At 40.5% G+C, this 48,504-nt stretch carries 50 protein-coding genes and 1 riboswitch (1 of these 51 only partly in view); of the genes, 34 read left to right on the top strand and 16 right to left on the bottom strand.

Annotated elements, in window-relative coordinates; translation table 11 throughout:
• The first annotated feature begins 453 nt into the window (after positions 1-453).
• The 7 genes from QOL76_RS11570 (at position 454) to QOL76_RS11540 (ending at position 3,595) form a co-directional block, all read left to right on the top strand.
• Entirely contained in the window at positions 454-612 is a 159-nt protein-coding gene (locus tag QOL76_RS11570) for a hypothetical protein (RefSeq protein ID WP_283413121.1), read from the top strand.
• Between the two features lie 81 nt (positions 613-693).
• Positions 694-1,098, top strand: a complete 405-nt coding sequence (locus QOL76_RS11565; protein ID WP_283413120.1) for a hypothetical protein — start codon at positions 694-696, stop codon at positions 1,096-1,098.
• Positions 1,088-1,747, top strand: coding sequence for a hypothetical protein (locus QOL76_RS11560; protein WP_283413119.1), 660 nt, complete (start codon positions 1,088-1,090; stop codon positions 1,745-1,747). The genes QOL76_RS11565 and QOL76_RS11560 overlap by 11 nt, the downstream gene beginning before the upstream one ends.
• 6 nt (positions 1,748-1,753) lie before the next feature.
• Complete coding sequence (locus tag QOL76_RS11555; RefSeq protein WP_283413118.1) at positions 1,754-2,275, top strand: peroxiredoxin family protein; 522 nt, start codon at positions 1,754-1,756, stop codon at positions 2,273-2,275.
• Positions 2,265-2,999 carry a cysteine peptidase family C39 domain-containing protein gene (locus tag QOL76_RS11550; protein ID WP_283413117.1) on the top strand — a complete coding sequence of 245 codons (735 nt, stop codon included), beginning with the start codon at positions 2,265-2,267 and terminating at the stop codon, positions 2,997-2,999. Before QOL76_RS11555 ends, QOL76_RS11550 begins: the two co-directional genes overlap by 11 nt.
• Positions 3,000-3,054: 55 nt before the next feature.
• Positions 3,055-3,276 carry a hypothetical protein gene (locus QOL76_RS11545; protein ID WP_283413116.1) on the top strand — a complete coding sequence of 74 codons (222 nt, stop codon included), beginning with the start codon at positions 3,055-3,057 and terminating at the stop codon, positions 3,274-3,276.
• Between the two features lie 13 nt (positions 3,277-3,289).
• A complete protein-coding gene (locus tag QOL76_RS11540; RefSeq protein WP_346771406.1) occupies positions 3,290-3,595 on the top strand; it encodes a zinc-dependent peptidase in 306 nt (101 codons plus the stop codon).
• Here QOL76_RS11540 and QOL76_RS11535 read toward each other — a convergent pair.
• The 4 genes from QOL76_RS11535 to kduI are packed head-to-tail and all read right to left on the bottom strand — an operon-like array spanning position 3,573 to position 7,729.
• Positions 3,573-4,988: a tagaturonate reductase gene (locus tag QOL76_RS11535; protein WP_283413115.1), complete on the bottom strand. Its 1,416-nt coding sequence runs from the start codon at positions 4,986-4,988 to the stop codon at positions 3,573-3,575. The genes QOL76_RS11540 and QOL76_RS11535 overlap by 23 nt on opposite strands.
• A gap of 24 nt (positions 4,989-5,012) precedes the next feature.
• Complete coding sequence (locus QOL76_RS11530; RefSeq protein WP_283413114.1) at positions 5,013-6,047, bottom strand: LacI family DNA-binding transcriptional regulator; 1,035 nt, start codon at positions 6,045-6,047, stop codon at positions 5,013-5,015.
• 45 nt (positions 6,048-6,092) lie between these two features.
• Complete coding sequence (locus tag QOL76_RS11525) at positions 6,093-6,878, bottom strand: gluconate 5-dehydrogenase (protein ID WP_283413113.1); 786 nt, start codon at positions 6,876-6,878, stop codon at positions 6,093-6,095.
• Positions 6,879-6,889: 11 nt separating this feature from the next.
• Positions 6,890-7,729, bottom strand: coding sequence for a 5-dehydro-4-deoxy-D-glucuronate isomerase (gene kduI / locus QOL76_RS11520; RefSeq protein WP_283413112.1), 840 nt, complete (start codon positions 7,727-7,729; stop codon positions 6,890-6,892).
• A gap of 322 nt (positions 7,730-8,051) precedes the next feature.
• Between kduI and QOL76_RS11515 the strand changes: the two genes are divergently transcribed.
• The 8 genes from QOL76_RS11515 to QOL76_RS11480 all read left to right on the top strand — a co-directional run bounded on the left by QOL76_RS11515 (position 8,052) and on the right by QOL76_RS11480 (position 16,540).
• Entirely contained in the window at positions 8,052-9,302 is a 1,251-nt protein-coding gene (locus QOL76_RS11515; RefSeq protein WP_283413111.1) for a DUF4861 domain-containing protein, read from the top strand.
• Positions 9,303-9,344: 42 nt separating this feature from the next.
• Positions 9,345-10,562 carry a glycoside hydrolase family 88/105 protein gene (locus tag QOL76_RS11510; RefSeq protein WP_283413110.1) on the top strand — a complete coding sequence of 406 codons (1,218 nt, stop codon included), beginning with the start codon at positions 9,345-9,347 and terminating at the stop codon, positions 10,560-10,562.
• On the top strand, positions 10,562-11,539 hold the full coding sequence (locus tag QOL76_RS11505; protein ID WP_283413109.1) for a pectinesterase family protein: 978 nt from the start codon (positions 10,562-10,564) through the stop codon (positions 11,537-11,539). The genes QOL76_RS11510 and QOL76_RS11505 overlap by 1 nt, the downstream gene beginning before the upstream one ends.
• 29 nt (positions 11,540-11,568) lie before the next feature.
• On the top strand, positions 11,569-13,242 hold the full coding sequence (locus QOL76_RS11500) for a glycoside hydrolase family 28 protein (RefSeq protein WP_283413108.1): 1,674 nt from the start codon (positions 11,569-11,571) through the stop codon (positions 13,240-13,242).
• 1 nt (position 13,243) lies between these two features.
• Entirely contained in the window at positions 13,244-14,002 is a 759-nt protein-coding gene (locus tag QOL76_RS11495) for a rhamnogalacturonan acetylesterase (protein WP_283413107.1), read from the top strand.
• Between the two features lie 14 nt (positions 14,003-14,016).
• Entirely contained in the window at positions 14,017-14,400 is a 384-nt protein-coding gene (locus tag QOL76_RS11490; RefSeq protein WP_283413106.1) for a VOC family protein, read from the top strand.
• Between the two features lie 89 nt (positions 14,401-14,489).
• The gene (yiaK, locus tag QOL76_RS11485) at positions 14,490-15,500 is read left to right on the top strand and encodes a 3-dehydro-L-gulonate 2-dehydrogenase (RefSeq protein WP_283413105.1); all 1,011 of its coding nucleotides are present in this window, start codon (positions 14,490-14,492) and stop codon (positions 15,498-15,500) included.
• Positions 15,500-16,540, top strand: coding sequence for a Gfo/Idh/MocA family protein (locus QOL76_RS11480; protein WP_283413104.1), 1,041 nt, complete (start codon positions 15,500-15,502; stop codon positions 16,538-16,540). Before yiaK ends, QOL76_RS11480 begins: the two co-directional genes overlap by 1 nt.
• Here QOL76_RS11480 and QOL76_RS11475 read toward each other — a convergent pair.
• Entirely contained in the window at positions 16,537-18,183 is a 1,647-nt protein-coding gene (locus QOL76_RS11475; RefSeq protein WP_283413103.1) for a UxaA family hydrolase, read from the bottom strand. The two genes, QOL76_RS11480 and QOL76_RS11475, sit on opposite strands and share 4 nt — an antisense overlap.
• A 292-nt stretch (positions 18,184-18,475) precedes the next feature.
• Between QOL76_RS11475 and QOL76_RS11470 the strand changes: the two genes are divergently transcribed.
• From QOL76_RS11470 to QOL76_RS11450, 5 genes are all read left to right on the top strand, one after another.
• On the top strand, positions 18,476-19,462 hold the full coding sequence (locus QOL76_RS11470) for a TRAP transporter substrate-binding protein (RefSeq protein WP_283413102.1): 987 nt from the start codon (positions 18,476-18,478) through the stop codon (positions 19,460-19,462).
• Positions 19,463-19,486: 24 nt separating this feature from the next.
• Positions 19,487-19,975 (top strand): TRAP transporter small permease, encoded by a 489-nt coding sequence (locus tag QOL76_RS11465; protein WP_283413101.1) that lies wholly within the window; start codon positions 19,487-19,489, stop codon positions 19,973-19,975.
• Positions 19,975-21,270 carry a TRAP transporter large permease gene (locus QOL76_RS11460; RefSeq protein ID WP_283413100.1) on the top strand — a complete coding sequence of 432 codons (1,296 nt, stop codon included), beginning with the start codon at positions 19,975-19,977 and terminating at the stop codon, positions 21,268-21,270. Before QOL76_RS11465 ends, QOL76_RS11460 begins: the two co-directional genes overlap by 1 nt.
• Positions 21,271-21,412: 142 nt before the next feature.
• Positions 21,413-21,616 (top strand): hypothetical protein, encoded by a 204-nt coding sequence (locus QOL76_RS11455; RefSeq protein ID WP_283413099.1) that lies wholly within the window; start codon positions 21,413-21,415, stop codon positions 21,614-21,616.
• Positions 21,606-21,938 carry a type II toxin-antitoxin system RelE/ParE family toxin gene (locus QOL76_RS11450; protein ID WP_283413098.1) on the top strand — a complete coding sequence of 111 codons (333 nt, stop codon included), beginning with the start codon at positions 21,606-21,608 and terminating at the stop codon, positions 21,936-21,938. Before QOL76_RS11455 ends, QOL76_RS11450 begins: the two co-directional genes overlap by 11 nt.
• A 266-nt stretch (positions 21,939-22,204) precedes the next feature.
• Here QOL76_RS11450 and QOL76_RS11445 read toward each other — a convergent pair whose 3' ends face one another.
• Together QOL76_RS11445 and sucD are read right to left on the bottom strand one after the other, a co-directional pair.
• Positions 22,205-23,836: an ABC-F family ATP-binding cassette domain-containing protein gene (locus tag QOL76_RS11445; protein ID WP_283413097.1), complete on the bottom strand. Its 1,632-nt coding sequence runs from the start codon at positions 23,834-23,836 to the stop codon at positions 22,205-22,207.
• Positions 23,837-24,154: 318 nt separating this feature from the next.
• Positions 24,155-25,036, bottom strand: coding sequence for a succinate--CoA ligase subunit alpha (gene sucD, locus QOL76_RS11440; protein WP_283413096.1), 882 nt, complete (start codon positions 25,034-25,036; stop codon positions 24,155-24,157).
• A 282-nt stretch (positions 25,037-25,318) separates the two neighbouring features.
• Between sucD and QOL76_RS11435 the strand changes: the two genes are divergently transcribed.
• From QOL76_RS11435 to QOL76_RS11420, 4 genes are all read left to right on the top strand, one after another.
• The gene (locus tag QOL76_RS11435) at positions 25,319-26,494 is read left to right on the top strand and encodes a hybrid sensor histidine kinase/response regulator (protein WP_283413095.1); all 1,176 of its coding nucleotides are present in this window, start codon (positions 25,319-25,321) and stop codon (positions 26,492-26,494) included.
• Positions 26,495-26,496: 2 nt separating this feature from the next.
• Positions 26,497-27,129 carry an ABC transporter ATP-binding protein gene (locus QOL76_RS11430; RefSeq protein ID WP_283413094.1) on the top strand — a complete coding sequence of 211 codons (633 nt, stop codon included), beginning with the start codon at positions 26,497-26,499 and terminating at the stop codon, positions 27,127-27,129.
• Complete coding sequence (locus QOL76_RS11425; protein ID WP_283413093.1) at positions 27,126-28,391, top strand: ABC transporter permease; 1,266 nt, start codon at positions 27,126-27,128, stop codon at positions 28,389-28,391. The genes QOL76_RS11430 and QOL76_RS11425 overlap by 4 nt, the downstream gene beginning before the upstream one ends.
• Positions 28,392-28,457: 66 nt before the next feature.
• Positions 28,458-28,859 (top strand): hypothetical protein, encoded by a 402-nt coding sequence (locus QOL76_RS11420; RefSeq protein ID WP_377919219.1) that lies wholly within the window; start codon positions 28,458-28,460, stop codon positions 28,857-28,859.
• A gap of 46 nt (positions 28,860-28,905) precedes the next feature.
• Here the strand turns inward: QOL76_RS11420 and QOL76_RS11415 are convergent, their stop codons facing one another.
• On the bottom strand, positions 28,906-29,727 hold the full coding sequence (locus QOL76_RS11415) for an aminotransferase class IV (protein WP_283413091.1): 822 nt from the start codon (positions 29,725-29,727) through the stop codon (positions 28,906-28,908).
• A gap of 128 nt (positions 29,728-29,855) precedes the next feature.
• Between QOL76_RS11415 and QOL76_RS11410 the strand changes: the two genes are divergently transcribed.
• On the top strand, positions 29,856-30,275 hold the full coding sequence (locus QOL76_RS11410) for a hypothetical protein (RefSeq protein WP_283413090.1): 420 nt from the start codon (positions 29,856-29,858) through the stop codon (positions 30,273-30,275).
• Here the strand turns inward: QOL76_RS11410 and QOL76_RS11405 are convergent, their stop codons facing one another.
• Genes QOL76_RS11405 through QOL76_RS11395 form a run of 3 tightly spaced genes read right to left on the bottom strand, consistent with a single transcriptional unit; the run spans position 30,276 to position 31,905 of the window.
• Positions 30,276-30,716: a c-type cytochrome gene (locus tag QOL76_RS11405; RefSeq protein WP_283413089.1), complete on the bottom strand. Its 441-nt coding sequence runs from the start codon at positions 30,714-30,716 to the stop codon at positions 30,276-30,278.
• Positions 30,713-31,363, bottom strand: coding sequence for an SCO family protein (locus QOL76_RS11400; protein WP_283413088.1), 651 nt, complete (start codon positions 31,361-31,363; stop codon positions 30,713-30,715). The genes QOL76_RS11405 and QOL76_RS11400 overlap by 4 nt, the downstream gene beginning before the upstream one ends.
• 5 nt (positions 31,364-31,368) lie before the next feature.
• Positions 31,369-31,905: a CopD family protein gene (locus tag QOL76_RS11395; RefSeq protein WP_283413087.1), complete on the bottom strand. Its 537-nt coding sequence runs from the start codon at positions 31,903-31,905 to the stop codon at positions 31,369-31,371.
• A 52-nt stretch (positions 31,906-31,957) separates the two neighbouring features.
• On the opposite strand from QOL76_RS11395, the gene QOL76_RS11390 reads away from it, so the two are divergent.
• Genes QOL76_RS11390 through QOL76_RS11380 form a run of 3 tightly spaced genes read left to right on the top strand, consistent with a single transcriptional unit; the run spans position 31,958 to position 34,113 of the window.
• Positions 31,958-32,365: a hypothetical protein gene (locus QOL76_RS11390; RefSeq protein ID WP_283413086.1), complete on the top strand. Its 408-nt coding sequence runs from the start codon at positions 31,958-31,960 to the stop codon at positions 32,363-32,365.
• A complete protein-coding gene (gene meaB / locus QOL76_RS11385; protein ID WP_283413085.1) occupies positions 32,362-33,360 on the top strand; it encodes a methylmalonyl Co-A mutase-associated GTPase MeaB in 999 nt (332 codons plus the stop codon). The genes QOL76_RS11390 and meaB overlap by 4 nt, the downstream gene beginning before the upstream one ends.
• Positions 33,361-34,113, top strand: coding sequence for a DUF3298 and DUF4163 domain-containing protein (locus QOL76_RS11380; RefSeq protein ID WP_283413084.1), 753 nt, complete (start codon positions 33,361-33,363; stop codon positions 34,111-34,113).
• 7 nt (positions 34,114-34,120) lie between these two features.
• Here the strand turns inward: QOL76_RS11380 and QOL76_RS11375 are convergent, their stop codons facing one another.
• The 3 genes from QOL76_RS11375 to QOL76_RS11365 all read right to left on the bottom strand — a co-directional run bounded on the left by QOL76_RS11375 (position 34,121) and on the right by QOL76_RS11365 (position 38,512).
• A complete protein-coding gene (locus QOL76_RS11375; RefSeq protein WP_283413083.1) occupies positions 34,121-35,239 on the bottom strand; it encodes an ATP-binding protein in 1,119 nt (372 codons plus the stop codon).
• A gap of 233 nt (positions 35,240-35,472) precedes the next feature.
• Complete coding sequence (locus QOL76_RS11370) at positions 35,473-36,522, bottom strand: YncE family protein (protein ID WP_283413082.1); 1,050 nt, start codon at positions 36,520-36,522, stop codon at positions 35,473-35,475.
• A 133-nt stretch (positions 36,523-36,655) separates the two neighbouring features.
• Positions 36,656-38,512 carry a TonB-dependent receptor gene (locus QOL76_RS11365; protein WP_283413081.1) on the bottom strand — a complete coding sequence of 619 codons (1,857 nt, stop codon included), beginning with the start codon at positions 38,510-38,512 and terminating at the stop codon, positions 36,656-36,658.
• Positions 38,513-38,625: 113 nt separating this feature from the next.
• Positions 38,626-38,839, bottom strand: a riboswitch (cobalamin riboswitch).
• A gap of 99 nt (positions 38,840-38,938) precedes the next feature.
• Between QOL76_RS11365 and QOL76_RS11360 the strand changes: the two genes are divergently transcribed.
• From QOL76_RS11360 to QOL76_RS11335, 6 genes are all read left to right on the top strand, one after another.
• Positions 38,939-40,099: an ABC transporter substrate-binding protein gene (locus tag QOL76_RS11360; protein ID WP_283413080.1), complete on the top strand. Its 1,161-nt coding sequence runs from the start codon at positions 38,939-38,941 to the stop codon at positions 40,097-40,099.
• Complete coding sequence (locus QOL76_RS11355) at positions 40,086-41,117, top strand: iron ABC transporter permease (RefSeq protein ID WP_283413079.1); 1,032 nt, start codon at positions 40,086-40,088, stop codon at positions 41,115-41,117. Before QOL76_RS11360 ends, QOL76_RS11355 begins: the two co-directional genes overlap by 14 nt.
• Before the next feature lie 3 nt (positions 41,118-41,120).
• Entirely contained in the window at positions 41,121-42,083 is a 963-nt protein-coding gene (locus tag QOL76_RS11350) for an ABC transporter ATP-binding protein (RefSeq protein ID WP_283413078.1), read from the top strand.
• 135 nt (positions 42,084-42,218) lie between these two features.
• Complete coding sequence (locus QOL76_RS11345; protein ID WP_283413077.1) at positions 42,219-43,703, top strand: DUF5687 family protein; 1,485 nt, start codon at positions 42,219-42,221, stop codon at positions 43,701-43,703.
• Complete coding sequence (locus tag QOL76_RS11340; protein ID WP_283413076.1) at positions 43,700-44,395, top strand: ABC transporter ATP-binding protein; 696 nt, start codon at positions 43,700-43,702, stop codon at positions 44,393-44,395. The genes QOL76_RS11345 and QOL76_RS11340 overlap by 4 nt, the downstream gene beginning before the upstream one ends.
• Before the next feature lie 241 nt (positions 44,396-44,636).
• Positions 44,637-45,749, top strand: a complete 1,113-nt coding sequence (locus QOL76_RS11335; RefSeq protein ID WP_283413075.1) for a Fic family protein — start codon at positions 44,637-44,639, stop codon at positions 45,747-45,749.
• Between the two features lie 90 nt (positions 45,750-45,839).
• Here the strand turns inward: QOL76_RS11335 and QOL76_RS11330 are convergent, their stop codons facing one another.
• Complete coding sequence (locus QOL76_RS11330) at positions 45,840-47,276, bottom strand: TolC family protein (RefSeq protein WP_283413074.1); 1,437 nt, start codon at positions 47,274-47,276, stop codon at positions 45,840-45,842.
• Positions 47,269-48,504, bottom strand: the final stretch of a protein-coding gene (locus QOL76_RS11325; protein ID WP_283413073.1) for an efflux RND transporter permease subunit. The gene runs 1,932 nt beyond the window's last position; only the last 1,236 of its 3,168 coding nucleotides appear in the window; the start codon falls outside the window, past its right edge — the gene reads right to left on this strand; its stop codon occupies positions 47,269-47,271. Before QOL76_RS11325 ends, QOL76_RS11330 begins: the two co-directional genes overlap by 8 nt.

Genomic DNA, 48,504 nt, shown 5'->3' with positions numbered 1-48,504 from the left:
CCTCCTTGTTTTCCCCATTTAATTGAGTCTAAAAAGCCACATGCCCAACAACGCTTTTTTTGAAGTTTTCATAAAACAAAAGAACCTTATTGAAATGCATTTCAATAAGGTTCTCGTAAATAATTATATACCAGTTAATTACAGGGGTTTTACCAACTATTTTTGACCATTATATCCTTTCTTACTAAATAGACAGTTGCATTTTTCAAAGAAGTTGAAATTAATTAAAAATAAGTTGATTATTCTGAATTCCTAGATTTAACGAATAAATTAGATGATTACAGGGGGGGGGGTATAACGAAGAATTCAGTAGATTGTTCTGTTATCTGCTCTGGAAATAATACAATTATTTAGTTTGATGTAAGTGATTGATTGATAGTTGTTTGTTTATTGAATTTTTATTCACTAAAATCACCTATCAAATTATTTTTCAAAACATAACCAATAACAATTATGGAAAAGTTAACAAATGACCAGATGGAAAATCTGGTGGGATCTGGATACTGTGAAGATCTCTGGACTATTTTGACAGGCGGTAACTATCAAGGAGATGAGTTACAAGGTTGGCAGTATTATGCACAATATTGCACTGATCAAGAGGCTCCGGAATAGACCTATTTTAGGCTCTCTATATTTAGGGAGCCTACTCATTTAAATTTTATGATTATGCACTTGTTAAACCTATATTATTTTTTGTTAGTACTTTTCATTTCTAATAAATCTGAAATGATTGTTGGTAAGTGGGATATTGTGAATATAACTGCGATTGATATGATTCGTAATTCCGACGGTTATTTATTAGCTGATTTTGCTACACAATCTTTAGCAGACCAGAAATTTCAACTCGCGTTAGATAGTACAGTGTATGAATTTAGAAAAGATACATTGTATTATACGGACATAGATGGGGTTAATATAATTCATCGGAGGGCTTTATGGAAATTAATTGGGGATACGATATATGTTAAAGAAATTGATAGAAATTTTTTTAGAGAGTATTTGGTTAGAGACGTAACTTCAGATACGTTGATCTTCAGTTCTATTTTAAATGGCAAACCAGCTAAAGCAAGATATATATTTTCGAAAAATGGAAAATAAAACAATTTTTTATATCAATTTATACTATAAAAATTCTATTTTCATTTTTTTTCAGACTTGTTTTTTATTTTTATTATTTCATTTTATAATAGATAGATTGTATTTTACTGATGAGGTGTTTTTTGCACATTATTATGATGTTTATAGTACCACAAAACTTAATCATCTTATTGAATTAAGGCATAAATGGTATTGGGTTTCCTATGTTATTTTTCCATTTTTATTTTTGGTTAAATGCATAATTCCTGCAGCTATCATTTATCTTGGAATGTATATTGATAAAATGGAGGTTTCTTTTTCTAGTGTATTTAAGGTTGTAGTTATTTCACAACTAGTTTTTATTATTCCCGAAATAATTAAATTAGTTTGGTTTAATTATAATCCTATTAGCATGGATGCCTTGCGTAGCTTTCATCCCTTTTCCCTTTATAGTTTGTTTGATCCAATTTTGCTTCAAGAGTGGCTGAAATACCCTTTTAAAATATTAAGTCTTTTTGAGGTTTTATATTGGTTTGCTATTGCATTGTTTCTATCCAACTTTTTAAAGCGAGGTTTTGACGAGATGCTTAAGATAGTTGTTGTTTATTATGGTAGCTTTTTGTTCTGCTGGATGGTATTTGTGATGTTTATTTCTATCAGTAATAGCTAAGGATCTATGGGCAAATATATTTTTTTTGGATTACTTATTTTTTTGGTATTGTTAGGAGCGCTGTTGACCTGGAAAAGAATGGACGAAAAGAAGGTTTTGGCGGAAATCCATCAATCTATTCCGTCCATCGAGTTTTCTTCTCTGGATGAAAAATCGGTGAACCTCTCCACTCTAATTGGGAGAAGTCTTTCCTTGGTTGTTTACTTTAACTCCACCTGTCCGCTTTGCCAGTCCGAGGCGGAGCTATTGGTAACCCATTTTCAGGATAGGGAGAACCTTGATTTTATTTTTATTTTCTCAGAGCCAGTTGCTGAAATCAGGGGATTTAAGGAGTCCAACCACTTGGAAAAATTGGAAAATGTTGTTTTTCTTTCTGACACGCTTTTTCAGTTTGCCCATGCATTTAAACTCCCTGGAACACCAGCAACTTTTCTCTATGACACCGAAGGAAAGTTGGTAAAGGAATTTATGGGCACTTTCAATATGCAGGAACTGAAGGACGCCATAGCGGAAGTGAATGGAGATTAGGAACATCGAACAATATTTTGTAAGACAACAAAGCAGCAGCGATTGTGGCGTGGCCTGTCTGGCTTCCGTGATAAAATTCTTTGGAGGTCATTCCAGTTTAGAGCAGTTAAGGGAATTTAGTGGAACTGCTATTGGAGGTACTACGATGCTTGGTTTGTCCGAAGCTGCCGCCAGAATAGGGATGACCTCTGATGCATTTCGGGTGGATGGTATTGAGCGGCTTAAAGAATTGGAAACTCCTGCTATCATGCATGTGGTCATTGGAGGTAAACTCAGCCATTACATTGTTTGCTTCTCATGGGAAAACGAAAAAATCACTTGTATTGACCCATCAAAGGGAGTTGTTATTTATACTCCAAAAGAACTTAGTGAGGTATGGTTAAGCAAGGCATTGTTGCTTTGCACACCAGGGGAGTCCTTTATAATCCAAAAATTGCAGGAAAAAGGCAAGAGGGAATGGCTTTTGAGTTTGGTCAAAGAGGATATGCCAATCCTATTGATTTCGGGTTTTCTGGGATTATTAATGACCTTATTTGGATTGTCTGTTGGGATATTTTCCCAGAAGTTAATTATTGAGATTTTACCTGAAAAGCACTGGGAAAAGTTGATATTGGGTTTGGGGCTTGTCACAGTACTATTAGCCGCCAGATCAGTAGTCGCATTTTTAAAGTCCACAGAATTAATACAGCAGAGTAAAGACCTTAATATCGCAATCTTTAGCTGATCAAAAATTTCAATTAGCCCTTGACAGTACTACTTATGAATTCAAAAAAGACACTATGTATTATGCTGATATAGATGGCTTGCGTATAGCACATAGAAGAGCTATATGGAAATTAATTGGAGATACCATATATGTTAGAGAAATTGATAGAAACTATAATAGGGAATATTTTCTGAGGAAGGCTTCTCAGGATTCTTTGATTTTCAGTGCGATTATTATTGGTAAGGTAACTAGATCAAGATATATATTTGTGAGAAAGGCAAAGTCAGAAGGATGAAGTCAATCTCGGTATTCATGAAGTAGTTCATGCCCTCAAACTGAAAAATCAGATATACTATAATGATGAATGCGAGTTTTTCAACCCTGAAGTGTACGACGCATTTCAGGAGATAGCTTCAGTAGAAATAAGGAAAATTAAATCAGGAGAGCTAACTGTTTTTAGGATAAATGCCGGCATTGACGATGATGAATTTTTTGCTGTGGCATTAGAGACCTTCTTTGAAAAGCCACATGAGTTTTTTGATTATAATCCAGTGCTTTATGGGACATTGGTGAGATTGATGCGGCAGGATCCTAGGGTTTGGGTGAAGAAATGAGTAATTGGTCAACAGCTTTGGTTACAGATTCTACTAAGCCTTCGTAACTTCTTAGATCCTCTCCCCAATAATCTCTCTCACTCAAAAGCTTTTCCACTACTTCTTTTGTGCTACCAAGCGACCAAGCCGAATTGAATTCAGCCATTAACGTTGGATTGTCATTGACTGGAATTTCTACTCCATTGTAATTTCCTTTATAAAAGACCAGAAGTGCAGCGAAGGAAAGAGTTAGTTTTTCTGGCCATGCTTTTTTCAATTCATAATAAGCAAGTAAAGAAGGAAGTACCCGGACTTTGAATTTGGAAATACTGTTCAACGCGATGGACTTCAATTCATGCACGATAAATGGATTCGCAAATCGCTCTAACACGTCATTTGCAAACTGTTCCAATTCATCCTGAGGCATATTAAGCGTAGGAATGATTTCTTCGAAAATTGCTTTCCTTAAAAACTCACCAATTTCAGGACTTTCCACCGCTTCTCTTACAGTTCTTAGGCCTTTCAGATAGCCATAAGGCACCATAGAAGTATGGCCGCCATTGAGAATTCTGACTTTTTGAGTGCGAAAAGGAGCGAGGTTGTCCACAAATTTCACATTCAGTCCAGCCTTATCTAGCGGAAATTCTTCCTTTACTGTTTTAGCTCCTTCGATTGCCCAAAAGTGATAGGGCTCTACCATCACAGCCATGTCATCTTTGTAACCGATTTTCTCTTGAATTTCTTCTATTGAACCCTTCGGGAAGCCTGGGACAATTCTATCTACCAGCGTATTGCAGAATATATTTTTCCAATCAATCCACTCCGAAAACTCTGCAGGCAACTTCCAGAAAGAAATGTACTTCTGAATACACTCTTTTAGTGCTTCTCCATTTCCTTCGATCAATTCGCATGGGAGGAAAATCAGGCCTTTTGAAGCATCCCCATCGAAAGTTTTAAAGCGATGGTAAAGCAATGCTGTAAGTTTTCCGGGGAAAGTTTTGGAAATGCTATCTGCTGAGTGATCAGTTTGATCAAAGACGATTCCGGCTTCTGTAGTATTAGAAACTATAAAACGTAAATCTGGATTTTCACCTAGCTCTAGGTATTCCTGGTAGTTTTCAAACACATTGGTGATTCCGGCCACACTTTTGACAAGTGTAGATTCCTGAACTAGCTCCCCTTTTTTTAACCCCTGTTCGATCACATGAAAAAGGCAGTCTTGGTCCTTCATTGGATTACTACCCGACTTACTATGCACTTGGACGATGTGTATGTCACCGTTAAAAGCACCAGCTTGGTTTGATTTTTCAATCATCCAATCCGTAAATCCTCTAAGGAAATTTCCATTTCCAAATTGAAGGATTTTAACTGGACGTGGGGATGAAGCTATAGAAGATTTTGAGAGAGATTGCATGAAAAGTATGATTTCGGAGAGCTGTTATTTCTTCTGTGTATTGAGAGACGAGTTTCGAATGATGAGCTCAGGTTTGAGGATGGTTCTTTTAGAAAGCGTATTGCTTTGATCCTTTTGATTGAGGATTTCAAAGAAAGTTTCTGCTGTGATATTTCCCATGGGAATACTTTTTTGATTTACCGTAGTAAGCGTAGGTTCGGTAAACGAAGTGAATGGCTCGTCACCAAAGCCGACTAATTTCACATCTTGAGGAAGTTTATAGCCATTTTCCTTTAGTACTTGCATTGCACCCATGATCGAATAATCTGAAGATGAGAATACCGCATCAAAAATTATTTTGCTGTCAATTATTTCCTGCATGCATCGTCTGCCATCTTCAAGTTGAAGCTTGCTAAAGATTATCAATTCTGGATCTACGGGAATTCCATGCTTCAATAAAGCGTCCTCGTAGCCTCTTTTTCGTTCCTTATAGATGTTGATGTTTTGGGAGTTGGAGAAATGCACAATACGCTTACATCCTTCTTGGATCAGGTGCTCGGTAGCTTGGAAGGCACCGAAATAATCGTCAATCACCACTTGGCTCACATCCAGTTCATTGGTCACTCTATCGAATAGTACCAGAGGAATGCCCTTTTTTATAACTTTCTTAAAATGGTCAACATTTTCTGTGGTCTTACCGATTGAAGCAATTACTCCATCCACCTGCACATTCAGCAAAGCTTCAATTGTTTGCATCTCTTTTTCATAGTCATCATAGGACTGCGAAATCACTACCTTATAATTAAGGGAATTGGCAATTTCTTCTATGCCTCTAATAACGGAGGAGAAAAAGTTCCTATTTGCAGTAGGGACTACTACGCCAATGAGTTTACTCCTGCCACTTCTCAGAGCAGAAGCAATATTATTAGGCTGATAGTTTAACTCTTTTGCAGCTTTTTGGACTCTTTTCTTGGTAGCATCTGAAATTCTAGGGTTATTGTTCAATGCTCTAGAGACAGTAGAAGCAGTTACCTGTAGCTTTTCAGCAATATCATGAATGGTGGTTTTCCCGTTTCTCATTTTCTAGGTTAGTGGTGAAACAAGTGGATGGAAATTCTAAGATAACTATTCACCGGCTGGTTTGCCTATAGTAGCGAGGATTCCCCCGTCTACATAGATGATTTGCCCATTTACGAAATCACTGGCTTTGCTGGCTAAGAAAACAACAGTGCCTCCAAGGTCATCTGGATCTCCCCAGCGACCCGCTGGTGTACGATTGACTATGAATTCATTGAAAGGATGTCCATCCACCCGTATTGGAGCTGTTTGCTCAGTGGCAAAATAGCCAGGTCCTATTCCGTTAACCTGAATGTTGTATTTAGCCCATTCTGTAGCCAGGTTTCGGGTGAGCATTTTCAAACCGCCCTTTGCAGCGGCATATGCACTGACGGTATTGCGTCCAAGTTCGCTCATCATAGAGCAAATATTGATGATTTTTCCCTGGCCATTTTTCACCATGGTCTTCGCTACTCGCTGGGAAACGATAAAAGGTGATACCAGATCTATATCCACTACTTTTCGAAAGTCTTCAGGATCCATTTCTAAAGCGGGTACCCGTTGGATCATTCCAGCATTATTGACCAAAATGTCTATTTCTCCGACTTCTGCCTCGATTTTTGAAATGGCGGCATCTACTGCTTTTGCATCGCTTACATCAAATAAATAGGGATGCGCCAAAATCTCCTCCGAAGCATATGCTTCGATAGCAGCTTCCATTTTTGCGGGGGTATGTCCGTTTATGACTAAAGTTGCTCCTTGATGAGCCAGGGCTTTTGCCATGGCCATGCCAAGGCCGTGAGTTGCGCCTGTGACCAGCGCAATCTTACCTTTAAGTTCAAAGTTCGGTTTCATGTAGTTTGGATTTATCTTAATTCTGAAGGTTTCACCATGTCCATGTCACCATAGTCCATGTTTTCACCTGCCATACCCCAGATAAAGGTGTAGTTTGAGGTTCCCGCGCCACTATGAATAGACCAAACTGGCGAGATGACAGCCTGATGATTTTTCATCCAGATATGTCTTGTCTCTTCTGGAGCACCCATGTAATGAGATACCACATTTTCTTCTTTCAGGTCAAAGTAGAAATACGCTTCCATCCTTCTATCATGCACGTGCGCAGGCATAGTATTCCATACTGAGCCAGGTTTCAATTCGGTCATGCCCATCTGCAATTGACAGGTGTCCACTACAGAATTTACCAAAAGCTTATAGATCGTTCTGTGATTGGAGTTTTCCAAAGAGCCTAGTGTGACCACTTCCGCATCTTCCTGAGTTATTTTTCTAGTTGGGTAGGAGCAATGTGCCGGAGCGGAATTAAAATAGAGTAAGGTCTCGCCTTCAGAAGCAGGATGGAAGGTCACCTGAGCAATCCCCTTACCTATATAAAGTGCTTCCTTGTGTCCAAGGTTAATGGATTCGCCATCGACATCAATAATGCATCCTGCACCTACATTGATAATACCGATTTCTCTTCTTTCCAGAAAATAGGGAGCCTTCAGTTGGTCTACAGATTCCAGTTGAAGTGGTTTGTCCACCGGGTGGATGCCTCCTACAATCAACCTGTCCTCCATCGTGTAGATTCCAGTAATTTGATTGGGGATGAAAATATTCTCGATCAGAAATTTGTCGCGAATTTCTTGGGTGGGGTATTTTTTGAAGTCCTCAGGGTGTGAGGAATACCGTGTTTCAATAGTAGTACTCATAAAGGTCTATGTGTAATCGTTTGCGCAATATAAGGTTATTTTTCAAAATCAAATATGAGTTTTGTCATTCGTTTCTGGAGGTAAGACAAACTAGTATTCTGTACTACTCTAAAAATAGGCTGAATTAATTCATAATTAAATAATATTACATACATAAAATTTTTTATTATTTTTTTTATTTTTAATATGCAATCGATTGCTCAAATTGTCGGAAATTTGGCATGAGTAGTCTAGTAGATGTGAAACAGTTTATTTCTCTAACATATTGAAATTAAGTGTGATAATGATGATTCTTTATAAAAAAATCAGCCTGCTTAAGCAAATGATTTCAGCAGTAACCTGTGGTGTTTTCTTTTTTGTTGCATTGAGTTGTACGCAAAAAGGGGCAGTGGGAGAAACAAGTGAAATAGATGATGTGATCCAATTGTCAATAGAAAATCCCATAGGTCTTATCAGATCAAATGAAAAAATCTTGATCTCAGATCAGGTATTGAAAGATGGATTTGATGATTCTAAACACTTGAATTATCGCGTTTTTTTAGGGCAAAAAGAAATACCTTCTCAGCTTAACAAAAAAGGAAAAGATAAGGGGTTGTTTTTCGTCTTGCCTGAAATCGGTGCAAAACAAGTGTTAGCTATCGAAATCAAAGCATCAAGAGAAGCTACTGCTCCAACTTATCCAAAACTAACCCAGGCGGAGCTTTCTCATAAGTTTGGTGGAGAATTTAGAGATCGAGAGTACTTTGGAGGCTATTTTGAAAATGTAGATTCCTTGCATGTTCCAGCTGAGCATACGGATCATTCCTGGTTTATTCGCTACGAAGGCCCGGGTTGGGAGTCCGATTTAGTTGGGTACCGGTTTTACCTAGATTGGAGAAATGGGATAGATGTTTTTGGTAAAAAAGTAAAAACACCGGTTTTGCAGGATGTAGGTCAGGATGGATTCGATTCGTATCACGAACCGTCAGATTGGGGTATGGATGTACTCAAAGTTGGAAAAACTCTTGGGTTGGGAAGTATTGCAACCTTCGAAGAGGGAAAAGCCCGGAGGGTAGATGTGACGGATAGCTTGTATGCTGAAATCACCAATAATGGACCAGTTTACTCATCCATATTTACCCGCTATTCTGGTTGGGATCTACCTACCGGCAAAACAGATATACTATCCAATATCTCAATTCATTCAGGTACAAGACTGTCAAGAATAGATCTTGAGTCCACAAATTCAATTGAGAATTTTGCCACTGGCTTGATTAAAGATGCGAAAGCCGTGGTACTAAAAAGCGATTCAAGTCTATCCTATAGCTATTTAGCTACTTATGGCCCACAAAGTTTAGCTGAAGATAATTTGGGAATCGCAGTGATCTATCCGACTTCCCAGTTGACACAGGAAACAGAAGATGAGTTATCACATATTTTGGTTTTTGATTCCAGCAGCAAAAAGTTGAGTTATTACTTTTTGGCGGCATGGGAGCAAGAGCCAGGTGGGATTACTTCTCAGGAGAATTTTAAAAATTATTTGGATGAGGAAATTTCCAAGCTTTCTAATCCACTCAAAATATCAGTAAAGTAAACTCTACCTTTTAAATAGTAACAAGTAAACCCTAAATAAGCAATGCTAAAATTACTCAAAAACTCTTCTTTTGTGCTGTTGTCAGGAGCACTTTTGCTAGGCTGCTCGGCAGAAAAATCCGTGGAAAATATTGAGGTGGAAAGTGTTCCGAAGAAAGATTATTCCATCTGGATGGCTGACTCCGAAATAGCTAGAAATCCGGAAGGTTGGACTATTGATTTCAATCAGAAACCTAAATGGGAATACACCCACGGGCTGATCATGTCTTCCATGCAGGCCGTTTGGAAGCAGAAAGGCGAACAAAGATTCTACGATTACACGAAGAAGTTTGCGGACTTTATGGTGGACAGTGCGGGAAATATTCTTACTTATAAAAAGTCTGATTTCAATATTGATCGAGTAAATGGTGGGAAGTTTTTGATTAATCTGTACGAAGAGTCGGGTGAACAAAAATATAAGCTGGCGGTGGATGAGTTGCGTGACCAAATGCGAACTCATCCTCGAAACAAAGAGAATGGTTTTTGGCACAAAAAAATCTATCCGCACCAAATGTGGCTAGATGGCCTCTACATGGGTTCTCCGTTTTTGGCGCAGTATGCAACTGCCTTTGATGAGCCAGCACTTTTTGATGATGTGGCAAATCAGATTTTGCTGATGGATAAATATGGATACAGCGAGGAAACGGGCTTGTATCACCATGCTTGGGATGAAAGTAAAGAACAGAAATGGGCAGACCCGGAAACTGGACTTTCCACAAATTACTGGGGAAGAAGTATAGGCTGGTTTGCAATGGCACTGGTGGATGTTCTGGACTTTCTGCCAGAGGATCATCCAAAAAGGAATGACATAATAGCGATTGCCCAGAAGCTGGCTAAAGGAATACAGCGCTATCAAACCCCAGAGGGAGTTTGGTATCAGGTGGTAGATCAAGGAACCCGTGAGGGTAATTATCTGGAATCTTCAGCATCTGGGATGTTCACTTACTTTCTGCTTAAAGGAGCGGAAAAAGGATATTTGGACCAGGATGATTTTACAGCAGGCAAGAAAGCGTATGAAGGAATGCTGGCTGAGTTTATAAGAGAAGACGCTGACGGCGGGATCAGTTTGACCAACGTATGTGGCGTTGCTGGCTTGGGTGGAAATCCTTACCGCGACGGATCTTATGAATATTATGTAGGGGAAGAAATCCGGGTGAATGATCCCAAAGGAGTTGGTCCATTTATCTTGGCTTCCTTACAATACGAAAGCCTGGCGAAATAATGATAAAAAAACCTATTGTCTATTTGTTTATGATTTTCCTGAGCGGACTTGTTTCTGCTCAGGAATTTGACTTTGTCGTTGCAAAAGACGGTTCAGGAGATTTTTATACTATTCAAGAAGCCTTTCAAGCAGTGCCTGATTTTAGGAAAAATGAGACTAAAATCCTTCTGAAGCCGGGTACTTATAAAGAGAAGTTGGTGCTTTCAGCTTCCAAAACAAATGTGTCTCTAATTGGGGAAAATGCTGAAACAACTTTAGTGACGCATGATGACTTTGCTCAGAAGAAAAACAAGTTTGGTGAGGAAATGGGAACGACCGGGTCTTCTAGTTTCTTTGTCTTTGGAGATGGTTTTTATGCTAAAAATATCACGTTTGAAAATTCCTCAGGGCCTGTAGGGCAGGCAGTCGCTGTTCGTGTGGATGGAGATCAGGTTATATTTGAAAAATGTAGATTCCTCGGGTTTCAGGATACGCTTTATCCACATGGAGACAGAAGCCGACAGTATTATAAAGATTGCTACATAGAAGGAACGGTGGATTTTATTTTCGGGTGGTCTACGGCCGTTTTCGAGAATTGTGAGATTTTTTCCAAAGCCCCAAGTGGTTATGTCACGGCAGCTTCCACAGACGAGGATACAGAATTCGGGTTTGTGTTTATCAATTGTAAACTAACTGGAGATGCTCCGAATAACTCGGTGTATCTAGGGAGACCGTGGCGCGACTATGCGCAGACGGTTTTTATCAACACGGAAATGGGAGCTCATATCAAGCCCGAAGGATGGCATAACTGGGGCAAGCCAAATGCAGAGGAAACTTCCTATTACGCAGAATTTGGATCGACAGGTCTTGGAGCAAATACTTCCCAGCGAGTACCCTGGTCACATCAATTGACTGAGGAAAAAGCTGCAAAATACACAGTGGAATCAGTGTTGGCAGGTGAGGATAATTGGAATCCTACTAAAAAAATTAAGAATTAAATTCAAAGAAACTATAACCAACCCAAAATATGAAATTTGCAATATTCAGGACATTACTACTATTAACTTTGAGTTTAGGGTTTTCTTCTGCCTTTGCGCAGCAAACTCTAGAAACCATCTATGACGGGGTGGAATTCGATATGCCTAAAGTAAAGGAAGCGAGCTTTCCGGATTTTGAAAAAAGCATTACAGAATATGGTGCTAAGGGAGATGGTTTGACCAAAAATTCCGAGGCTTTCAAATCTGCAATCGAAGCTGTAAATAAAGCGGGTGGAGGAAAAGTGCTGGTGCCCCGTGGTGTTTGGTACACTGGACCTATCACACTCTTGAGCAATGTGAATCTTCATCTGGAAGATGGAGCACTAATCATTTTCAGTAGAGACAAAGATGATTACCCATTAATAGAGACAAGTTTTGAAGGGCTGAATACTGTTCGTTGCCTTTCTCCGATTAATGCTTTTCAAGTAGAAAATATCGCAATCACAGGGAATGGTACGATCGATGGAAGTGGTGAAATCTGGAGGGCAGTGAAAAAAGGGAAAATGACAGAAGCTCAATGGAAAGATTTGGTCAAAAGTGGAGGAATTGTAGAAGGATCGAATTGGTTTCCTTCTCAATCTTATTTGGATGGGTATAATGCGAGTTCTAGTTTCAATGTGCCGGATATTACCGATCGGGCCGAATTGCAGAAGATGAAGGATTTCCTTCGTCCGGTGATGGTAAGCATTCGTGAGAGCAAGGTGGTTTTATTGGATGGTCCTACGTTTCAAAACTCCCCAGCTTGGAATATCCATCCATTGATGAGCGAAGATGTGATCATAAGAAATTTGAATGTGAGAAACCCCTGGTTTTCTCAGAATGGAGACGGCTTAGACCTAGAGTCTTGTAAAAATTCCTTGATCTATAATAACACATTTGATGTGGGAGACGATGCGATTTGCATCAAGTCCGGAAAGGACAAAGACGGTAGAGATCGAGCCATTCCTACGGAAAATGTGATCATTAAGAACAATATTGTGTATCACGGTCATGGAGGCGTAACGGTGGGAAGTGAAATGTCCAGCGGCGTCAGGAATATCCATGTTTCCAACTGTACATTTATAGGGACGGATATTGGTCTTCGCTTCAAAAGCACGCGTGGCCGTGGAGGTGTGGTGGAAAATATCTGGATTTCGAACATTGATATGATCGGAATTCCAACTGAGGCGATTGGTTTTAATATGTTCTACACAGGAAATAGTCCTGTGATAGAAGAAGATCAACGTGCAGAGGACGAGGCGAGACAGGAAAATCTAGAGCCGGTAACAGAAGAAACTCCGGTTTTCAGAAATATCAGCATGAAAAATATTACGGTGACAGATTCGGAAATAGCTGCCTTTTTTATGGGTTTGCCAGAAATGAAATTGGAAAACGTTCGCTTGGAAAATGCTGTTTTGCAAGCGAAAAAAGGAATCACTGCAATAGATGCAGCTGGTTTGGAACTGATCAATGTAAAAGTATTTGGAACTGATGAAGTGCCACTTACGATCTACAACAGTCAAGGAGTAAAAGTGAGCGGATTCACATTTGAGGATAATGGAAAAGCTGCTGTCCGTGTACTTGGAACCTCTACTAATGTTGAGTTTGATCAAGCGGATTTTAGGAGCGCTGATCAAATTATCAAAGGAAACGGTTTGTCAGAAAGTGCTATTAAACTGAACTAAAGTGAAGTCGATTGTAATTTTGTTTTCAACACTAACACTGTTATTTGCAGGCATTTTAGGAAATAATCGAGCAAACGGTGATATCACTTTTTTCATGGTGGGTGATTCAACGATGGCAGATAAACCTTATGCAGGGAGCAATCCGGAGAAAGGTTGGGGGCAGGTTTTTCCACTTTATTTCAAAGAAGGAATTCGCTTCGAAAATCATGCGGTGAATGGGAGAAGTACCAAAAGCTTTCGAGAGGAAGGACGCTGGGATGTGGTGATGGATCGTATCAAGCCTGGAGATTATGTGATTGTAGAGTTTGGGCACAATGATCAGAAAATCAATTCTGCAGATCGGTATGCATTTGCAGATTCTACCTACCGCGATAATCTTATTAGATATGTCAATGAGATTCGCGAAAAAGGGGGTACTGCAGTTTTGGCAACGCCGATATCCAGAAGAAGTTTTGATGAGAATGGTGTGTTAACTGATACGCATGGCCGGTATTCCGAAGTGGTACGTGAAGTGGCAGCTGAGATGGAAGTGCCCCTGTTCGATCTTCATGCAAAAACGATTACTTTAATAGAGCAGTTTGGAGTAGAAAAATCCAAGGAATTGTTTCTTCATTACCGTCCAGGCGATTATTCTCAATTTCCCGAAGGAAGAGCTGATATTACCCATCTTTCCCCCACTGGAGCTTTTAAAGTGAGTGATTTGGCTGTGGAAGAATTGAGAAGGGAATTGCCTGAGTTGGCTAAGTTTCTGAAAGACTGATAAACTAAAAATATATGAAATTTGAACATTTTGCTCTCAATGTGAGCGATGCAACATCAGCTGCAAGATGGTACGAGGAGCATCTCGGATTACGAATAGTTAAGAAAATGGAAGAATCGCCTTTCATGACTTTTCTAGCAGATGACAGTGGGACGGTGATGATAGAGATTTATTCCAATCCAAAAGGTGAAACGCTGGAATTCGAAAAACTACATCCGTTGGCAGTACATTTAGCTTTGGTGTCAGAAAACCCGACAGCAGATAAAAAGAGGTTGATAGCAGCAGGGGCTACTGAATTTTCAGATGATATTTTACCGGATAAATCCCATCTTGTGATGCTAAGAGACCCTTGGGGTGTTTGTTTGCAGCTTTGTAAGCGAACCACTCCAATGATTTAGCCAATGAGGTCAACTAAATTTTGCAAAGCAGGAAATAATTGAGCTTAGGTTTTATCTTAGAGGGTATCACTAATAGAATTAGCTATTCCATGATAGACCTTTTCCTCCCTTTCGAGCAAATCAGCAAAACACTTGAGCAAATACTACTTAAATATGGCTTTACAGAAGAGCGGGCGCAGCGATGTGCCTTTCTTTTTGCCAAGGCTGATCTGGATGGAGTGCGCTCTCATGGCGTAAATCGCTTTTTGCTTTTCCTTGATTTTATCAAAAAAGGATTAGTTAATCCTGATAAAGAGCCTGCTGTTTTGAGTCAACTTGGCATGTTTGAGCGCTGGGACGGACAGAAAGGGGTGGGGAATCTCAATGCTGATTTTGCGATGAATCGTGCAATTCAGCTTTCCAAAGAATTTGGAATTAGTTGTGTCACCTTGCAAAATACCAATCACTGGATGCGTGGCGGGAATTTCGGCTGGCAAGCAGTGGAAGCTGGATGCATTGGAATTTGCTTTACGAATACAATTCCTAACATGCCAGCCTGGGGAGGAAGTGAACCGAAAATCGGAAATAATCCACTCGTGATCGCAATCCCCCGGGAAAATGGACCAGTAGTCTTGGATATGGCTTTTACTCAGTTTGCTTATGGAAAATTGAGTATAGCCAGAGCTAAAGGAGAGCAAATGCCCTATGAGGCAGGTTTTGACTTGGAAGGAAATCTCACCAAAGATCCAGGTACAGTAATTGATAATCATCTGGGCTTACCGATTGGTCTGTGGAAAGGATCAGGTCTAAGTATGGTGCTGGATTTATTGGCTGCTGTACTTTCTGGTGGGAATGCATCTTTTGAAGTGGGGAAATCTGGACATGAAAGTGCGGTTTCTCAGGTTTTCCTTTGCTTTGATCCCGCCAAACTTGAACTTAAGGACTGGATAGAAACCAAGTCAGATGCACTGATCGAAGACTTGAAAAACTCTTCGACTTTTGATAATAAGTCGGTACGCTATCCAGGAGAAAATACTTTAGAAACCCGGAATAGAAACCTCAAAAAAGGAGTCCCAATTTCTGAAAGACTTTGGGAGGAACTTCAAAATGAATTGAAATAATGCGAAAATTTAAAATAGGAATAATTGGAACTGGTGCGATCACTGGAAAGCATGCAGATGCTATCAATGAAATCGAAAATGCTGAATTAGTAGCGCTTTGCAGCAGTTCACCTGAGCGGGCAAAAGCTGCACAGGACAAATTCGGTATTGACACATATTCTGATGTTTCTGCTTTTTTAACCCATCCCGAGCTTGATATTGTATGCATTTGCACAGCGAGTGGTCACCACATGGAAGCTGGTTTATTGGCAGCAAAAGCTGGTAAACATTTGTTGATTGAAAAACCAATTGAGATTAATTTGACTAGAGCAGATCGGTTGATCTCTGCTTGTGAAGAAAATGGAGTGAAGCTTGGAGTCATTTTTCAAAATCGCTTTTCTGCAGATTATCTTAAGCTAAAAGCAGCCGTTCAAGAAGGGAGATTTGGGAAACTTCTGATGGGAAATGCACATGTGAATTGGTATAGAGTGCCTGAGTATTACAGTAGCAGCCCATGGAAAGGAACACTAGAAGGAGATGGAGGTGGCGCTTTTATGAATCAGGGAATTCACACATTTGATTTGTTGCTTGATATCATGGGCGATGTGAAGTCAGTTTTTGCAAAAGTAAAAACCTCGCTGCACCCTATAGAAGGAGAAGATCTTGGGGCTGCTTTGATGACTTTTGAAAATAAAGCTTTGGGAAATATTACGGCTTCAACGGCTTTGTATCCAGGCTTACCTGAGCGTTTGGAGATTTTTGGAAAGTGTGGGTCAGCTGTGTTGGAAGCGGGGAAGTTGATTCAATGGAGCATTCAAGGCGAAGAGCCAGAGCCAATTGTTACCGATACGAATGCTGGTTCTGGGGCTGCAGATCCGATGGCAATTGGACATGCGCTTCATAAAGCTCAGTGGAAGCATTACCTGAATGCTTTAAAAAATGATGAGCCAGTATTAGTAGAAGGAAATATGGCTCGGAAATCAGTTGAGCTGATCCGAGCCATATATAAGTCTTCAGAACTTGAAAGAGAAGTTGAGCTCCCTTTTCTTGATCATGCTTAGAGAGAAACTCCTCTTTTCCAAGGGATAAAGTCGTCTTGGCCAAGAATCATTGCTTTTGATTTCTCTTCGCCACTTGCTACTTTGATGACTTTCTCCAGGATTTCCTCGCCCATTTGCTGGATGTTTTTCTCTCCTGAGATTACAAAACCTGTGTTGATATCTATGATATCCGGCATGCGTTCAGCGAGTTTGTGATTGGAGGAAACTTTGATCACAGGCGTGACAGGATTGCCAGTAGGTGTACCTAGGCCTGTTGTGAATAAAATCATATTTGCGCCAGCACCGGCCATTGCAGTGGTGCTTTCTACGTCATTTCCAGGGGTACAGAGCAAATTTAATCCTGGAGTCTTTACGTATTCTCCATAATCAAGCACATCTGTTACAGGAGAAGTTCCTCCTTTTTTTGCAGCTCCGGAAGATTTCATTGCATCTGTGATCAGTCCATCTTTGATATTCCCTGGGCTTGGGTTCATATCGAATCCTGAACCAGAAGCTTCAGCTGCTGCTGCGTAAAGTCGCATTAGGGTTGAAAAACGCTCAGCTTTTTCATCAGAGACGCATCTATTGATGAGCTCTTGCTCTACACCGCAAAGCTCAGGAAATTCAGAAAGTATGGCTATTCCGCCGAGCGCTACAATCAAATCAGCAGCATAGCCTACAGCAGGGTTTGCTGAGATTCCAGAGAATCCATCAGATCCACCACATTCCAGACCGACCACTAGTTTGCTCAAAGGAGCAGGCTGACGGGTTTGTGTGTTAGCGTTAGCCATTCCAATAAATGTTTCTTTGATCGCTCGGGTAAGCATTTGCTGCTCGGTCCCCTCTACTTGTTGCTCCAGAATGATCAAAGGCTTTTTGAAATCCGGGTTGATGAGGCGAAGCTTTTCTTCCATAAAAGAAGACTGTGCGTTTTGACAGCCTAAACTTAAGATGGTAGCTCCGGCTACGTTGGGATTGTTGATATAGCCAGCGATAAGGGCGCACAGTGCCTGAGAATCTGTTCTTGTGCCACCGCAGCCTACTTGGTGATTTAGGAATTTGATTCCATCAATATTTTCAAATAGTCTTTCTTCGGCTTTTTCTGAAAAGGTCTCAACAGAAACTGAGTCAAATGAATCTTTTTGACCTGACTTATACAGGCTAGCCATTTCCCTCACCATTTTTTTGAAAGGATTTGGCTTGCCGAAACCAAGTTCTTCTAGAAAAGCGTCTTTGATGATATCCACATTTCTATTTTCGCAGAAAACCATAGGGATCACCAGCCAATAATTGCCGGTTCCCACTTGTCCGTCAGGGCGATGGAAACCCTTGAAAGTTTTATCATTGAACTTGGTAATATCAGGGGCATCCCATTGGTACTCGCCAGATTTTTCCCCAAAATCCTCTGCTTCGTGGGTGACATTCTGCGTGCTAAGGACAGCGCCAGAGGGTATAGTAGATAGAGTTTTTCCAACTATTCCGCCATACATAAAGACTTGATCACCTTTGCCTAATTCGTTGATTGCGAACTTATGCTTTGCTGGGATGAAGTCTTTGATTGTGATATTCAGGCCATTATGTTCTATTTGCTCACCTGCTGTAAGATCCTGCAAAGCTACCAAAACATTGTCCTTAGGATGAATTAATAATGTCTTATGGTTCATTAGAATTAATTATTATATTGCGCAATCGATTGCGCAATTTATATTATTCATTTGCAATAACGAAAATCCTTAATAAAAAATAAAATATTTGTGCAGATGTACTAAAATCAAATGTAACATTTATAAAAATGGGCAAAATGAATGGTTTGATTCATCCCTAAATATTTCTAAGTCTGATTTTCAATTAGAATTGCCATTCATCGAGCTACCTAAATCGTTTCCGTAAATCGACGTAAGATATCAGCTTAGAAAGACCTATTATTGTATAGTATGTTTTATGTTCAATAAACCCATGACAATCAAAAAACTTCAAATACTTTCTTTATTTATGGTGCTTGCACTTTTTGTCTCCTGCCAGGGGACAGGTGATAAGCGGATAATCAAGCTCGGCCATGGTCTGGGAATTACCCATCCAGTACATGAAGCCATGCTCTTTTTGGCAGAAAAAGTGGAGGAAAAATCTGGCGGCAAAATGGTCGTTAAAATTTATCCAAATCAGCAATTAGGCTCTGAGCGTGAGCTTGTTGAACTTCTTCAGATTGGGAGTTTGGGTATGACTAAGGTTTCCTCAGCGGCATTAGAGGGATTTGCGCCTACTATGCAAGTTTTCGGTATGCCGTATTTGTTTCGGGATGATGCCCACCAGCGTGCCGTTTTGCAAGGCGAGATCGGCAGAAAGTTATTGCTTGATCCTCAGAAGTTTCTGCTAAGAGGCCTATGTTATTATGATTCAGGGAAAAGGAGTTTTTATACAAAAGACAAACCTGTGGAAACTCCTGAAGATCTGGCTGGATTAAAGATCCGCGTGATGGAATCCAATACTGCTTCGAATATGGTGAAAAGCCTTGGAGGTTCACCTACTCCAGTTTCTTTTGGAGAACTTTATACCGCACTACAGCAGGGTATAGTGGATGGTGCTGAGAATAATGCTCCCAGTCTTTATACGTCCAAGCATTACGAAGTTTGTAAATTCTATAGCATTGATGAGCACACGGCGTTGCCGGATGTGATGATAGTAAGTACCAAAGTATGGGAAAGCTTAAATGAACAGGAACAGCAATGGCTTCAAGAAGCTGCTGATGAGTCAGCAACTTACGAGTACAAAATCTGGGCTGAAGCGACGGAAGAATCATTAAATGAATTGAGAAAAGCAGGAGTGACGATTACTTATCCAGACAAGGAACCATTTCGTGCAGCTGTAGAGTCCATGTATACAGATCTTAAAGCACAACAGCCGGAAATCTATAAAATTGTAGAAGAAATCCGTTCCGTAAAATAATCCTTAACCCAACCTTTATAACCTATGTTTTCACCCCAAACCAAGCTTAAACTTGATAAATGGATTGCCCATTTTCTGGTTGTCCTCATGGCACTGATGGTGCTCAATGTGACCTGGCAGGTGGTTTCGCGATATATTTTTCAAAACCCAAGTTCATTCACGGATGAATTGTCCCGATACATGCTGATCTGGGTAGGAATGTTAGGAGCTGCCTATGTTGCTGGGAAAAATGAGCATTTAGCTATTGATATATTACTAACAAAACTAGACGAGAAGGCTCAGGATAAATTGATGATATTGATAAATGCCTGCGTTTTTATTTTTGCACTTGTAGTCATGGTTATCGGAGGTTCAAACCTCGTTTACCTTACTTTTATACTTGAGCAGAAATCAGCTGTACTTCAGATTCCACTTGCTTATATCTATGGTATCATCCCATTTAGTGGATTATTAGTGATTTACTATCAAGTAGTCGCTATCAAATTTTTGGCAACTTTAAAATCTGCTGTGTAATGGAGGTGTTAAGTGTATTAGTATTAGTTCTTTCCTTTCTATTCTTTTTAGGAATCGGTGTGCCTGTTGCTTGGAGTCTTGGACTGTCCAGCATGCTTACATTAATGGTGACCGTACAAACTATGCCGGCAATTACTACCATCGCCCAACGTATGGGGACTGGATTGGATAGTTTTTCGTTGTTAGCTATTCCATTTTTCATTCTAGCAGGGGAGCTGATGAATCGTGGAGGTATTGCAAATCGACTTATAGAATTCGCGAAATCACTAACTGGTAGAATGCGTGGAGGATTACTTCACGTGAATATCATCGCAGCCATGTTAATGGGAGCGATTGCAGGTTCTGCAGTAGCAGCAGCGTCTTCAATGGGAGGTATTTTGGGTAAAAGAATGGAGAAGGAAGGCTATCCAAAGGAACTTGGAGCAGCAGTAAATATCACTTCCTCTACGACGGGTTTGATCATTCCACCCTCCAATGTACTGATCGTTTATTCACTTGCATCCGGTGGGGTTTCTGTAGCAGCATTATTTGTAGCGGGATATTTACCCGGACTTTTGGTTGGGTTATTGTTGATGGTGACCGCCGCTATTATGGTACGGGTTCATAAACTACCTGCAGGAGAAGCATCCTCATTTGGAATGATTTTGAGTACATTCTGGAGGGCAGTTCCAAGTTTGTTTCTGTTGATTGTCGTGATCGGAGGTATAATCGGAGGGGTGTTTACAGCTACAGAGGCTTCTGCTATCGCAGTGGTTTATTCCTTGGTGTTATCGCTAATTTATAGGGAATTGAAAGTTAAAGATTTGCCTTCAGTGTTGCTCAAGTCAGCGGAAACCACAGCAGTGGTGATGCTCTTGATTGCAACTTCCATGGCGATGTCATGGGTAATGTCCAGTGAGGAAATTCCTCAGAATATTTCAAATGCATTATTAGGCTTGAGTGACAACATCTTTGTGATTTTGATCATGATCAACCTACTATTGCTTTTCGTCGGTATCTTCATGGATATGACTCCCGCGGTATTGATTTTTACTCCGATTTTCTTGCCAGTGGTAACTGCCTTAGGAGTTGATCCTGTTCACTTTGGGATTATGATGGTGCTAAACCTGTGTATTGGTCTTTGTACACCGCCAGTCGGCTCTATTCTCTTTATTGGGGTAGGTGTCGCGAATACAACCATACAAAAGATCCTCAAACCTATGTTGCCATTCTATGCGGCCATGGTGTTGGCTTTGATACTCATTATGATGTTTCCCGAAATTACGCTTTGGCTACCAAGAGTATTTGGGGTTTAAAAATGTGTAGGATGTCCGATGATGGATGTCCGATGAAAAGAATTCAAAAACGGCAGTTTAATGACTGCCGTTTTTTGTTTTTAGCTGTTTTGATCTTTAAATGAAGATTTCCGTAAATTAGAAGTAGCTAAACAATTATATAATGGAATCGATAACAATTGAGATATTAAATCCTAAAGTTAAAAGTATCTTGAATGATTTGGCTGATTTGGAGCTCATATCTATCAAAACCCAATCAAAAAATGAAATGATTGAGAGAATCTTGGATTCTTTTGCTGAAGTTGAAGCTCATGAAAAAGATGGGAAAAAACTTAAGAAAATAGCCGATGTTCTAAATGAGCTTTGAGATTCTAGCGACAGATGTATTTGAGAGAAGTCTTAAAAAAATCGCAAAGAAACACAGATCTATAAAACAGGACATGAATTTGCTAGTTTCTCAATTAATGGAAAATCCAAGATTGGGAAAGCCTCTCGGTAAAGACTGTTTTAAAATACGCCTTGTGATATCTTCCAAAGGAAAAGGTAAATCTGGAGGAGCGAGAATAATCACTTTTTTAAGAGTAACAAAAAGCCAGATTTACCTGCTGGATATTTTTGACAAATCAGAAAAATCCTCCCTATCAGATAAAGAATTGAAGCTTCTGATACGCCAGATTTCAATAAAGTAGAACTGGAAAAACTATTATATCTACTTAATATTTTATGCAATTGAAGACGAAATCATTGTGGTTTATTCAATCTTCAATACTGCTCAAGACCCAGCGCATGGCCATGGAATAAGCAATAGAGTTAATTTTTTACTTTTTGAAACCTTTAGTAATAATCTAAGTTCGCCTTATCCGACATCCGACATCCGACATCCGACATCCGACATCCGACATCCGACATCCGACATCCGACATCCGACATCCGACATCCGACATCCGACATCCGATTACCTTTCCACTTCCTTCAAATTCTCAATCTTTTTATTTCTTAGGAAGCCATTGATATCCTCGAAGTGTTCTTTAACACGTTTATTACCAAACTCAAATACTTTAGTAACCAGGCCATCCAAGAAGTCTCTATCGTGAGATACAATAATTAGGGTGCCGTCAAAAGCTTTTAAAGCATCTTTGATGATATCCTTTGTCTTCATATCCAAGTGATTGGTAGGCTCATCGAGAATTAGCAAATTCACTGGCTCTAATAGGAGTTTAATCATTGCTAGACGGGTTTTTTCTCCGCCCGAAAGCACTTTTACTTTCTTGTTGATATCATCGCCCTTGAACATGAAAGCTCCCAGAATATCTTTCACTTTGGTGCGAATTTCACCTACGGCGATATGATCGATGGTTTCAAAAATTGTCAAACTCTCATCTAGCAAGGAAGCTTGGTTTTGTGCGAAATAGCCAATCATGGAATTGTGTCCCAATTCACATTTTCCTTCAAAATCGATCTCGCCCATGATGGCTTTGATCATGGTTGATTTACCTTCACCATTTTTACCTACGAAGGAAACTTTCTGTCCACGCTCGATGGTCATAGAAGCGTTTTTGAAGACAACATGCTCATCGTAGCTTTTGCTCATATCTTCTACGATCACTGGATAGTTCCCAGATCGTGGAGAAGGAGGGAAACGAAGTTTCAGTGCTGAGGTATCTACCTCATCTACTTCGATAATCTCCATTTTCTCCAGCATTTTCACGCGGGACTGTACTTGGAGCGTTTTGGAATAAGTGCCTTTGAAGCGATCTATAAATCCTTGAATGTCGGCGATCGTAGCTTGCTGCTCTTCGTATTGCTTCTGCTGCTGCTCACGACGCTCTCTTCTGAGCTCTAGGTAATGGCTGTATTTAGCTTTGTAATCGTAAATACGACCCATGGTCACCTCGATCGTGCGGGTGGTAATATTGTCCACAAAGGCTCTATCGTGGGAAATCACCACAACAGCCTTTGCTTTGTTCAACAGGAAGTCTTCCAGCCATTGAATGGATTCAATATCCAGGTGATTAGTAGGCTCATCAAGGAGAATCAAATCTGGCTTTTGCAATAGTATTTTTGCCAACTCAATTCGCATTCTCCAACCTCCGGAAAATTCTGAAGTCGAACGAGTCAAGTCAGCTCTCTCGAAACCTAATCCAATCAATACTTTTTCTACTTCCGCCTCATAATTCACTTCCTCGATGGCGTAGAATTTCTCACTCAATTCAGAAACCTGCTCTATTAGCTTGTAATATTCATCGGATTCGTAGTCAGTTCTTACAGTCAATTCCTCATTGATTCGCTCGATCTCCGTCTTCATGTTCAGGTAGCTTGCGAAAGCTTTGGAAGTTTCTTCCATCACCGAGCAATCATCTGAAGTCAGCAAGTGCTGAGGTAAATAAGCCACCACAAAGTCTTTCGGAGCAGAAACGGAGCCTAAACTCGGTTTGGTCTGCCCTGCAATGATCTTCAAGAGCGTGGATTTACCCGCTCCGTTTTTACCCATTAAGGCGATTTTGTCGGTTTCGTTGATGGCAAAAGAAACATTACTGAAAAGAGTGGAACCGCTGTGAATGACGGCGACATTATCTACTGAAATCATAAGTATCGGAATTGAAGCGGCAAAGGTAAGGAATTGAAGATTGAAAAATTGGAAGATTTGAAAATTGGGAAATATTGACGTGCAATTTGAGTTAGGATTGTTGGGTGTAATTTGGCGATAATCTCACGTTATGAAAATTTGACTGCGTCAAGGATCTGAAAATGAACATTGATTTCAAGATTTCCAGTCTTGATACTTGAGTCTTACATCTAGCTACTAAAAAACAAAAAACCGCCCCGAACTAAATCGAAGCGGTTTTTTTAAGCATCGGGCATCCGTCACCCGACCCGCCATGGCGGGCAGGCACCCAACAAATAGTTAAGCATTCACACCCAAAACCTGAGCGATAGTAGCTCCGATCTCAGCCGGAGAATCTACAACGTGAATTCCATTTTCTCTCATGATTCTCATTTTGGCAGCAGCAGTATCGTCAGCTCCACCGATGATCGCACCAGCGTGACCCATTCTACGTCCAGCAGGAGCAGTTTGGCCAGCGATGAATCCTACTACAGGCTTCTTGTTGCCATTTTCTTTGATCCACTTCGCAGCTTCAGCTTCGTAGTTTCCTCCGATTTCACCGATCATTACGATCGCGTCAGTCTCAGGATCTTCCATTAGCAATTGTACAGCTTGTTTAGTAGAAGTTCCGATGATAGGATCTCCACCGATACCGATGGCAGTAGATACTCCTAGGCCAGCCTTTGCCACTTGGTCAGCTGCTTCATAAGTCAAGGTTCCGGATTTGGATACGATACCTATTCTTCCTGATTTGAAGACAAACCCTGGCATGATACCAACTTTTGCTTCTCCTGGAGTGATTACACCTGGGCAGTTAGGACCGATAAGGGTTGCACCCCTTTCAAGGATATAAGGCTTAGCTTTCATCATATCAGCTACAGGAATTCCTTCGGTGATAGCGATGATTACTTTGATGCCTGCATCTGCAGCTTCCATGATCGCATCAGCAGCAAAAGCCGGTGGTACGAAGATGATTGAAGTATCTGCACCAGTTTTTTGAACAGCTTCTTCTACAGAGTTGAAAACAGGCTTTTCCAAATGAGTCGAGCCTCCTTTACCAGGAGTAACACCGCCGACTACGTTTGTACCGTATTCGATCATTTGCTGTGCGTGAAAAGAACCCTCAGACCCGGTGAATCCTTGTACGATCACCTTGGAATTTTTATTTACTAGTACACTCATGATGCGATTTCTATAGTTTGGCACAAAAATATAATAAACCCACCACCCACAAAAGAAAAGGATGACAATATGCTGGGAATTCGGTGATTCTTTAAGAATCACGACAGATTATATCCATAGCAAAGCAACAAGTCACAGGTCTGTTCTCTTTTTCAAGGGAATTTTATAAAGTAATGGAGCAGATAAGGCGCTTTTATGCAGCATTTATTCTATTTCCACTAGGTAGACATATATTTTTTATATTTTCGGTTCCAAATAGATTTATCACATCCAACATCATCTATGTTTAGCCTCAAAATTCTCATCGTTGAAGACGATCCTGTTTCAGCACTTTTACTTCAGCGAGCCTTAGAGAAAAACAGACACGAAATACTTGGAATAGCGGATTCTGGAGAAAAAGCTCTTGATATTTTAGCTGAAAACCATGCCGACATGGTGATGATGGATATCAATCTCGCGGGAGAGTTGGATGGAATAAAAACCACCGAAATAATCAACGAGATCTATGATGTTCCGGTAGTTTATTTAAGTGCGAGCTCTGATGCTGAGACACTTAATAAGGTGGTAGGTACTAATCCTAGTGCCTATGTGATCAAGCCGTTTAATATTCGTGAGTTAAACATGGTGATTGAACTGGCGATCTATAAGGACCGGAAGGAAAAAGAACTTCAAAAGCTCAATAATGAGCTGGAAGAAAAAGTAAAACAACGTACTATTGAGCTTTATAATGCCAATAAGGAGTTGATGAAGGCATTGGAAAAGGAGCGTGAAATCAATGAATTAAAATCTAGAATAGTACTTAACGTTTCTCATGGGTTCAAAACTCCACTTACATCGATTTTAAGCTCCGCGCAATTGCTTCAGCTGTATGCTGAGAAAGATCACCCATTCAAGCCTAAGATTACTAAGCATGCTTTCAAAATTGAAAATTCAGTGAGAGCATTGAACAATCTGCTGACCAGCGTTTTGTTTTTTGGAAAAGCAGATGCGGATAAAATCGAATTCAAACCCAAAAAGATGTTCCTAGGTGCTTTTGTGAAAGAAGTTTTGGATACCGTCAGCGCAAGCAAAGAAAACGATGTGAAAATTAAAACTGAACTGGTCAACCTTCCCAAAGTAATCACTTCGGATAGTGAGCTTTTATATCAGATATTCGAAAACCTTTTATCCAATAGCGTGAAATATTCCAAGGATGGCCAGGAAGTTATTTTTAAATTGGAATATGAGGGTAAAAAATTAGTAGGAACGATTGAAGATAAGGGGATTGGTATTCCAGAGGCTGAGCAAGGACAGCTTTTTGAGCGTTTTTTCAGAGCAAAGAATGTAGGAATTGTAGAGGGCTCAGGATTGGGGCTTTCAATCGTGAAAAAATGTATCGATGTGCTGAAGGGGCAGATTAGCTTTGCTAGTGATACCAAACAGGGCACAACCTTCAAAGTAGAAATCCCCGTTAGTTAATTATGCTTTTTGAATCAAAAAAGATAGAATACACCCATCTCGGCCAACAAAAAATGATTTTCCCGGATATAGCTTTGGAGGCGGGCGAAAGTCTTTTGGTGCTAGGTAAATCTGGTTCTGGCAAAACAACCCTGTTGAACTTACTTGCTGGATTACTCAAGCCGGAAACAGGTGAAATACTATTGTCTGGTAAGAATTTAGCCACTTTGAATGGGCAAGAGTTGGATTTGTTCAGAGGAAAAGAAATCGGAATTGTTTTTCAAAAACCACATCTTTTGGCTGCACTAAATGTGAAAGAGAATCTTCAGATGGCTCATTTTTTCAGTAAAAAAGAGGGACAAAATATTGAGGAATTACTCGGGGAATTGGAACTGGCTGCAAAAGCTAAATCTTCAGTATTAACATTGAGTGAAGGGGAAGCTCAGCGAGTTTCTATTGCTAGAGCGCTAGCAAATAAGCCGAAATTAATCTTGGCCGATGAGCCTACTTCAAGTTTGGATGATCAAAATGCGGAGAATGTTATTAAGCTTCTTAAAACTCAGGCGGCTAAAATTGGTGCTGCTTTGATTATTGTCACGCATGATCAACGTGTGAAATCACATATTGCAAATTTTGTAGAAGTAAAATCAGCATGAATTTATTTAAACTAAGTTGGAAATATTTGACGTTTAGGCCGCTCTCCACGAGTTTAAATGTTTTTTTGCTTGCACTTGGACTGGCTATTATCACAGTGTTGCTTCTTATTCAGGACCAGTTTGAGAAGAAGATGAATCAGGATGCAGCCGGAATTGACTTGGTCGTCGGAGCAAAAGGCAGTCCGCTTCAATTAATTTTAGCTGGGGTTTATCACATAGATTTTCCCACAGGAAATATTCCGATGGATGAAGCTCAAAAGCTTTCCAGAAATCGTTTGGTGAAAAACATCATCCCAATGGCTTTGGGGGATAATTATCAGGGTTTTCGGATAGTTGGCACCAATCATGATTACCCGGCTCTCTATGAGGCTAGCCTTGCTGATGATGGATCGCTTTGGCAAAAACCCTTTGAGGTAGTCTTGGGCGCAGAAGTTGCAGAGAGGTCTGGCTTTAAAGTAGGGGACGAGTTTTTGGGGAGTCATGGTATCAGTGTAGGAAGCCATGAGCATGATGCGAATAATTTTAAAGTTGTAGGCGTATTAGAGCGAAAAGGCAATGTGCTCGACCGATTGATTCTGACGAGTGTGGAGTCCATTTGGTATACCCATGATGAAGGGGGCACAGAGCCTTCTGACTCTACCGCTACACACGAAGAACATCAGGTATTAAATCTTCAGGAGGATGTAGCGATCAAAGGTTTTCCAAAAACTACCGAATCCAGAGAATTGACCACGCTTTTGATTCAATATAGAAACCCAATGGCCGCCATTCAGCTCCCGCGATTGATTAATTCGGGAACTTCAATGCAAGCAGCTTCTCCATCATTTGAGATGTCTAGACTATTCGAATTGCTGGGTGTTGGAATTACTTTGTTGCAGGGCCTGGCGGTAGTTATAATCGGGATATCCGGACTAGGGATTTTCATTGCGCTTTACAATTCATTGAAGGAGAGAAAATACGATCTGGCGATTTTAAGAGCAATTGGTGCTTCCAGAGGGCAGCTTTTACTCCTGATTTTTCTGGAAGGAATTATGCTAACCTTTATGGGTGCAATTTTCGGAATTTTACTTGGTCATACTTTTCTGTCTGTAATTATTTCTCAAAATGAACAAGGCGTAGTTGGGTCTCTTCAGCCATGGATTTTCCTAAAACAAGAACTTTGGATAGTAGTTTATGCGTTAACGGTAGGAGTTTTGGCCTCTATTATACCAGCATTCGCAGCTTATCAAACAAGTATTGCAAAGCAATTAACAAAGGCTTAACTAGCGCCTGATTTAAAACCCGAATATATGAGAACGATAAAAATAGCCCTTCTGGCAGTTACAGTGATGATTTTGGGACAAGTTTCCCTTGTGGCTCAAAGCACGAATGTTTGGAAAAACCTTACAGAGGTAACGTATAAAATCTCTGAAGATGAATATGGGGAATTATATGTTCCTGTTTTTTCAGAAAATATCACCAAGATGGAGGGCAAGGTAGTGGAGGCTGACGGCTATATCATTCCATTTGAAGGGATGTTCAAACCTGAGCATATTATTCTTTCAAGCTTACCACTAGCTGAATGCTTCTTTTGCGGTTCTGGAGGTCCTGAGACTGTAATGGAAGTGGATATGGCTTCGCCTATCAAATACACGTCGAATAGAGTAAGAGTGCGTGGTACGCTGACTTTAAATAGCAAGGATCCTGAAAAGCTCATGTACATTATGAAAAATGCTACGCTTGTAAAATGAAAAGGCTTTTGATCATTTTCGAACCTTCAAACCTTTTGCTTTTAAATTAATAACAAAGCTCTTTTTCCAAGTCTCGGAATTTTTCCAGCAAACCAAGAGAAACAGACCCAGGTTTACCAGTGCCAATTTCGTGCTCATCAATCTGGGTTACTGGCAGTAGTACTTTGGTGGTGCTGGTTATAAAAGCTTCATCAGCATTCAGTGCTTCCTGCATGCTGATAGGCCTGATTTGCACTTCACCAGCTAGGTCGATGACGTTTTTCCGGGTAATTCCCATCAACACATGGGAGTCTGGAGTACTGATTACTCCATCTTTTACGATGAAGAAATTGCTTCTGGAACTCTCGCTCAGGTTGCCATTTAGGTGATAGAGTACATCTTCAGCTCCTGCTTCTTTCCATCTCATACTGTCCCAAACGGGGTATGCGTAATTGGTTGTCTTGATTTCTGCGATCGGGCGTACATACTCTAGCGAGAGTAATTTGATGCCCTTTTCATATTTCTCCTGAGCTGGGAAAATCAATGATTCTGCAAAAATAAATAGCTTTCCTTTGGCGGGGGAAAAGTGATTTGGTGAAACTCCACCACTTAACACCATTCGAATTCCTCCTTCTTTTAGATTGTTTTTCTCAACTAATTCATGGATTATGGCTTTCAATTCTGCACGGGAATAATCCATGGGTAGAAAGGTTTTATCAGCTGAAGCCAAAAATCTATCGAGGTAGCTTTCTAGGAAAAGTGGTTTGAAATTAACTGTTCTAAAAAAATCAAAAATTCCATATCCCCGGATAAGACCTAAGTCCATCGGGTGCATAGTGGCTTTTTCTGAAGATATAATTTGCCCATCGGCAAAGCAAAATGGTTTCATAGTGTTCCTGTTTTAGAGCACCTAAAAATAATAGCAATCGCCGAATAAATCACCTTCTATAAACATCTATGTTTATACTACTATTTATAGATTAAATAGTAACTTTGCGGCACAATAATCTGGCAATTATGAAGCGAACTATTCTATTTTTGATTTTATCCTCATTTTTTGTGATTAATGCCTGTGGCCCAAAGGGGCCAAGTGAGAATGAGCTCTTACGAGAAGAAGTAATTGCAGTGCATGACGAGGTGATGCCAAAAATGGGTCAGCTTAAATCTCTTGAGAGAAAAGCCTTGGAAAAGGTGGAAGAATTAGAAAGCGAAAGCTCTGAAGATTCCTCCCGAATCCAGGAATATAAAGCACTTGCCTACGATCTAAATCATGCGCACGAAGCAATGTTTATATGGATGCGTCAATATGAGCCTAAGGATGGAGATCAGTCACCCGAAGAGATTAAGAAATACCTTGAAGCGCAAATGGAACTTGTAACCGAAGTTAATGTGGAAATGAAAGAAGCATTAGCCAAGGCAGACGAATTGCTTAAATAGTCAAAACACTGGTTTTTCCTGAAGATATTTTTCAACCTGTTTGGAGGTGATTTTACCTTCACTCATCCCCCAGATATTATATAGGTATGTGCTAATCTGGGAGATTTCCAAAGGCGTGAGTTTTGGACTTGCGGGCATTGGCTGATTATACACCTGATCATTTACTACGATCTCGCCTTCTTGTCCATATTTCATGATCCAAATTGAGCGATGGACACTTTCCTGAAAATAGTCTGCGTCTCTCAATGGGGGAATTAAATTTCCTAGTCCCAAACCGTCGTTTTGATGGCAGTTTCCACAGTGATTTTCATAGATAGTTTTGCCTTCCACAGCATATTTCATCACCTCAGGATCTTCTATCTGAGAAAGGGTATTTTCCTCGGTTGAATTTTTCGGGCTGCATGCTACCGCAAAAAGAAGAATGATCAGGTATTTTTTCATTCTTCCAAAATTTTTGGAATATCCTGCATCAAGCGTTCAACTTGATCAGCTTTAGTACCATCATAAGCACCCCTAATGTGACCCTTTTGATCCACTAAAATAAAAGCACCTGAGTGAAGAAATCCCCCTGCTTCATTTTGATCTTCTTGAGCAGTGGTGATGTAGCTAGTTTGTCCCAATTCGTAGATTTTCTCCGCTTCTCCTGTTAAGAAATTCCAAGTCGTAGCGTTTTCTATCCCCAGTTTTTGAGCATAATCCTTTAATACTTCTTCCGTGTCATGTGTAGGGTCAATCGTGTGACTTAGGATTTTGAAGTTGGGATTGTCTCCAAATTTTTCATACACACGTATCATTTCCTTTTTCATGATAGGACAGATAGTAGGGCAAGTAGTGAAAAAGAAATCAGCTACATATACCTTTCCCTTTACTGATTCATTGTTTACTGTTTCTCCATCTTGATTTGTGAAAGAAAAATCAGCGATGGTATGATAAACAGTATCCTGAACAACCTTTCCGTCCACTGTTTTTTCATCCACATGCCAATTCCCTAGCTTTGGAAGTGGTGTGTTGTTTTCTGCAGCAGGTTTGCACTGAGAAAATAGGAGTGAAATCAGAAGAATCGAAAGTATCGAAAACTTAGTATGCATAATGGTTAAGCTTTATTTCTAAATTTTTTGTAAAGTCTGATAGCTAGCATCAGCGTTACTCCTAGGGTGATTAATCCAGCTAAACCCCATACCATGCTAAGTGTGCTTTTCAACACAATTAAAAACACAATCGCAAAGAGTAGCAAGGTGGACGCCTCATTCCAAATTCTTAACTGAGTGGAGGTCCATCTAGTTCGTCCAGCTTGCAGTTCTTTGAAGAGTTTGTGGCACCAGCCATGATAGCAGTAGAGTAGGAATACAAAACCGAGTTTGGCGTGCATAAAAGGCAGCTGCAAAAACTCCATTCGGTGTGTCAAAACCAGGGTGCCAAAGATCAAGGTAAGAACTGCGGATGGCCAGGTAATGATATACCAGAGACGGGAAGCCATTAAGTCCAGCTGAGGTTTGAGAATATTTCGCTCCGCTTCAGGGCGTTCCATCGCTTCAGTCTGATAGATGAATAATCGAACGATATAAAATAGCCCTGCAAACCAGGTGACTACAAAAATGATGTGAAGTGCTTTGAGGTACTCGAAAGTCATTCTCGGAATTTTCGGCTAAATTAAGGCCTAATCTTTATAACCGCACTAGTTTTTGAAAAGCTCTAAAATCATTTTCTGGATTATCGCCCTAACCATGGCCGGACTTGTTGTTTATATATCCTTGGATTCTCTTTCTCAGCCTGGAATGGAGCGATTCGATGGGAAGTACAAAGAATTGTCAAGCTTTAGAAATGAGAATAATACCGGGCCGGTGGTACGGATATATGCGATTAAAGCATTGGATAGTTCTAAAGATTGGATGCGTGAATATGGGGATGCAATGCCTCACACCAAATATGGCAGGACAGTGGTTTTCTTTTTCAAAGATGAGATTGATCAGGAAATCAAACTTTCCCCAACTGAACCATATTTCATGGAAGCTATGCAACCTTACGTGATCGCTACCTACCAAAAAAGCCCAATGGGCGATGTTAGTTTTACCAATGGTTATCCAAAATGAGAAAACGCTTCACGCTACAGGAATATAAAGAAGGCGTTCTTTCTGGCGATAGAACGAAACTCAGCCAGGCCATTACCTTGGCAGAAAGTTTACTGGAAACAGACCTCAAACTCGCTTCCGACCTAGTTCAGGAGATTTTGCCTTGTACAGGGAAGTCCATTAGAATAGGAATCACTGGAGTTCCAGGTGTAGGGAAAAGCACCTTTATAGAAGCCTTTGGACAGCTCCTTGTTGATTCTGGAAAATCAGTAGCAGTTTTGGCAGTGGACCCTTCCAGTCAAAAAAGTAAGGGGAGCATTCTTGGAGATAAAACCCGAATGGAAAAGTTGGCCGGAGATAAACGGGCCTTCATTCGGCCTAGTCCTACAGGCACAACTTTAGGTGGAGTGAGTTCAAAAACCAGAGAAGCCATGTTGCTCTGTGAAGCAGCAGGTTTTGATGTGATTTTGATTGAGACAGTGGGTGTAGGGCAATCAGAAACTGCTGTAAAAAGCATGGTGGATTTCTTTCTTTTGCTCATGCTAGCAGGTGCTGGAGATGAGCTACAGGGGATCAAAAAAGGCATAATGGAGATGGCTGATGGGGTAGTGATCCACAAGGCTGATGGAGAAAATCTTAGCAGTGCCAAGAAGGCAAAATCATCCTATGAAAATGCCCTTCATCTTTTTCCATTAGGAGAAAATAACTGGTCAACTCCCGTGATGACCGCTTCTTCGCAGACGAAGGAAGGATTGAGTGATATTTGGGAAACAATTCAAAAGTATGCTGACCAAATGCAGCTATCAGGATTTTGGGAATCAAACCGTGCTTCTCAGAGGTTAAATTGGTTGGATGAAAATTTACAGTTTTTATTAGGGAAATTCTTCATGGAGCACGAGCAAGTGCAGGAATTGCTTCTGCAAAATCGTGCTCGAGTAGAAAATGGTGAACTCAGTCCTTTGTCTTTGGCGAGGGATTTGATCACTACTTTTTTCCAATTCAATGAAAAAAGATAAATGAAATATCTAGTAATTATAGTAGCATTCTTATGTGTAGCCTGTAGCAAACCAACGAGAGTTGAGGAGCAAATTGTAGAGCAGCTAAACTTCAGTACCAAAACCTTTACATCTGAAAGATGCATAGATGACAATTGTGCCAAGGTTGAAATGACGTGGCCAGTCGCTGAAAATGGGGCGGCAGCATCTTCAATTAATCAGGAAGTAAGTCAGCAATTATTGGTATACTTTCAACAGGATAAAACTTACAATAATCTAGATTCTGCAGCCAAGGAATATTTGAATTCTTACGAGGAATTTAAATCAGATTTTCCGGATGCTCCAGGAGGTTGGGCTATTGAAGTGAATGTAGAGAAGAGTTATGAATCAGACAGCACGCTGAGTTTTAAATTTTCTGAATATAATTTTTCAGGAGGAGCACATCCTAACTCAAGTGTTTATTATATGAACTTTGACAAAACTTCGGGTGAATATCTAAGCATTGACCGAGTGGTTTTGGATAACACCAAAATGCTGGAATTGGCGGAACAAGCTTTTCGACAGTATCATGAAGTGGAGGAAGGAGTTGAACTTAAAGATGATGGCCGATTCTTCCTGCCTGAGACGGGTTTCTTTCTACCCAATGCGATTGGCTATGAAAACGATAAACTCCACCTGACATACATCCCTTATGAAATCGGCCCTTATGTTCTTGGATACACTGAATTGGAATTTCCTCTGGAAGACCTTAAGGGAGTCGTGAGGGAGAAGTGATTTAGATTTATAAGATAAATTCTCTGAAGTTTTCTCTGTTTACTAATTTGTATTCTGCCGTATAAGCTTCTTTGAAGGCGGAAGGGACTGAATACTTCGCGTCAGGATTCCATTTGAATTCATACGCATTCAATTTCCCGTCTTTTTCTTCTAGGTAATCCAGTTCCTGATGATTTTTTGTTCTCCAAAAATAGCTGTTGACTCTTGTGCCTGAATATTCTAGAAATTTCAGTCTTTCGGCCATCAGGAAGTTTTCCCAAAGCGCTCCAATATCGTTTCTTAAGGCAAGTGGCTGTAAGTTTTTGATCAGTGCATTGCGCACGCCATTATCGTAGAAATAGATTTTCTTATTCATCTTAATTTCCTTCCTTAGATTTCTGCTGAACGTTCCTAGTCGATAGATTACATAGGCTTGTTCGAGTAAATCAATATAACTAATGACAGTTTTGACATCGACTTGAAGAGATCTGGAAAGTTCATTGTAAGAAACTTCACTGCCCATCTGAAAAGCTAAAAGTTGTAAGAGACGAAATATTACATCTTGCTTTTTTATGACTCCTAGTGCAAGCACATCTTTATATAGATAGCTTTCTGTGAGTTCATATAAAAGCGTTTCTTGCTCACTTACATTTGTGATAATTTCTGGATAAAATCCATAAACAAGCCGGTTAGTCAAATCCTGTTCTGCAGCAACATATCCTATGGTTTGTTCGAATTCCTTCCAGCTGATGGGGTAGAGGTGAAATGTTATTTTTCTACCGGTAAGTGGTTCTTGGGTTAAGCCTGAGAGCTCAAATGAGGATGAGCCGCTCAGTATTAGTCGCAAATCTGGAATTTGATCATGAATTATTTTTGCTGTAATACCTATATTCTGGATACGCTGAGCTTCGTCGATGAATACATATTTATAGTCCCCGATGATTGATTTGAGCTGCATAGTATTTGGTGTGTCCAGCAGCCTTCGGGTCGTTGGGTCGTCTCCATCTAGAAATAGATATTCTTTTCCTATTAGCAAATCATTGATAAGCGTAGTTTTCCCAACTTGGCGTGGGCCAATAAGCAATATTACTTTCCTGTTTTCTAAGTGTACAGAAAGGTTATGAAAATGAATTCTATTAAATTTCATTTTCAAATATAGACTTTTATGGAGTATAATCTATAAAAAGCCGTCTTTTTATGGAGTGTAATCCACAAAAAGACGTTCTTTTATGGATTAGAAATTTGACAGATAGCCTATAAATGTAGAAAAGCCGCTGAGAAATCATTCTCAACGGCTTTTAACTATGAATCATCGGAGTTATTTGATTAACATTAAGGGTAGTTAATTTTCCAATTCTGGAATCTTCCAATTTTTTAATTTTAATAAACCAAGAACCCAGAAGGTCCTCTTCCTACTTCGAAGCTTCGGACCACAGAACCAGTTTCAGAAAGTACAGTTACAGTTCCGTTACCTTGGAAGCCATTCGAGTTGGCAACATAGATTTGATCTGAGTTGTGGTCATATCCTATGCCGTAAAATCCTGAACCAGTCATCAATTCAGTGGCAGTAGCGTTACTTCCTTCGATGTCAATATTAATTACTGCATCATTGTAATCAGGCCATCCTGTACTAGTCAAAACATACATCTCATCATCTCCGTCAAATGCAATTCTACTTGTAGCATCTGCCAAAGGAATTGTATAGGTGTTTCCTAAAGTCAAGCTATTCAAATTCACTGTATAGAAAACCACATCATCAGAAGTTATTGAATATACCCAAAGCACATTGCCTTCCGCATGAAATTGCTTCGGAGAAGCCTCAAGGTCAAGTGTTGTAACAACAGTTTCTTGAGCTGCGTCTATGATTTCGATTTTGTTTTCTTCAGAGCCAGCGACTATGATGTAATTACCATAAGAAAAGAGAGCTTCTGGTTTGTTCGAAACCTCAATTTTCTTTGAAACAACACCCCCGTCAAGACCATTTACCACAGCAACATAAGAATCTGGAGTGCCATAGTTGTCGTCATAAGGTCCATAATCACTGATGAAAAGCTTGGTGCCGTTCACTGCCAAAGACCTAGGCTGATCCAATTCAGATGCCACAGCACCCAAACTCTTGAAGTCTGCTGGATTAACGATTTCTACCTTGCCGGTATTTGCAACTAAGTACAATCTATCACCTTCAAGGATCATATCTTCCAACAAACCTGCGAATGGTCGAAGGTTTTCTGCTTCAAAAATATTTGGAAGAAGCTCTTCAGTAGTTGGGTTTAGATGGTAGACTTCACCATCATTAGTTCCAAAATTCCCTTCGTTCATAATCAAAATACCATTGTCGTATTTGCCTAAAGGTTTTTCATCTCCGCTGTCGGAACATGCAAAGGATACTGTTACAAGGGCGGCAGCCCAAAATAGTTGGTTTAGTTTCATATGATTATAATTTGTTTTTTAATGGTCAGATAGCCTGTCCCGATGTTCCATCGGGAGAATCTCGCATGGTTGATATTCAGCAGTATTTGCTCACTGTGTCATGCCTGTCTGCCTCATTTAGGCAGGCTCGATTTCATAATAGAATGGATAAGTTAAATTGATAAGATCTTCCAGGCATTGCTCTTAGGTAAAGCACTTGGTAGTCAGTGTCTAGCATATTGTTGATTTGAAAACTTAAAGGAACCTGAAGCTTGCCCACAGTAAGTTGGTCGTAGCCCAACCCGAAGTTGAAAAGCTGAAAGGAGGGCATCAAGCGAGGGTTGTCGGCTGTGACCGATCTTTCTCCGACGAAGTTTGTGGCTATGAAGCTGGTGAAACCGGATTTCTTTATTTGCACTTTTGCGTTTGCCTGATGCTGTGGCGTATAAGGCAACTGCTTTCCTACTGACTGGTCATTCTCATCTGTTCCTTTGGTAGTTACAGCTTTGGAGTAGGTGTATGATGTGGTCAGTTCCCAATTCCAAGTTCCAATTGCTCCATCTAAACTCCCTTGGTATTCCAGGCCTTGGTTGCTGACTTTTTTGATGTTTTCAGGAGTCCAGACACTTCCTTTAGGCAGCCAAATGATCCAGTTGTCTACGGACATTTTGTAGTAAGTCAGACTTTGAGTCCAATTTAGATTTCCCTTTTTATTCCAGGTCAAGCCGATTTCTCCGCTTAAACTTTCCTCTGGAAGCAGATCTGGGTTACCTCCGGGATTCCAAAAGCGATCATTGAGCGTAGGAACTTTGAAGCCTTTCCCTAGGGAAGTTTTCAGTTGCAAAGCCTGAGTATTTGTATTCCAAAATTTCCAGTCCATTCCCAAGTTTGGAGTGAAGGGGGCGAAAGTCCCTGAATAAACTAATTGGCGAAGGTTAAGCGCAAAGGAAAAGTTATCTGTGGCTGAAAATTTCGTGCTTTGATACAATTCGATGCGTTCATCATCGGCTTGATACGTGCTTAGATCTCCTTTGGTCAGCGTGTATCTAGCCCCAAGTTTTGAAGTCCATTTGTCAGAAATTTTCTGATCCCAATCTCCCGCTAGAAAGTATTGTGTGCTGTTATTTTGACTGGCATTGAAAAGTTGCTCGTTCTTCACGAAGCCTGTTTTTAGATTCCAAACTGACTTTTCTTCAAAATGAAAGAAGTCAATCGCTGCCCGAAAAGCCTGATCTTCCTGTTCATCATTGGTGTTTGATCCCATGACCGGCTGAACTTCCCGATTGGTTTTATTCCACCAAAATGCAGTTTTAACTTGGTTGTTTGCGTTCAGATTCCAAACCAAATCCTGTACTATTCCGATCTGTTCAAACTGTGCATGATCTTCTTTTACTTCTGGCGTTCCGATTTGTCCCAGGTCATTGTAAGGGAAATTGTTCTTGGAGAATTCGCGATAAACCTTGATTTTACTGCTGAAATTTTTCGAGGAAAATCCTGCAAAGGCTGAGGTATTAAACAATCCAAAGCTTCCGAACTGCTGAGAAATGCCAGCTTGAAAGCCTTTTCCAAAATCAGTAGAAGTGCTTAAATGTACAGAACCACCAATAGCTTCATTCCCGAAAAGTGCTCCAGCATTTCCAAACTGAAGACTTATCTGATCGATGGCCGTCACAGGTAAAATTGATAAATCACTTTGCCCAAGTGAAGGGCTGTTGATCGGCAAGCCATTCCAAAAAACAGCTGTGTGACCAGCTGAGGTGCCTCGGAATGAAGGAGATGCAATCATTCCAGCCCCGTATTGTCTGACAAAAACCGGAGATTGCTCCTGAAGGAGGTCGCCAAGAGAGCGACCCTGGTAGTTTTCCAAGTCCTTTTTAGTCCAGCTGATTACTTTTTGGCCTTGGGCAAATCTATCTAGAGCAGGAGCATAGACTTCCACTTCGGCCAATTTTACCGTGTCCTGAATCGGGCTAGAAGCCACAAAAGAAAATGCCCAAACAAGCAAAAACATCCCTGATCGAATTAGTTATAAATTCGATTCGGGCTTAGAGAGAAATGGGAAGAAGGGATCGAAACCGAAAAATCGGTTCTGGTACTTTCTTCATTGCTTTTCCTCCGAAAGCACAGAATCAACAGAAATGGGCAGGTCTCCTGGCTCACCGAATTTGCCGCCTTCTCATCCCGAATTGGTTTCGGAACAATGGCATTGTTGACAAATCATTTGCGGAAAAATCCGCTAGGCTTACAGTTGCGGGGACAGCTTTGGTTTTACACCAAATTCCCTTTTAATCCCAAGAGCTCAGATGCGAGATTGGGAACCTATTTCGACCGCAAAAGTAGATTGGGAAAGCGTAGAAAAAAAATCTGTTTGTTGAGAAATTTTGGAAGTGGCGAAAACCCGAGCTTATTTTGGGCTTTAATATCTCCAATTATTTCTGTGAAAAATCAACTATTTGGGCTCTTTATTAGGCTAGTTTTTATAAGTGTAACCTATTCTTTTACAGCGTGTAATACAAATAAAGAAGAGGGGAATACGGAACTGGAAAAATTAGACTTAACCTATGCTTCAGGATTTACAATTTCCCGAGGAAATAATTTTTGGGAGTTGGAAGTTACTCAGGCATGGTCAGGTGCGGATAAGATCTTTACCTATTTGGTATTGGAAGAAAATGCTGAAAAACCAGCCGGAAATTTCGATGCAATTATCCAGCTTCCAGTGGAAAAAATCATCCTGACTTCGACCACTCATATTCCACATTTGGATATGCTGAAGAGCACAGAAAAGTTGATTGCTTTTCCCAATCTAAATTTGATTTCTTCAGAAAATACCTGGCGACAAATTGATGCTGGAAGGGTGGAGGATTTAGGATCGGGTCCCTCTGCAAATACTGAAATGGTCATTGATTTGGCACCTGATTGGATCATGATTTCTACGCTGGGAGATGATTTGAAATACCTGGATTTGCTGGCGCAAGCTGAGATTCCTGCGATAATCAACGGTGAGTATGTGGAGCAACATCCGCTTGGAAGGGCGGAGTGGATCAAGTTTACAGGGGTGCTTTTAGGGAAATATGAGGAAGCCAAAGCTGTTTTTGAAGAGGTAGAAAAAGACTATTTAGAGGCTGAGAAATTGAGTGATTCAATCATCGATTCACTTCGGCCAACTGTTCTCAGCGGAGTACTTTATCAGGATATTTGGTATGCTCCAGGAAGTGAAAGCTGGGGTGCGAAGATTCTCCAAAATGCTGGTGGAAACTATATTTTCTCAGATCAAAAAGGAACTGGCAGTGCACAATTGAATTATGAATTTGTGCTCGAAAATGCATTGGAGGCTGATTTCTGGATTGGGTCTGCTGATTTTTCAGATTTGGAAACAATGGGGAATGCTGAGCCACGGTACAAGGCTTTTAGGGCTTTTAAATCCGGAAATGTATTTTCTTATACGCAAAAAAGAGGTAGAGCTGGCGGGCTGGAATATTTTGAGTTGGGCTACATGCGCCCGGATTTGATTCTAAAAGATTTGATCAAAATTCTTCATCCGAACTTACTTCCAGCGTATGAGTTGTATTTTTATCAACAACTCGATGCAAAAAAATAGTCCATTTCTTCTTCTCTCGGCTGCCCTAATTCTACTGATTTTGAGTTTTCTGCTCAATGTCAGTTTGGGATCTGTGTCTATTTCTCCGAACGAAATTCTGTCAGGGATTTTTACTGGAGATTGGACTAAGGCATCCAGGGAGCAGATTATAGTGAACTATAGACTGCCAAAAGCTCTAGTAGCAATATTAGCTGGAATAGGACTAAGCATAAGTGGGCTTCAAATGCAGACATTTTTTAGAAACCCACTTGCAGGGCCCTTTGTGTTGGGGATTAGCTCTGGTGCTGGTTTGGGAGTTGCTATCTTAATGTTGGCAGGCTCAGCGTTTGGATTATCAACATTTGGTGGAGCTATTAATCCTTGGGCAATTGCGATTGCAGGTACATTAGGTGCAAGTTTGGTCTTACTTACTGTAAGTTTAGTAGCGTGGAAAGTGAAAGATAGCATGACCCTATTGATCGTAGGATTGATGTTTGGCTCTGCGGTATCGGCTATTATTTCTGTTCTTTCTTATTTCTCAGGCGCAGAGGCTTTGAAGCTTTTCACGATGTGGTCCATGGGGAGTTTAGGAGGTTTGGTTTGGGATCAAGTTTGGATTCTAGGGTTGGTGATTTTTATAGGAATCATTCCAGTGATAGCCTCGATCAAGTCCTACAATGGAATGCTCCTAGGTGAGAGCTACGCAAAAAGCATGGGGATTAATCCTGACCGATTGCGATGGCTGATGATTCTCAGTACAGGATTATTGGCAGGAAGTGTCACTGCATTTTGCGGTCCGATAGCTTTTATAGGGATTGCAGTGCCGCATTTGGCAAGGATGGTGTGGAAAACCTCAGACCACAGATTTCTTTTTCCAGCTTCAGCCTTGATAGGAGGGAGTTTATTGCTCTTATGTGATGCCGTTGGGCAGTTGCCAGGATCTGCTCAGACTTTGCCGATTAATGCGGTTACATCGCTTGTAGGAGCCCCGATAGTGATCAGTTTGGTGCTTCGCAAAAACTTCAGCAAGGAATTTTAAGCCATGAGAAAAGCATCAATAATCGGGAAAAAATTAAGCTTGGGTTATACCAAAGGTAAAGTTCAAAGGGAGATCCTTCATGAATTGAGTTTTGAGCTTTTTTCAGGTGAAATGACTTGTTTACTTGGTCCGAATGGCGTAGGGAAATCAACTTTGGTAAAGGCCATTTTGGGACAGTTGAAGCCCTTCGAAGGAGAAGTTTTGTTGAATGAGAAGCCTATTTCTACATATTCAAACGAAGACTTAGCCAAGCAGCTTTCAGTGGTGTTGACCGAGCCTTTTTTACCTGCTAACATGACAGTTGGACAATTGGTGGCGATGGGTCGAATTCCACATACAGGTTGGACGGGGAAACTGGAAGATAGAGACCGAGTAGCAGTTCAGCAGGCGCTTTCTGCAACGAAAATTGAATATTTGCAAGAAGACCGAATTTCTGAAATATCTGATGGGCAGCGGCAAAAAGCACTGATAGCACGCGCGCTTGCTCAAGATGGAAAGGTGATGGTATTGGATGAGCCGACTGCTCATCTGGATTTGGTAAATCGATATGAAATCATGCATCTGCTTCAGGAGATCGCCAAAACTCAAGGTAAATCAATTCTTGTGGTCACCCATGATTTGGAGATTGCACTGGAGACAGCAGACCGATTTTGGTTGCTGAACTGTGGCACGCCACTAATCTCAGGATTGCCGGAAGATTTGGTGATTTCCGGTGAAATTAATCAGCTATTGCCTGGGAAGAAATTTCATTTCAGCGTAGAAAAAGGGAGAATTGAATCTAAGGTTCAAGATTTGAAATTTGAAATTTCTGGTCCCGAGGATCTCGCTGGTTGGATTTCAAAAGCACTTGAAAAGGCTGGGATAAATGGATTGGCAGGAGCTATTGAGGTTAGCAGAGAACCGTTTTTGATTAAATATGCTGGGCGGGAATTTTCTAAGGTAGAGGAGTTTATTTTGGCTTTGTGACCTTTGAGGTTTAGAAAACCTCGAAGGTCTCTAAATCCCTTCAAAACTGATTAATTACAAAGTGGGGCTATGATTAAGTGATCTTTTACCTATATTTTGAGATCAATTTAGAATCTAATTTACTTTTGAGATTATATGTTATTTGAACTGATTCGATTGGAATTTCTGAAGAGTTTCCGATCTACTTCATTTGCCAAAAGCGTGATGGTTGCCATATTTCTTGGCTTCCTGGCAATTATGCTTTTGGGATATCTGCTGATGGCAGGGATATTTCTAAGTAGGATTTTGGGTGAACTTGCCGAAGGACAAGATCCTATTGAGGTTCTGAATTCAGGCCTGATTTTCTTTTTTCTGGTGGAATTCATGTATCGATATTTCCTTCAGAAGTTGCCTGTTATAGAACTTGAAAGTCTTCTGCATTTACCTATTTCTAAAAGGAAAATCATGCATATGCTACTTGGGAGATCCTTTTTCTCTCCATTGAGCATTATCGCACTGATACTGTTTACTCCTTTTGCGTTTACCGAGATTTCAATTCAATATGGAGTTGCTGGTGCGGTCTCCTGGCTGGGAACTCTCCTGTTTATTAGCTGGACCTTGCATTGGTTTATGCTTTGGTTCAAGCAGAGATTTGAAGATAGTTTGATCGGAGTGGTGATTGTATTTGTCATTTTGCTTTTGGGTGGCGGATCTACTTATATGGGGTGGTTTAATTTGGGAGAGTTAGTTGCTCCTTTCTTCACCTTGGCTATGAGTAGTTTTGTGCCAATGGCCATCATGTTGGTATTGTGTTTTGTTGGATACTACATGGCATTTTCCTACTATTTGAATAATGCTTACCTGGAAGATTTGGCTAAGGAGGAAGAGGCTAGATTTGTGAATCAATCAGTAGGGTTCTTTGCCCGATTTGGTATGGCAGGGGAGCTAGCAAATCTAGAATGGAAGCTAATTATCCGACATAAAAAGAGCCGAACCTTTCTGATGCTTAGTGCTTTTTTTCTGCTTTACGGTACCATTTTCTATGATAATCCAGCTTACCAAGATGGACCAATGAGGAACATCTTTATTTTCGTAGGAATCTTTATCACCGGAATCTTTATGATCCAGTATGGTCAGCTTTTCTTAAGCTGGAACTCTGGGTATTTTGACTTTTTCCTGAGCCGAAGAGATGGTGTTAAAAATTTAGTACGAGGAAAATATCTTCTTCTACTTTCTATTTCCTTACTGTGCTTTTTGTTGTCAATTCCTTATGTGTACTTCGGGTGGTCATTTCTGTTGATTCACTTGGCTACCTTCCTATTTAATGCTGGAGTAATGATCCATTTGATCATTTACCTTGCTCTTTGGAAGCCAAAACCAATGGATCTGAATAAAGGAGCAATGTTCAATTACGAAGGTGTAGGAGCAGCTCAATTCCTTATGATTATCCCGATGATGGTTGCTCCGTATGTGATTTATTTACCTTTTGCTATGTTTTTCAATTTCTATGCAGGACTTGCTGCTTTAGGCACGGTGGGAATCGTAGGGATTATATTCTTCAATAAGCTATCCTCTATTAATATTAACCGGGTTTTAAAAAACCGATATGAAATTTCATCTTCATTCCGTCAAGAATTATGATACAAGTAACTAACATAAAAAAGCAATATAAAGAAGCTGTAGTCTTAGATATCCCAAAATTAGATATCCCAAAGTCAGAGTGCTTTGGTTTAGTAGGGAACAATGGCGCGGGCAAAACGACCTTGTTTCGAATCATGCTTGATCTCGTTCGTGCGACGGCCGGAAAGGTGGAAATCGATGCGAGAGATGTGAGTAAAACTGAAGATTGGAAAAAAACTACAGGAGCATATTTGGATGAGCACATGCTCTTGTCCTATCTGACTGCTGATGAGTATTTCCAGACGCTTCGTAAAATCTACGGCCTTTCTGAGGCTGATTTGCAGCTACATTTGAGCAAGTTCACCGAGTTCTTCAATGATGAGATTGTAGGGAAGAAGAAATACATACGTGACCTTTCAAAGGGTAATCTAAAGAAAGTAGGAATCGCAGCTGCACTCATGGGAAATCCTGAAGTAGTCTTTTTGGATGAGCCCTTTGAAAACCTGGATCCTAGTTCTCAGATTCGACTGAAAAAATTGATCCTTCAGGAAAAAGAAACCTCTCAGGTTACTTTTTTGATCTCGAGCCATGACCTTACTCATGTGACAGAGATCTGTGATCGCATAGTGCTTTTGGAAAAAGGTAAAATCATTAATGATCTGAGAGATAAATCAGCCATGCTTGCTGAGTTGGATGCTTATTTCACAGGGTGAGAAACTGGTCGAATGTGTCCAATATTCTGCATATAATGAACATAAGGTAGGGAATACCTCTTTTGCTGGACATGTTTGGCTAACGTGTCCATTTTATCTATAAATATGGACGCATTGTCAAGAGATGTCCATTTGGTGGACATGTTTTCGCTATATGTCCAATTTTTGAAAATATATGAACACGTTTATCGGTTTGTGTTCATATTTTTAATAAATTTGGACACGAAAAGCTTTTAGTCTTATGCCTTACGACCGGAATTTTCCGTATAATGATTTGCCTCTACTTCCTCCTTCCAAGGCAGTTGAGGAAGATATCGCAGTATTGAAAAAATTGGTCACTGCATCGAGGGCATTGGCTTCAGTAAATGCCAGCGTACTTCGCTTGCCTAACCCCACTATGCTGGTGAATACAATTGCCCTACAAGAGGCGAAAAGTTCTACGGCTATAGAGAATATTTTTACCACAGAAGATGAGCTATATAAGGCCGTTTCAGATTTGATTCAGGAGGAAAAGGCAGACTCTGCTACGAAGGAAGTGTTGCGATATCGAGAAGCGCTGTGGGAAGGATATGCCAAGATGAACCATAAATCCCGGATAGATGAGGAGGTGATTCTGGATGTTTTTCAGGAGGTCAAAAATACCAATGCAGCCTTTCGCTCGCCAGCTACGCAGACGGTTATCAAGCGGGGCAATAGTGAGTTTCGCTCGGGTGAGACTATTTATACTCCACCTAGAGGCGAGCAATTACTTCAGGATTTAATGGACAATTGGACAGAATATCTCGGTAACGACACAGATTTTCCTACAGATCCACTATTGAAAATGTGCATATCTCATTATCAATTTGAAGCTATTCACCCTTTTGCAGATGGGAATGGAAGGACAGGTAGAATCCTGAACCAGCTTTATTTGGTCAATAAAGAGTTGCTGGATCTTCCTGTCTTATATCTATCCAAGTATATCATTGTCCACAAGGAAGATTATTACTATCACCTTGGGTCTGTCACTCAGCGTGGAGACTGGAAATCCTGGATCTTATTTATGCTGGAAGCGGTGGAGAAAACTTCCAAACTGACGGAAGATTTAATCCATGAAATAATTGTACAGATGGAAGCTACGCTAGACCACGGTAAATCAAAAATCAAGTGGTATTCGAAAGAGGTCAATGAGTTGATTTTTTCACAACCTTATCTCAAATCCAAGACCCTTGGAGAATTGATGGGAGTTAGTTCAAGAACGACTTTGACGAAATATTTCTCAGAGTTGATCGAAGCAAAGATTCTGTTTCCAAAAAAAGACGGAAAGGAAGTGTATTACGTGAATGAAGAGCTTGTCAGGATTTTAGGAGATTAACAAAAAAGTCCCTCCGAACCTTCGGAGGGACTTTCGAATTTGCTATCCATTTGATCGTATGGATAGCGGATCAACCTTTAATCAACCAATTTATTTCCATCCGCCACCAAGCGCTTGATAGATGTCGACAGTGGCATGCATTTGTTTCATCTTAGTTTCGATTAATTCAAATTTAGATTCCAGCGCATCTCTTTGAGTCAATAGCACTTCCATGTAATCCGCTCGAGCAGAGTTGAAGAGTTCATTAGAAATTTCCACGGACTGAGTGAGTGCCTGTACTTCCTTAGACTTCAAATCATAGGTTTGTTCCAAGTTGCTGATATTGGAAAGCTGATTGGCAACCTCTACATAAGCATTTAGGATAGTTTGCTCATAATTGTAGATAGCTTGAATCTGCTTTGCGTTAGCTGTCAAATACCTCGCTTTAATCGCATTTCTATTGATCAAAGGAGCTACCAGTTCACCGGCAAGTGAATAGATCAGTGACTGAGGCGAAGTGAATATGTAGCTAGGGTTAAAAGCATTGAACCCAAGGCCAGCTCTGATTTCCAAAGAAGGGTAGAAGTCAGCTTTAGCAACTTGAATGTCAATCTTCGAAGCGGCTAATTCAAGTTCTGCTTGTCTGATATCAGGTCTGTTTGCCAAAAGTTGAGAAGGAATACCCGCCTGAACCGCCTTTGGGATTAGGTCTCCAAATGCGTTTGGGTTTCTTTCAACTTTCTGAGGGAATCTACCCACCAAAAAGTTGATTCTATTCTCGACTTCCATGATGTCCTGCTGAATACCATACTGAAGACTCTTGGTGTTTAGTACTTGAGCTTCAAACCTTCGCACAGCCAACTCAGTAACTCGGGCTGCAGTTTTCTGATATTTTACAATTTCAAAGGCATTGTTTTGGATCTCGATGTTCTGTTTTACAATAGCCAGTTCATTGTCCAATGCGAGAAGTTCGTAATATGAGTTTGCTATTTCAGCGATCAGATTGGTTACCATGAAGTTTTTACCTTCAACGCTTCCGAGATACCTGGTCATTGCTGATTTTTTAGCATTTCTCAGTTTATGCCAGATATCGACTTCCCAAGTAGCATAGGCTCCTAGCATATAGTCCTGCAAAGGTTCAGGCATTTCTTTGCCAGGCTTGATTTCAGTATTGGCATCATTTGCACCTTGGCTAGTATATCTGCCCACTTTGTCTACGCCCGCAGCTGCTCCGATTCCCACAGATGGTAAGATTTCTCCTTTACGAACTCGTATTTCGTTCTGTGCGATTTGAATTTCCTGCAAAGTGATATTCAATTCCTGATTGTTGCTCAAAGCAGTGTCAATCAAGGCTTTCAGATATGGGTCGTTGAAATAGTCTTGCCATATCAAAGATGCAGTATTCGTAGTGTCCTGAGAGCTATTAGCAAAGCTCTCAGGTACTGCATTATTTACATCTTTCTGTAATAGCTCCGGTGTTTTGCAACTAGTCACTGCTAATGTGATAGCCACTGCCCCAAGGCATGTATATATGATTCTCTTAAGCATGTGAGTGTTGTTTTTGTTCAGAAAGTGGAGATTCATCTTCATTTTTGATCAGGTGTCGACCATCCGCCAAATTCCCAAATATGAAATACAAGCCAGGTACGATGATTACCCCAAAAATGGTCCCGAATAACATACCACCAAGTGCTGATGCACCAATTGTATGGTTACCAATAGCACCTGCTCCCGATGCCACGATCAATGGAATCAAACCAGCAATAAAGGCAAATGAAGTCATCAGAATAGGACGGAAACGTACCTTGGCACCTTCGATAGCAGCTTCCAAGATGCTCAATCCTTCCTGGCGCTTTTGCACGGCAAATTCCACAATCAACACTGCGTTTTTACCCAATAAACCTACCAACATGATCAGACCAATCTGTGCGTAGATATCATTATCCAGTCCCATCAACTTTAGCAAGAAGAATGAACCGAATACCCCCGCCGGAAGTGAGAATACTACTGCTAGCGGTATGATGAAACTTTCATATTGAGCTGCCAGGACAAAGTACACAAACACCAGTACGATGAGGAATACATAAAGTGCTTCATTACCACGGTTCGATTCATCGAAGGAAAGGCCTTCCCAAGCAATGTCATAACCTTTAGGCAACGTTTGAGCAGATACTTCTCTAATCGCCTGTATCGCATCAGCAGTGGTATAGCCTTTAGCCGGAAGACCACGGATAGATGCAGAATTGTACATGTTGAAACGAGTCACCTCATTAGGTCCTTGTGTTTTCTTCATTGTCATGAAGGCTGAGTAAGGAACCATTTCCCCGGCTTCATTCCTCACAAATAGATTCAAAACATCTGAGGGAAGTCTTCTAAATGCAGGATCTGATTGTACGTAAACTTTGAAGAATCTACCAAATCGGATGAAACCCTGCTCATATGTACTACCGATAAGAATGTTCAGGTTTTCCATTGCGTCTCCGATGGAAACTCCTTTTTGCATTGCTTTATCATTATCTATTTCCAACTCATATTGAGGATAGTTGGCAGCGAAGAATGTGAACAAACCTGTTATTTCAGGACGTGCACTTAGATCATCCATAAACTTCTGATTAATCTTATCAAAATCCTGATAATCAGTTGTGGTAGTCTTATCTAATAGCCGCAAGGAGAAACCTCCGGATGAACCGAAACCTGGGATTGCAGGTGGCTCAAAGAATTCCACAACGGCGCCTAGACCTTTTGATTCTTCCTCAAGTTCTTCCATGATCTCTTT

It is taken from the genome of Algoriphagus winogradskyi (assembly GCF_900182815.1).
Lineage (GTDB): Bacteria > Bacteroidota > Bacteroidia > Cytophagales > Cyclobacteriaceae > Algoriphagus > Algoriphagus winogradskyi.
Note: the sequence above shows the minus strand (reverse complement) of the source record. Positions and strands in the feature narration are given on the sequence as shown.

Excerpts from the sequence above, each read along its gene's own strand:
- QOL76_RS11365 (WP_283413081.1), bottom strand. The coding sequence starts at position 38,512 with ATGTTTTTGCTTGTTTGGGCATTTTCTTTTGTGGCTTCTAGCCCGATT.
- QOL76_RS11460 (WP_283413100.1), top strand. The coding sequence starts at position 19,975 with ATGGAGGTGTTAAGTGTATTAGTATTAGTTCTTTCCTTTCTATTCTTT.
- QOL76_RS11455 (WP_283413099.1), top strand. The coding sequence starts at position 21,413 with ATGGAATCGATAACAATTGAGATATTAAATCCTAAAGTTAAAAGTATC.
- QOL76_RS11430 (WP_283413094.1), top strand. The coding sequence starts at position 26,497 with ATGCTTTTTGAATCAAAAAAGATAGAATACACCCATCTCGGCCAACAA.
- QOL76_RS11465 (WP_283413101.1), top strand. The coding sequence starts at position 19,487 with ATGTTTTCACCCCAAACCAAGCTTAAACTTGATAAATGGATTGCCCAT.
- QOL76_RS11380 (WP_283413084.1), top strand. The coding sequence starts at position 33,361 with ATGAAATATCTAGTAATTATAGTAGCATTCTTATGTGTAGCCTGTAGC.
- QOL76_RS11570 (WP_283413121.1), top strand. The coding sequence starts at position 454 with ATGGAAAAGTTAACAAATGACCAGATGGAAAATCTGGTGGGATCTGGA.
- kduI (WP_283413112.1), bottom strand. The coding sequence starts at position 7,729 with ATGAGTACTACTATTGAAACACGGTATTCCTCACACCCTGAGGACTTC.
- QOL76_RS11555 (WP_283413118.1), top strand. The coding sequence starts at position 1,754 with ATGGGCAAATATATTTTTTTTGGATTACTTATTTTTTTGGTATTGTTA.
- QOL76_RS11400 (WP_283413088.1), bottom strand. The coding sequence starts at position 31,363 with ATGCATACTAAGTTTTCGATACTTTCGATTCTTCTGATTTCACTCCTA.
- QOL76_RS11415 (WP_283413091.1), bottom strand. The coding sequence starts at position 29,727 with ATGAAACCATTTTGCTTTGCCGATGGGCAAATTATATCTTCAGAAAAA.
- QOL76_RS11395 (WP_283413087.1), bottom strand. The coding sequence starts at position 31,905 with ATGACTTTCGAGTACCTCAAAGCACTTCACATCATTTTTGTAGTCACC.
- QOL76_RS11330 (WP_283413074.1), bottom strand. The coding sequence starts at position 47,276 with ATGCTTAAGAGAATCATATATACATGCCTTGGGGCAGTGGCTATCACA.
- QOL76_RS11510 (WP_283413110.1), top strand. The coding sequence starts at position 9,345 with ATGCTAAAATTACTCAAAAACTCTTCTTTTGTGCTGTTGTCAGGAGCA.
- QOL76_RS11490 (WP_283413106.1), top strand. The coding sequence starts at position 14,017 with ATGAAATTTGAACATTTTGCTCTCAATGTGAGCGATGCAACATCAGCT.
- QOL76_RS11500 (WP_283413108.1), top strand. The coding sequence starts at position 11,569 with ATGAAATTTGCAATATTCAGGACATTACTACTATTAACTTTGAGTTTA.
- QOL76_RS11450 (WP_283413098.1), top strand. The coding sequence starts at position 21,606 with ATGAGCTTTGAGATTCTAGCGACAGATGTATTTGAGAGAAGTCTTAAA.
- QOL76_RS11345 (WP_283413077.1), top strand. The coding sequence starts at position 42,219 with ATGTTATTTGAACTGATTCGATTGGAATTTCTGAAGAGTTTCCGATCT.
- QOL76_RS11505 (WP_283413109.1), top strand. The coding sequence starts at position 10,562 with ATGATAAAAAAACCTATTGTCTATTTGTTTATGATTTTCCTGAGCGGA.
- QOL76_RS11550 (WP_283413117.1), top strand. The coding sequence starts at position 2,265 with ATGGAGATTAGGAACATCGAACAATATTTTGTAAGACAACAAAGCAGC.
- QOL76_RS11535 (WP_283413115.1), bottom strand. The coding sequence starts at position 4,988 with ATGCAATCTCTCTCAAAATCTTCTATAGCTTCATCCCCACGTCCAGTT.
- QOL76_RS11515 (WP_283413111.1), top strand. The coding sequence starts at position 8,052 with ATGATTTCAGCAGTAACCTGTGGTGTTTTCTTTTTTGTTGCATTGAGT.
- QOL76_RS11375 (WP_283413083.1), bottom strand. The coding sequence starts at position 35,239 with ATGAAATTTAATAGAATTCATTTTCATAACCTTTCTGTACACTTAGAA.
- QOL76_RS11370 (WP_283413082.1), bottom strand. The coding sequence starts at position 36,522 with ATGAAACTAAACCAACTATTTTGGGCTGCCGCCCTTGTAACAGTATCC.
- QOL76_RS11545 (WP_283413116.1), top strand. The coding sequence starts at position 3,055 with ATGTATTATGCTGATATAGATGGCTTGCGTATAGCACATAGAAGAGCT.
- QOL76_RS11435 (WP_283413095.1), top strand. The coding sequence starts at position 25,319 with ATGTTTAGCCTCAAAATTCTCATCGTTGAAGACGATCCTGTTTCAGCA.
- QOL76_RS11425 (WP_283413093.1), top strand. The coding sequence starts at position 27,126 with ATGAATTTATTTAAACTAAGTTGGAAATATTTGACGTTTAGGCCGCTC.
- QOL76_RS11470 (WP_283413102.1), top strand. The coding sequence starts at position 18,476 with ATGACAATCAAAAAACTTCAAATACTTTCTTTATTTATGGTGCTTGCA.
- QOL76_RS11530 (WP_283413114.1), bottom strand. The coding sequence starts at position 6,047 with ATGAGAAACGGGAAAACCACCATTCATGATATTGCTGAAAAGCTACAG.
- meaB (WP_283413085.1), top strand. The coding sequence starts at position 32,362 with ATGAGAAAACGCTTCACGCTACAGGAATATAAAGAAGGCGTTCTTTCT.
- QOL76_RS11560 (WP_283413119.1), top strand. The coding sequence starts at position 1,088 with ATGGAAAATAAAACAATTTTTTATATCAATTTATACTATAAAAATTCT.
- QOL76_RS11480 (WP_283413104.1), top strand. The coding sequence starts at position 15,500 with ATGCGAAAATTTAAAATAGGAATAATTGGAACTGGTGCGATCACTGGA.
- QOL76_RS11420 (WP_377919219.1), top strand. The coding sequence starts at position 28,458 with ATGATTTTGGGACAAGTTTCCCTTGTGGCTCAAAGCACGAATGTTTGG.
- QOL76_RS11340 (WP_283413076.1), top strand. The coding sequence starts at position 43,700 with ATGATACAAGTAACTAACATAAAAAAGCAATATAAAGAAGCTGTAGTC.
- QOL76_RS11475 (WP_283413103.1), bottom strand. The coding sequence starts at position 18,183 with ATGAACCATAAGACATTATTAATTCATCCTAAGGACAATGTTTTGGTA.
- QOL76_RS11405 (WP_283413089.1), bottom strand. The coding sequence starts at position 30,716 with ATGAAAAAATACCTGATCATTCTTCTTTTTGCGGTAGCATGCAGCCCG.
- yiaK (WP_283413105.1), top strand. The coding sequence starts at position 14,490 with ATGATAGACCTTTTCCTCCCTTTCGAGCAAATCAGCAAAACACTTGAG.
- QOL76_RS11525 (WP_283413113.1), bottom strand. The coding sequence starts at position 6,878 with ATGAAACCGAACTTTGAACTTAAAGGTAAGATTGCGCTGGTCACAGGC.
- QOL76_RS11445 (WP_283413097.1), bottom strand. The coding sequence starts at position 23,836 with ATGATTTCAGTAGATAATGTCGCCGTCATTCACAGCGGTTCCACTCTT.
- QOL76_RS11355 (WP_283413079.1), top strand. The coding sequence starts at position 40,086 with ATGCAAAAAAATAGTCCATTTCTTCTTCTCTCGGCTGCCCTAATTCTA.
- sucD (WP_283413096.1), bottom strand. The coding sequence starts at position 25,036 with ATGAGTGTACTAGTAAATAAAAATTCCAAGGTGATCGTACAAGGATTC.
- QOL76_RS11410 (WP_283413090.1), top strand. The coding sequence starts at position 29,856 with ATGAAGCGAACTATTCTATTTTTGATTTTATCCTCATTTTTTGTGATT.
- QOL76_RS11350 (WP_283413078.1), top strand. The coding sequence starts at position 41,121 with ATGAGAAAAGCATCAATAATCGGGAAAAAATTAAGCTTGGGTTATACC.
- QOL76_RS11335 (WP_283413075.1), top strand. The coding sequence starts at position 44,637 with ATGCCTTACGACCGGAATTTTCCGTATAATGATTTGCCTCTACTTCCT.